This window comes from Oceanidesulfovibrio marinus (assembly GCF_013085545.1).
Taxonomy (GTDB): domain Bacteria; phylum Desulfobacterota; class Desulfovibrionia; order Desulfovibrionales; family Desulfovibrionaceae; genus Oceanidesulfovibrio; species Oceanidesulfovibrio marinus.
In genome coordinates this window covers 1,263,651-1,320,153 of the sequence record NZ_CP039543.1, presented here as the reverse complement: position 1 = coordinate 1,320,153, position 56,503 = coordinate 1,263,651, and the positions used below count along the sequence as shown (strand labels likewise).

At 64.0% G+C, this 56,503-nt stretch carries 52 protein-coding genes (1 of these 52 running past the window's edge); 19 read left to right on the top strand and 33 right to left on the bottom strand.

Translation table 11 applies throughout. The features are described 5' to 3' along the window. Nucleotides 1-2,118, top strand: partial view of a chemotaxis protein CheA gene (locus E8L03_RS05875; RefSeq protein ID WP_171266823.1) — the 3' portion only. The gene continues 858 nt to the left of window position 1, outside the view; 2,118 of the gene's 2,976 nt are visible here — the last part of the coding sequence; its start codon lies beyond the left edge, outside the window; it ends in the stop codon at nt 2,116-2,118. A 14-nt stretch (nt 2,119-2,132) separates the two neighbouring features. Beyond that, nucleotides 2,133-2,681, top strand: a complete 549-nt coding sequence (locus E8L03_RS05870; RefSeq protein WP_171266822.1) for a hypothetical protein — start codon at nt 2,133-2,135, stop codon at nt 2,679-2,681. A 70-nt stretch (nt 2,682-2,751) separates the two neighbouring features. On the opposite strand, the gene E8L03_RS05865 is transcribed toward E8L03_RS05870, so the two are convergent. Next, nucleotides 2,752-3,744: a hypothetical protein gene (locus E8L03_RS05865; RefSeq protein ID WP_171266821.1), complete on the bottom strand. Its 993-nt coding sequence runs from the start codon at nt 3,742-3,744 to the stop codon at nt 2,752-2,754. Between the two features lie 411 nt (nt 3,745-4,155). On the opposite strand from E8L03_RS05865, the gene ybgF reads away from it, so the two are divergent. From ybgF to E8L03_RS05835, 6 genes are all read left to right on the top strand, one after another. Then, nucleotides 4,156-4,953: a tol-pal system protein YbgF gene (ybgF, locus tag E8L03_RS05860; RefSeq protein WP_244963676.1), complete on the top strand. Its 798-nt coding sequence runs from the start codon at nt 4,156-4,158 to the stop codon at nt 4,951-4,953. 115 nt (nt 4,954-5,068) lie between these two features. Beyond that, nucleotides 5,069-6,316 (top strand): DNA-processing protein DprA, encoded by a 1,248-nt coding sequence (gene dprA / locus E8L03_RS05855; protein ID WP_171266820.1) that lies wholly within the window; start codon nt 5,069-5,071, stop codon nt 6,314-6,316. A 19-nt stretch (nt 6,317-6,335) separates the two neighbouring features. Further along, nucleotides 6,336-6,698 (top strand): hypothetical protein, encoded by a 363-nt coding sequence (locus E8L03_RS05850; protein WP_171266819.1) that lies wholly within the window; start codon nt 6,336-6,338, stop codon nt 6,696-6,698. Then, nucleotides 6,695-7,531: an HDOD domain-containing protein gene (locus tag E8L03_RS05845; RefSeq protein ID WP_144305788.1), complete on the top strand. Its 837-nt coding sequence runs from the start codon at nt 6,695-6,697 to the stop codon at nt 7,529-7,531. Before E8L03_RS05850 ends, E8L03_RS05845 begins: the two co-directional genes overlap by 4 nt. Further along, nucleotides 7,506-8,498 (top strand): GGDEF domain-containing protein, encoded by a 993-nt coding sequence (locus E8L03_RS05840; protein ID WP_235896639.1) that lies wholly within the window; start codon nt 7,506-7,508, stop codon nt 8,496-8,498. Before E8L03_RS05845 ends, E8L03_RS05840 begins: the two co-directional genes overlap by 26 nt. Next, a complete protein-coding gene (locus E8L03_RS05835; protein WP_171266818.1) occupies nt 8,473-9,444 on the top strand; it encodes a tyrosine recombinase XerC in 972 nt (323 codons plus the stop codon). Before E8L03_RS05840 ends, E8L03_RS05835 begins: the two co-directional genes overlap by 26 nt. A 106-nt stretch (nt 9,445-9,550) precedes the next feature. Here E8L03_RS05835 and E8L03_RS05830 read toward each other — a convergent pair whose 3' ends face one another. The 3 genes from E8L03_RS05830 to E8L03_RS05820 all read right to left on the bottom strand — a co-directional run bounded on the left by E8L03_RS05830 (nt 9,551) and on the right by E8L03_RS05820 (nt 11,681). Beyond that, complete coding sequence (locus E8L03_RS05830) at nt 9,551-10,867, bottom strand: nickel pincer cofactor-dependent isomerase, group 22 (RefSeq protein ID WP_171266817.1); 1,317 nt, start codon at nt 10,865-10,867, stop codon at nt 9,551-9,553. A gap of 1 nt (nt 10,868) precedes the next feature. Further along, nucleotides 10,869-11,327: a PPC domain-containing DNA-binding protein gene (locus tag E8L03_RS05825; RefSeq protein WP_144305791.1), complete on the bottom strand. Its 459-nt coding sequence runs from the start codon at nt 11,325-11,327 to the stop codon at nt 10,869-10,871. A gap of 108 nt (nt 11,328-11,435) precedes the next feature. Next, nucleotides 11,436-11,681: a GlsB/YeaQ/YmgE family stress response membrane protein gene (locus E8L03_RS05820; protein ID WP_171266816.1), complete on the bottom strand. Its 246-nt coding sequence runs from the start codon at nt 11,679-11,681 to the stop codon at nt 11,436-11,438. A gap of 248 nt (nt 11,682-11,929) precedes the next feature. On the opposite strand from E8L03_RS05820, the gene E8L03_RS05815 reads away from it, so the two are divergent. The 3 genes from E8L03_RS05815 to E8L03_RS05805 all read left to right on the top strand — a co-directional run bounded on the left by E8L03_RS05815 (nt 11,930) and on the right by E8L03_RS05805 (nt 13,993). Continuing rightward, nucleotides 11,930-12,481 carry an outer membrane beta-barrel protein gene (locus E8L03_RS05815; RefSeq protein WP_144305793.1) on the top strand — a complete coding sequence of 184 codons (552 nt, stop codon included), beginning with the start codon at nt 11,930-11,932 and terminating at the stop codon, nt 12,479-12,481. Between the two features lie 114 nt (nt 12,482-12,595). Next, nucleotides 12,596-13,513: an arginase family protein gene (locus E8L03_RS05810; RefSeq protein ID WP_171266815.1), complete on the top strand. Its 918-nt coding sequence runs from the start codon at nt 12,596-12,598 to the stop codon at nt 13,511-13,513. 72 nt (nt 13,514-13,585) lie between these two features. Next, complete coding sequence (locus E8L03_RS05805; protein ID WP_171266814.1) at nt 13,586-13,993, top strand: hypothetical protein; 408 nt, start codon at nt 13,586-13,588, stop codon at nt 13,991-13,993. Here E8L03_RS05805 and E8L03_RS05800 read toward each other — a convergent pair. The 20 genes from E8L03_RS05800 to E8L03_RS05705 form a co-directional block, all read right to left on the bottom strand. Next, nucleotides 13,990-17,028: a PD-(D/E)XK nuclease family protein gene (locus E8L03_RS05800; RefSeq protein ID WP_171266813.1), complete on the bottom strand. Its 3,039-nt coding sequence runs from the start codon at nt 17,026-17,028 to the stop codon at nt 13,990-13,992. The genes E8L03_RS05805 and E8L03_RS05800 overlap by 4 nt on opposite strands. Further along, nucleotides 17,021-20,260, bottom strand: a complete 3,240-nt coding sequence (locus tag E8L03_RS05795) for a UvrD-helicase domain-containing protein (RefSeq protein ID WP_171266812.1) — start codon at nt 20,258-20,260, stop codon at nt 17,021-17,023. Before E8L03_RS05795 ends, E8L03_RS05800 begins: the two co-directional genes overlap by 8 nt. A gap of 193 nt (nt 20,261-20,453) precedes the next feature. Then, nucleotides 20,454-21,806: an ATP-dependent 6-phosphofructokinase gene (locus E8L03_RS05790; RefSeq protein ID WP_144305798.1), complete on the bottom strand. Its 1,353-nt coding sequence runs from the start codon at nt 21,804-21,806 to the stop codon at nt 20,454-20,456. Nucleotides 21,807-22,042: 236 nt separating this feature from the next. Then, entirely contained in the window at nt 22,043-22,825 is a 783-nt protein-coding gene (gene tatC / locus E8L03_RS05785; RefSeq protein ID WP_171268437.1) for a twin-arginine translocase subunit TatC, read from the bottom strand. 401 nt (nt 22,826-23,226) lie between these two features. Beyond that, nucleotides 23,227-23,715 (bottom strand): Sec-independent protein translocase protein TatB, encoded by a 489-nt coding sequence (tatB, locus tag E8L03_RS05780; RefSeq protein ID WP_144305799.1) that lies wholly within the window; start codon nt 23,713-23,715, stop codon nt 23,227-23,229. A gap of 18 nt (nt 23,716-23,733) precedes the next feature. After that, on the bottom strand, nt 23,734-25,281 hold the full coding sequence (gene guaA / locus E8L03_RS05775; RefSeq protein WP_144305800.1) for a glutamine-hydrolyzing GMP synthase: 1,548 nt from the start codon (nt 25,279-25,281) through the stop codon (nt 23,734-23,736). A 10-nt stretch (nt 25,282-25,291) separates the two neighbouring features. After that, nucleotides 25,292-26,761, bottom strand: a complete 1,470-nt coding sequence (guaB, locus tag E8L03_RS05770; RefSeq protein ID WP_144305801.1) for an IMP dehydrogenase — start codon at nt 26,759-26,761, stop codon at nt 25,292-25,294. Nucleotides 26,762-26,795: 34 nt separating this feature from the next. Further along, on the bottom strand, nt 26,796-27,503 hold the full coding sequence (locus E8L03_RS05765) for an ABC transporter ATP-binding protein (RefSeq protein ID WP_144305802.1): 708 nt from the start codon (nt 27,501-27,503) through the stop codon (nt 26,796-26,798). Continuing rightward, entirely contained in the window at nt 27,496-28,290 is a 795-nt protein-coding gene (locus E8L03_RS05760; protein WP_144305803.1) for an ABC transporter ATP-binding protein, read from the bottom strand. Before E8L03_RS05760 ends, E8L03_RS05765 begins: the two co-directional genes overlap by 8 nt. 17 nt (nt 28,291-28,307) lie before the next feature. After that, complete coding sequence (locus E8L03_RS05755; RefSeq protein WP_144305804.1) at nt 28,308-29,348, bottom strand: branched-chain amino acid ABC transporter permease; 1,041 nt, start codon at nt 29,346-29,348, stop codon at nt 28,308-28,310. A 9-nt stretch (nt 29,349-29,357) separates the two neighbouring features. Next, on the bottom strand, nt 29,358-30,245 hold the full coding sequence (locus tag E8L03_RS05750; RefSeq protein WP_144305805.1) for a branched-chain amino acid ABC transporter permease: 888 nt from the start codon (nt 30,243-30,245) through the stop codon (nt 29,358-29,360). A 96-nt stretch (nt 30,246-30,341) separates the two neighbouring features. Further along, a complete protein-coding gene (locus tag E8L03_RS05745) occupies nt 30,342-31,493 on the bottom strand; it encodes an ABC transporter substrate-binding protein (RefSeq protein ID WP_171266811.1) in 1,152 nt (383 codons plus the stop codon). Nucleotides 31,494-31,646: 153 nt separating this feature from the next. After that, nucleotides 31,647-32,477 carry a tetratricopeptide repeat protein gene (locus tag E8L03_RS05740; protein WP_144305807.1) on the bottom strand — a complete coding sequence of 277 codons (831 nt, stop codon included), beginning with the start codon at nt 32,475-32,477 and terminating at the stop codon, nt 31,647-31,649. Between the two features lie 3 nt (nt 32,478-32,480). Continuing rightward, entirely contained in the window at nt 32,481-32,642 is a 162-nt protein-coding gene (locus E8L03_RS05735; protein ID WP_144305808.1) for a CcmD family protein, read from the bottom strand. A 1-nt stretch (nt 32,643) separates the two neighbouring features. Continuing rightward, a complete protein-coding gene (locus E8L03_RS05730) occupies nt 32,644-33,312 on the bottom strand; it encodes a cytochrome c biogenesis protein (RefSeq protein WP_171266810.1) in 669 nt (222 codons plus the stop codon). A 244-nt stretch (nt 33,313-33,556) separates the two neighbouring features. Next, nucleotides 33,557-34,243, bottom strand: coding sequence for a heme exporter protein CcmB (locus tag E8L03_RS05725; RefSeq protein ID WP_171266809.1), 687 nt, complete (start codon nt 34,241-34,243; stop codon nt 33,557-33,559). Further along, the gene (ccmA, locus tag E8L03_RS05720; protein ID WP_167512502.1) at nt 34,237-34,908 is read right to left on the bottom strand and encodes a heme ABC exporter ATP-binding protein CcmA; all 672 of its coding nucleotides are present in this window, start codon (nt 34,906-34,908) and stop codon (nt 34,237-34,239) included. Before ccmA ends, E8L03_RS05725 begins: the two co-directional genes overlap by 7 nt. Further along, the gene (locus tag E8L03_RS05715) at nt 34,901-36,832 is read right to left on the bottom strand and encodes a heme lyase CcmF/NrfE family subunit (protein WP_171266808.1); all 1,932 of its coding nucleotides are present in this window, start codon (nt 36,830-36,832) and stop codon (nt 34,901-34,903) included. Before E8L03_RS05715 ends, ccmA begins: the two co-directional genes overlap by 8 nt. A 154-nt stretch (nt 36,833-36,986) precedes the next feature. Continuing rightward, the gene (locus E8L03_RS05710) at nt 36,987-37,406 is read right to left on the bottom strand and encodes a cytochrome c maturation protein CcmE (protein WP_144305812.1); all 420 of its coding nucleotides are present in this window, start codon (nt 37,404-37,406) and stop codon (nt 36,987-36,989) included. Between the two features lie 84 nt (nt 37,407-37,490). Beyond that, nucleotides 37,491-38,600 carry a hemolysin family protein gene (locus E8L03_RS05705; RefSeq protein ID WP_171266807.1) on the bottom strand — a complete coding sequence of 370 codons (1,110 nt, stop codon included), beginning with the start codon at nt 38,598-38,600 and terminating at the stop codon, nt 37,491-37,493. 211 nt (nt 38,601-38,811) lie between these two features. On the opposite strand from E8L03_RS05705, the gene E8L03_RS05700 reads away from it, so the two are divergent. After that, entirely contained in the window at nt 38,812-39,975 is a 1,164-nt protein-coding gene (locus E8L03_RS05700) for a cysteine desulfurase family protein (RefSeq protein WP_144305814.1), read from the top strand. A gap of 295 nt (nt 39,976-40,270) precedes the next feature. Here the strand turns inward: E8L03_RS05700 and gap are convergent, their stop codons facing one another. From gap to E8L03_RS05685, 3 genes are all read right to left on the bottom strand, one after another. After that, nucleotides 40,271-41,269, bottom strand: a complete 999-nt coding sequence (gene gap / locus E8L03_RS05695) for a type I glyceraldehyde-3-phosphate dehydrogenase (RefSeq protein ID WP_144305815.1) — start codon at nt 41,267-41,269, stop codon at nt 40,271-40,273. A gap of 18 nt (nt 41,270-41,287) precedes the next feature. Further along, nucleotides 41,288-42,016, bottom strand: a complete 729-nt coding sequence (locus tag E8L03_RS05690) for a beta/alpha barrel domain-containing protein (RefSeq protein WP_144305816.1) — start codon at nt 42,014-42,016, stop codon at nt 41,288-41,290. A 139-nt stretch (nt 42,017-42,155) separates the two neighbouring features. Then, the gene (locus tag E8L03_RS05685) at nt 42,156-43,886 is read right to left on the bottom strand and encodes a phosphoenolpyruvate carboxykinase (ATP) (RefSeq protein ID WP_171266806.1); all 1,731 of its coding nucleotides are present in this window, start codon (nt 43,884-43,886) and stop codon (nt 42,156-42,158) included. Nucleotides 43,887-44,083: 197 nt separating this feature from the next. On the opposite strand from E8L03_RS05685, the gene E8L03_RS05680 reads away from it, so the two are divergent. Then, nucleotides 44,084-44,371 (top strand): hypothetical protein, encoded by a 288-nt coding sequence (locus E8L03_RS05680; RefSeq protein WP_171266805.1) that lies wholly within the window; start codon nt 44,084-44,086, stop codon nt 44,369-44,371. A gap of 208 nt (nt 44,372-44,579) precedes the next feature. On the opposite strand, the gene tmk is transcribed toward E8L03_RS05680, so the two are convergent. After that, complete coding sequence (gene tmk, locus E8L03_RS05675) at nt 44,580-45,224, bottom strand: dTMP kinase (protein ID WP_171266804.1); 645 nt, start codon at nt 45,222-45,224, stop codon at nt 44,580-44,582. Beyond that, on the bottom strand, nt 45,200-46,351 hold the full coding sequence (locus E8L03_RS05670; protein WP_171266803.1) for a 3'-5' exoribonuclease YhaM family protein: 1,152 nt from the start codon (nt 46,349-46,351) through the stop codon (nt 45,200-45,202). Before E8L03_RS05670 ends, tmk begins: the two co-directional genes overlap by 25 nt. Before the next feature lie 181 nt (nt 46,352-46,532). Here E8L03_RS05670 and surE point away from each other — a divergent pair, with 181 nt between their 5' ends. Further along, nucleotides 46,533-47,288, top strand: coding sequence for a 5'/3'-nucleotidase SurE (surE, locus tag E8L03_RS05665; RefSeq protein WP_171266802.1), 756 nt, complete (start codon nt 46,533-46,535; stop codon nt 47,286-47,288). 163 nt (nt 47,289-47,451) lie between these two features. Here surE and E8L03_RS05660 read toward each other — a convergent pair whose 3' ends face one another. The 3 genes from E8L03_RS05660 to E8L03_RS05650 form a co-directional block, all read right to left on the bottom strand. Beyond that, nucleotides 47,452-47,802 (bottom strand): cupin domain-containing protein, encoded by a 351-nt coding sequence (locus E8L03_RS05660; protein ID WP_171266801.1) that lies wholly within the window; start codon nt 47,800-47,802, stop codon nt 47,452-47,454. A 203-nt stretch (nt 47,803-48,005) separates the two neighbouring features. Further along, entirely contained in the window at nt 48,006-48,533 is a 528-nt protein-coding gene (locus E8L03_RS05655; protein WP_171266800.1) for a hypothetical protein, read from the bottom strand. A 4-nt stretch (nt 48,534-48,537) separates the two neighbouring features. Further along, a complete protein-coding gene (locus E8L03_RS05650; RefSeq protein ID WP_144305823.1) occupies nt 48,538-48,978 on the bottom strand; it encodes a carboxymuconolactone decarboxylase family protein in 441 nt (146 codons plus the stop codon). Between the two features lie 115 nt (nt 48,979-49,093). Between E8L03_RS05650 and E8L03_RS05645 the strand changes: the two genes are divergently transcribed. Further along, entirely contained in the window at nt 49,094-49,987 is an 894-nt protein-coding gene (locus tag E8L03_RS05645) for a LysR family transcriptional regulator (RefSeq protein ID WP_171266799.1), read from the top strand. A gap of 137 nt (nt 49,988-50,124) precedes the next feature. Here the strand turns inward: E8L03_RS05645 and E8L03_RS05640 are convergent, their stop codons facing one another. After that, nucleotides 50,125-50,538, bottom strand: coding sequence for a carboxypeptidase regulatory-like domain-containing protein (locus E8L03_RS05640; RefSeq protein ID WP_144305825.1), 414 nt, complete (start codon nt 50,536-50,538; stop codon nt 50,125-50,127). 285 nt (nt 50,539-50,823) lie between these two features. On the opposite strand from E8L03_RS05640, the gene E8L03_RS05635 reads away from it, so the two are divergent. Genes E8L03_RS05635 through E8L03_RS05620 form a run of 4 tightly spaced genes read left to right on the top strand, consistent with a single transcriptional unit; the run spans nt 50,824 to nt 56,427 of the window. Then, the gene (locus E8L03_RS05635; protein WP_171266798.1) at nt 50,824-52,647 is read left to right on the top strand and encodes an extracellular solute-binding protein; all 1,824 of its coding nucleotides are present in this window, start codon (nt 50,824-50,826) and stop codon (nt 52,645-52,647) included. 24 nt (nt 52,648-52,671) lie between these two features. Then, nucleotides 52,672-53,763 (top strand): microcin C ABC transporter permease YejB, encoded by a 1,092-nt coding sequence (locus tag E8L03_RS05630; RefSeq protein ID WP_144305827.1) that lies wholly within the window; start codon nt 52,672-52,674, stop codon nt 53,761-53,763. A 3-nt stretch (nt 53,764-53,766) separates the two neighbouring features. After that, nucleotides 53,767-54,801, top strand: coding sequence for an ABC transporter permease (locus E8L03_RS05625; RefSeq protein WP_144305828.1), 1,035 nt, complete (start codon nt 53,767-53,769; stop codon nt 54,799-54,801). 3 nt (nt 54,802-54,804) lie between these two features. Continuing rightward, nucleotides 54,805-56,427, top strand: coding sequence for an ABC transporter ATP-binding protein (locus tag E8L03_RS05620; RefSeq protein ID WP_171266797.1), 1,623 nt, complete (start codon nt 54,805-54,807; stop codon nt 56,425-56,427). Nucleotides 56,428-56,503 lie beyond the last annotated feature (76 nt).

Here is a 56,503-nt window from a genome sequence, read left to right as displayed (position 1 = left end):
GACGCCTCGGCGCAGGGGCTGGTGGATCTGCTGCTTCTGGTGGTGGACACCATTGAAAGCCTGGTGGCCGGCGTTGATACGCAGTCCGGCACCGTGACCCCCGTGTCCACGGCCGGCGTCAAGACCCGCCTGCGCAGGGCTGTGGAGTCCGGCACCATCGAGTCCCCGGCCGAAGCCGAGAGCGAGGAGCCCGCACCTTCCGAGGAACCTGCCGCGCCTGCCGAACCTGCCGCGGAGGAGTCCGCTGGCGAGGGATTCGACCCCGACGACGTGGCCATCTTCGAGTCCGCAGTGAAGCAGCAGCTCGGCACAGTCCGCGTCGCCCTGGACAAGCTGACCGGCAACCCGGACCAGAGCGAGTATGTAGACGCGCTGTACCGCGCCCTTGTCACCATCCAGAACTCCAGCGGCTACATGGGCATCGAGGAGGTCCAGACCTACGCCCAGCGCACGGCCGCCCTGGTGGACCAGGCGCGCTCGGCCGGCATCGGGTTTGATGCTCTGCTGGACATCATGCGGCAGGAGACCTCCATCATCGCCGACATGGTTGAGAAGGAAATTCAGCAGATCAAGTCCCAGGGCGGCCAGGCGACAGGCCCCACGGCGGAACCGCCGGCTCCGGCGGCCAAGGCTCCGGCTCCGGAAAAAGCGCCGGAAGCTCCTGCTCCAAAACCAGAGCCCGAGCAACCGGCCGCGGCGCCCAAGCCTGAGCAGAAGGCCGAGCCCGCAGCAAAGCCGGAACCCGCGCCCAAGCCTGCGCCGAAAGCGGAACCCAAGGAGACGCCGGCGCCTGAGGCAAAGGCTGCCCCGAAGCCAGAGCCCAAAGCCGAGCCCAAGCCTGCAGGGGACGAGAAAAAGGCCGCCACGGCTACCGCGGCAAGCCAGGCCGCGGTGCAGTCGCAGCAGAAGCCCAAAGTTTCCTCCACCATCCGCGTGGACCACGAGAAGCTCGACCACCTCATGAACCTCATCGGCGAGCTGATCATCAACCGCAACCGGTTCACCATGATCGCCCGCAACCTGGAGGAGCACGGGGAGCAGATAGACGTGGCCGAGACCGCGCAGAACCTGGTGGAGACCACCTTCGCCATGGCGCGTATTTCCGACGATCTGCAGGACACCATCATGAAGGTGCGCATGGTGCCGGTGCAGACCGTTTTCTCCCGTTTCCCGCGCCTGGTGCGCGACCTCTCCCGCAAGTCCGGCAAGCAGGTCGAGCTGATCATGGAAGGCGAGGAGACTGAGCTGGACAAGTCCGTGGTCGAGGTCATCGGCGACCCCCTGGTTCACCTCATCCGCAACTCCGTGGACCACGGCATCGAGCCCGAGGAGCAGCGCATCAAGGCCAACAAGCCGGCCAAGGGCACGGTCTGGCTGCGCGCCTACTACCGCGGCAACTCCGTGGCCATCGAGATCGAGGACGACGGCAAGGGCATCGATCCGGAAAAGATGCGCGAGGTGGCCGTCAAGAAGGGCATCATCTCGGCCGACGAGGCCAAGAACCTGGACGACCGCGAGGCGCGCGAGCTCATCTTTGCCCCCGGCTTCTCCTCGGCTGAGAAGATCACCGACATCTCCGGCCGCGGCGTGGGCATGGACGTGGTGCGCACGAACATCAAGAACCTCAAGGGCTCGGTTTCCATCACCTCCGAGACCGGCAAGTTCACGCGGTTCACGCTCATCCTGCCGCTTACCCTGGCCATCATTGACGCGCTCATGGTCAAGGTTGGCGGCGACACCTACGCCATTCCCCTGGACGCCGTGTCCGAGACCACCAAAATCGAGACAAAGCGGCTCACCGAGGTCAACAACCGCAAGGCCGTCACCCTGCGCGGCCAGGTGCTGGGCATCATCTCCCTGTGCGAAATGCTGGAGCTGCCGCCGCCGGAGAAAGAGCCGGACATCCTCTCTGTGGTGGTCATCCAGGACGGCGACCGCCGCCTGGGCCTTGTGGTGGACAGGCTGCTGGAACGCCAGGAGATCGTCATCAAGCCGCTGGGCGCCTACCTGGGCGACCAGAAGGGCATCTCCGGCGCGACCATCATGGGCGACGGCTCGGTGGTCCTCATTCTGGACCCGCACGAAATCTACCTCATGGCCACGTCCAAGGCCATCTAGCGGCGCGGGACGGCATGCGGCTTCGAATGCTCGTTGCGGCGGCTGCCGCCGCGGCGCTTCTGCTTCTCGCCGGGGCGGCAGCCGCCCAGCCCATAGGCACGGAGCCCATTGACGGGGCTTTCGGCTTCACCCTCGGGGACGTCTACGTGCCGGACTCGGCCACGGACATGACCCAGGACAAGGGCGGTCTGGTGCGCGTGGAGGTGGAGGCGCGTATCCACACGGGATTCTTCCGCTACCATGCCCTCTGGCTGGAGCCGGATACCCAGCGAATCGTGCAGATCACGGCCACGGCGCCGTACCCCACGCGGGAATCGGCGGAGGAGGCTCTTGCCTCGCTGCTGGATGTACTGCGCAAGAAGTACGGCCACGGCGTGTTCGAAGATCTCGTCCACACCTTCCACAACAAGGAACGCTCGATCCACGTAAGCGTGAGCGTGCAGGGCAGCATCTATGTGCTGGCCATCGCCTACCAGGACGACGCCCTGGTGAACGAGGCCATGCGCAAGGCCGCCGAGCGACGCTACAGCATTTCGGGCGATTCTCTCGGAAGCGGGCTTTAGATGGTCTCCAACTATCTTGCTGGAATATTCTACGAGTTCAGCAAAATAGCTTGTCTGTGATTCAAGCGCGCTAGAACAGCGTGTAGAGCCGGCTGAGCACGAGCCCCTCGCCCAGTACGGACACGAAGAACAGCATTGCCGCCAGCCAGGCAGTGGGCTTCTGCCGCAGCGGCGTCTTGCTCGCTGCAATCACTCCCCACAGAATGCAGGCCGTAAACATGGCCAAAATGGAAACGGCGAGGCCCATCCACTCCGGCTTCATCAGGTCAATGGAGGCGAGGCCCAGTTCGCTGATCCGCGGCGCCAGCCAGACGGCATGCCAGGCCACGGCGCAGGCGGCCAGAACGCCGAAGGCGAGGGCGAACTTGGCTGAACGCTTGAAGGCATAGGCGTAGTAGTCGCGGCCGTAGTCCTCCTTGTTGCGCCGCATCAGCAGCCAGAGCAGACCCAGGCCGCCCGCGGCGGCCGGCGCGGCCAGCACAACTGCGGCGAAGAAGGGCCAGAAGGTGGAGGCCAGGGGGATGCTGCGCGCTACGGATACGAAGGACTGGAGCGAGGGATCTACGGCGAACGCTTCCGGATACTGGATCATCACACGCTTGAGCGCGAGGAGCATATAGACGCCGGCGATGCTGACGATGACCGCGAGCACGCCGAGAGTGATGTGGAATACCTTGATATCCTTAAGCCTTGCCCATGTGGTTTGGTACTGCAACATAAGCAGCAGGGCCACGGCCAGCACGCCGAGCACAAAGATGGACGCCTGCCCCAGCAGTGGGGAGAGCACGCCTTCGAGCACGTAGGCCGGGTGCCGGAATGCGAGCACGGCCCAGCCGCCCAGGCAGAAGGGCAGGGCGCAGAGGGAGAAGACCACGGACATGGTCGCCATCTGTTTGCCGAACTTGTCGTGGAACACCTTCTTCTGGGCTCGGCCGGCGATCTCGCTGACAAGGGCGATAAAGGGTCCGCCGAGGGCCGCCAGCAGGACAAGGCCCATCAGGCTGAGCAGGATGGTACGCAGGTATAATGCGTATTGGAGTAGATTAGCAGGTATCTCGGGCATGTAAAATGCTCCTCGGTAGGGGCCGCCTGGTAGCGGTTCAACTCGATATGGGTGAAAGGCAATCGGTAAAAGTCACTGCCTTATTTTTTCAATGCTGGCAACCTCATGCCATCCAACAGGCCGCGCTGCCTTGATAAAGGAACTTCTCTCCCGTATGGTTCCAACGAATTAGACGGTTCCGGTCCCGGCCGTGGCGGAAGGGTGCGCCCCGGGCGGTAATGCCCGCCGCGGAGGCGAGTTCTGATAAAAGGAGTTTACGTGGCACAAATCCATGTCCGAAGTATCGCATACTGCAGTACGGTCCGGGAGACGTCTCTGCGGGACATTCGCGGCGTTTTCGCTCCTGCCGCAGCGCTCCTCGTTCTCACGTGTCTGGTCGGCTGCGCGCCGCAGGCGAGTATAGATTTTCGCATGGCTAACCTCGAATCGCGGGTTATGGATCTGGAAGAACAGAACCGCCGCCAAGCCTCCGAGCTCGAAGCCCGGATGGATCGGCTGGAACGTTACGCCGTTGCCGAAGGCGTGGAAAAGGACCGCATCCGCGCGGCCATAGCCGCCGCCCGCAGCAGTGCCTACGCCGCCGAGGCGCAGCCCATGCTCCCCTTGCATCCGGCGACCGAGACCGTCACCGAGACAGTCGAGCAGGAGGAGATCGTCGTGGAGTCCGTGGAAACGGAGCCGCGTCTCCATCCTGTCTCTCCGGCCACGGCCAGAAACACCGAGCCGGCCGTGGACTCCGGTCCCGGACCCGAGACGCCCTATGCCGAGCCGACCCCAGCGGTCTACAGTGCGCCGCAATCCAATGCCGCAGCCACGGTGCACAAACCTTCCGACAACGAGCTGCCGTACGCCTACACCGAGGCCGTGCGGCTGACTCGCTCCGGCAATACAGAAAAGGGCCGCCAGATGCTGCGGGCGTTCATCATGGAGAACCCCGACAGCCCTCTGGTGCCCAACGCCTACTACTGGCTGGGGGAGACGTACTACCACGACAAGCGGTACGCCCAGGCGATTCTCACATTCAAGGAAGTCACCTCGCGGTTCCCCAAGGATCCGAAGGCCGCGGCCTCGCTGCTGAAGATAGGGTACTCCTATGAGATGCTCGGCGACAAGAACAACGCGCGGTTTTATCTGAACGCCCTGCTCGAGGATTATCCCAAGTCCGAACCAGCGAAGCTCGCCCGCAAGGCGCTCGATGAAGGATATTAGGGGCCAAGGCTCGTTTGACACCTATCCGGACTCTTCTGAGGGCAGCGCTTTTTTCCCGTGGGCGCTTGCCGAAGAGCACGCTTGGCCTACACGGACTCCCGAAGAGCTCCGCCAGATGTGGGCCAGCTTCGCCCTGCGGCATACGGCCGGCCTGGGCGTGCGCACATGGCGCAGGCTGGCGGACCGCTACGGCGACCCCATGGGCGCGGTTCTGGCGGCCAGACGCTGGGTTGTGGACGGCGTTGTTTCCGAGAAGGTGGCGCGTGAGTTTCTGAGCGACTCGTGGCGCGAGACCGCGCGGCAGGAGTGGGACGCCGTCCGGGACCGCGGCTTCGCCCTGGTGCTCTGGACAGATCCCGAGTACCCGCAATATCTCAAGGAGATTGCCGGGCCGCCCCTGTATCTCTACCGCCTCGGCAACCCCCGGCTGCTCCAGGGACCATGTGTGGCCGTAGTCGGCTCCCGTCAGGTTTCGGACTGGGGCAGGGCCATGGCCTATGACCTGGGGCGCGACCTTTCCAATGCAGGCGTCACCGTTGTCTCGGGCATGGCCAAGGGAGTGGACCGCCACGCCCACCTGGGCGCCATGACCGGAATCGGAGCCTCCATCGCCGTGCTCGGCACCGGTCCGGATCGCATCTATCCACCCTCGAACCGCGACGTGTTCCATACTCTGACCCATGGCGGGCTGGTGATCACCGAGTTTTCGCCGGGCGTGGCCCCGGCGGCCGGGAACTTTCCCGTGCGCAACCGCATCATCAGCGCGCTCGGCCTGGGCGTTGTCGTGGTGGAGGCGCGCCGGAAGAGCGGAGCGCTGATCACGGCGCGGCAGGCGCTGGAGCAGGGCAGGGAGGTCTTTGCCGTGACGCCGCCGGAAAACGCTGTGGGCTTCGAGGGCTGTGCAGAGCTCATCGATGACGGCGCCATTCCGGTGCGCAGCGCCAGGGATATAGTGGCCGAGCTGGGCCCGCTGCTGGAGGCAGGACTGCAGGGAAAATCGCGGAAAACCGGCGCCAAGGCGCGCGGGAAGCCGACTTTAGGGAGAAGTGGACCTCCGGACACTAATGGTTTACAGAAAACGTCCGATAAGTACTACCAAGACGGTAGGAAAACTATTTCGCCAGACTCATCGAGCGAGAATCTGAAGCAGACCTTAAGTAGAGCCTTGACGCTGCCCGCATCTGTGGGCGATGACGGCCTTTCACTTTTATCGACAATGGAAGATGGAGCAGTTGTTCACGTAGACGAACTGGCTGAGCGTCTGGAATGGGACGTCAGCCGGGTGAGTCGCGTGCTGCTTCTTCTTGAAATGGAAGGCCTTGTGAAGCAATGGCCCGGCATGCGCTATAGCAAAGGGACATGACATGTCCCGGGTGACGTAGATGCAAAGAATTCCATTGAGTTACGCCGCACCGGCCATGGTGCTGGCAAAGCCTGTGCAACGCGATGACGGCATGGTGCTGCTTGCCGAAGGCACCGAGCTGACCTCCTCTCTCATTACGCGGCTCCAGTCCATGAAGATCGAGCACATCGTTGTGGAGGGCAATCCAGTCGATCTGGATGGCACTCTGAGCGAGTTCAACCGCTCGCCCGAGGATCTGGACCGCCTCTTCCGGAAGCTCACCGACAACGACTTCATGATGAAGCTCAAGTCCTATCTCGACGAGTACTTCCAGGTGCGGCAGGCGGCGAACGCCTCACAGGGCGAAGACGCCGACGGCGAAAGCGGGGAGCTGCCGTCATGAACGATCTCCGCACCATCCACAAGAACAAGATTCTCCAGGTCGACGATCTGCCCACGCTGCCCGATGCGCTGGCCGAGGTCAGCCGCCTCGTGGAGGACCCCAACTCCTCCACGGAGCAGATCGCCCGGGTCATCTCCCACGACCAGGTCCTTTCGGCCAAGATTCTGAAGATGGTCAACTCCCCCATCTACGGCTTTCCGGGCCGCATCGGCTCCATCTCCCACGCCCTGGTCCTACTCGGTTTCAACGTCATCAAGGGCGTGATCATCTCCACCTCCGTGTTCGATACCATGAACACCTCAATGGCCGGACTCTGGGAGCACTCGGTTGGCTGCGCCCTGGCCAGCGCGGAGGTGGCGCGCGTCGTAGGCCTGAAGGACCCGGAGGAGTACTCTGTCTGTGGGCTGCTGCACGATCTCGGCAAGGTGGTCCTGGCTGTGCAGCTGCCGGAGCTCAAAGTGGAGATCGATGCGCACGTGGCCGATGAGGACATGACCTACCGCGAGGCCGAGCAGCTCGTTCTGGGCTTTGACCACGAGCGCATCAACGCCTGGCTGGCCGATTACTGGCACCTGCCGCCCATGATCAAGGACGGCATGAGCCGCCACCATGTGCCGTTGCGAGCGCAGCATTATCCGGCCGCCGCGTGTGTCGTGCATATAGGCGATTTCCTGGTGCGACTGTACGAGTACGGTTCCGGCGGCGACGACACCGTGCTTGCTCTGGAACCCAAGGCGCTCAAGCTGCTCAAGTTCGGCAAAAAAGAACTCGAACGCACCATGGACGCCCTTAGCGAGAAGTTCATCGATGTCGCAGCAGTCTCTTTTGCTTGAAAACTCGCCTGCCCATGGCGACCGGTGCCTCTTCACCCCGTTCGCCCGGGGCATGCTCCTCACGCGGGACAACAGCGTGGTCGAGGTTCTCTCCGGCATTGCGCCGCCGGAGCGCATGGCCTGGGAGCAGCATACCTCCACCATCAGCGCCATGGAGCACCTGTTTGCCGATCCACCTGACATTCTGGTGGTGGACGACACCCTGGAGGAGGATACTGGCGCGCGCTTCGTCAACATCATCAAGAGCGAGAACGTCTACCGCAAGCTGCCTGTGGTGCTCTGCCTGGAGCGAAACGCCCTGCAAGGCGGGCTCCTGTGGAACAAGATCGAGGCGGACGACTTCCTGCTGAAGCCGCTCGATCCCCAGGTGACGGCATCGCGCATCGCCATCACCCTGAACCGCTCCATGCGCTCCATGGACGCCAACCCCCTGAGCAACCTGCCGGGCAACACCTCCATCATTCAGAACATCCAGGATCTCGTGTCGCGCGGCCGGGAGTTCGCCCTGCTGTACTGCGATCTGGATTACTTCAAATCCTACAACGACAAGTACGGCTTCATCCGCGGTGACGAGGTTCTGATGATGACCTCGCGCGTCATCGTTAACACCGTCCGCTCCATGGGGCTCGAGTACTCCTTTGTGGGCCACGTGGGCGGCGACGACTTCGTCTGCATCGTGCCCATGGTCCGGGCCGAGGAAACCTGCCGCCGGATCATCGCCAACTTCGATCCCATCCTGCCAAACTTCTACGACATTGAAGACAGGGAGCAGGGCTGCATCGTCTCCGCCAACAGGCAGGGCGAGATGCAGCGCTTTCCGCTCATGACCATGTCCATCGCCGTGGTCATGAACCATGGGGGCAAGATCAAACACTACGGCGCCGCCGCGTATGTGGCCAGCCAACTGAAAAAGATCGCCAAAGAAAAGGACGGCAGCGTGTATGTCATCGACCAGCGCTCCACCTGAACCTGACGGCCTGCCCGAGCCAGTCGAGCGCTTCCTGAAGCATCTGGAGGCGGAGAAGGGCTTTTCCGAGCACACGCTCGCGGCGTACCGCCGTGATCTCCTCCAGTTTCATACTTTTCTCAAGGACGGCGGCCGTGGCAGTCTGGACGATCCGGCCTCCGTCACCAAGATGCACGTCCGCGGCTACCTGGCGGAGCTCCACCGCCTGCGCACGGCCAAGTCCACCATGGCGCGCAAGCTCTCGGCCCTGCGCTCCTTGTTCAAGTATCTCGCGGCCAAGAAGATCGTCCTGGCCAACCCGGCGGCGCAGGTTTCCAACCCCAAGCAGGAATCCCGCCACCCCAAAAGCCTCAACGTGGACCAGGCCTTTGCCCTGCTCAAGGACAAGGGGCCGGACAAAGGCCAAAGCCTGGCCGAGCACCAGCGCGACATCGCCCTGGCCGAGCTGCTCTACGGCTCGGGCCTGCGCATTAGCGAGGCCCTGGCCCTGGACGTGAAAGACTGCGACCCGGCATCCGGCGTGATCCGCGTGCTGGGTAAGGGGAGCAAAGTACGGCTGGCGCCGCTGTCGGCTACCTCCGTGCAGGTGCTGCAGGCGTATCTGGATATCCGCGGCGAGCTGGACCCGGTCGGCAAAGAGGATGCGCTCTTCCTCGGCGCCCGCGGCGGCAGGCTCCAACGGCGACAGGCCAACCGCATTCTGGAAAAGCTCGCGGCCCAGGCCGGGCTGCCCCAATCCATCTCTCCCCATGGCCTGCGGCACAGCTTCGCCACCCACCTGCTGGAGAACGGCGCCGACCTGCGCGGCGTGCAGGAGCTCCTGGGCCACTCCCGCCTGGCCACCACCCAGCGCTACACCCACCTGACCCTCGCCAAGGTGGTGGAAGCCTACGACAAGAGCCACCCCAAGGCGCAGGCCAATTCCAAGAAGAAGAAACAGGATTGATCAGGTCGGGTGACGCTGTCCCCCAGTACCCTCTGCCGGGGCACTGGTCCCCGGACCCCATTTATAGGCCCGGGAGCCCGAGGGCGAAGCCCTCGGCATGATCGCGTCAGGACAAATTCAATTCGAGCGGTGTAAGATTGCCAGCAGCGTCGAAGGTCATGTCCTGCGGCGTATGAACCACCTCGCAGTGGCCGGGCAGGTCTGGCAGCAGGGCCGGAGAGACGGCCACAACGTCCAGGTGCTTGGTATCCCGGATGCGGATGAGGCGCACGGTATTTGGCTGCCATGCGCCCAGCGAGCCCAGGGCGGCGTCGATCATGGCGCGGTCCGTGGGAAAATGGATGGGCACGGCGGCTTTTTCCGGGCTGATGCCGGTGAGCGCGTTGGTCACGGTCTTGCCGTAGTCCATGGCCGCCACCAGGCGATCCGTGGTGAAGTCGGCAAAGCCGATGCCCAGGGCGTTGCCCTGGGAATCCGGGTGCAGGTCGCGGATGGCGATGCGCTTGACGCGCGGCAGGGTGGGGTCCGGCTCGTCGAACTCGCTCAGGATGTCGCGGTTGCGGCCCGTGACCTTGGTGTCCATGCCGGTGCCGCTGATGTTCTTGCCGATCTCGTCGACCACGAGCAGGTCGATGTCCTGCACGGGCAGTCGCGGCATGAGCGTCTTGGAGAGGGTGAGCAGCCCAGATTCCTTGTCCTCCATGGTGGCGGGAGGGCAGGCGCACAGGGTGTGCAGTGCGCCGGCGGCGTTCTCCACCAGGGCGATGCCGGCGAGGACCGGTGCGCGCTTCAGGGCCAGGCGCGCATTGCTCAGGATGACTTCGGCCAGGCCGACGCGTACGGACTCGCGGTGCACCGTGGCCGCGCCGAGGTGCTTTGCCGCGCCCACGGCCAGCATCTTGAAGAGCCCGCTCTCCAGCCGGCCGGAGAACTTCGTGTGTGTCTTCACGCGGTTCACGAGCACGATGTGGTCGGCGGCCAGGGCGGTGGCGTCCAGATATACGGGCACGCCGTGGTGCGTTTCGCCTATCTGGCGCACTTCCATGGAGGAAACAATGGGCGCGTCGAGGTGCGCTTCGGTCAGGCCGAGATGTTCCAGGTATTCGCGTTGGCCCTGGGCCGTGGCGCCACCGTGGCTGCCCATGGCCGGGAAGATGAAGGGCTCCGCACCATGGGACTTGAAGAATGCGGCGGTGGCCGCCAACACCTCGCCCAGGGCGGCGATGCCCCGGCTGCCGGCGGTGATGGCCACGCGCTTTCCCTGTAGAGGGAGGTCGGAGGGGATGACGCGGTCGAGCTCCGCATGGGTGGCCGCTGCCGGATCGACAATGGCGGAGCGGTCGAAACGCTGGCGCACCAGGGCCAGCTGCGGCAGCTGTAGCGGTTCGGCGTCAGGATTGCGTGGCGGCGTGCAGACGCTCACTCTACGCGTCTCCGGAATCCTTCCGGGTGAGCACCTCGAAGCCGAAGGCCGGGTCCACGGCGCGCAGCATGTCCGAGCCCTCGATCTCCAGAACCACCACCTCGGCGAGCTTCCAGATATCCACACCCTGGCGGATGCAGCCGGTCGTAGCGCTCTCGCCGCGGCCCAGCGCCGCATGCATGTGCAGCTTTGGCTGGCCGTCCTCGCCCGGAAAGATGGTGCCGATGGCCGCCGCCTCGTGCACGGCCCCTATGGGGTTGACCATGGGCACGATGCGCTCGGCGTCGCCGTCCCGGGGGCCGACGACCAACCGCCCGCTGCCGATGCCGCCCACGAGGGCGCAGAGGGCGCGGGTGACGTTGTTCTCCCGTGCGAATTCCTCCAAACACGTGGGGAGCGCATCGCCGTCCTCAAGCCGGATGACGAAAACGCGTCCGATGGATCCTTGTGATGTCAGCATGAGGAGTAAGTACTCCAAAGTGCGATACAAGAAAAGACGTCAGGCGCATCGCAGCCCGCGGATGATCCGGAAAAAACGAACGGGGTTCGGATCTAACACATTATTTTGTCAGCGCTTTCCTCTGATCAGACCGACGAAGAACAACAACAGGATGGCTCCCACGGTGGCTGTGACCAGGGAGCCGATGAGCCCGGTGCTGTGCAGGCCCAGGATGCGGAAGACGAAGCCGCCCAGCACGGCGCCCACGATGCCCACGAGGATGTTGCCGAGCAGGCCGAATCCCCGTCCCTTCATGATTGTGCCGGCGAGAAACCCGGCGACCAGGCCGATGAGCAGAAACCAGATGAGTCCCATGCGTGTCCTCCGCAATTGTGCGCGGCGGTTGTGGAAAATTCCACAACATCGCCTTGTTCCGGTGCGATTCCCCATGGGGATTACAACGGAGTATAGACCATGCACGACTCTGGGCAAGCGGTTTTGCTAAAGAAATATGAAAATTGCAAAAGCGTGTTGACCGCCGAAACCGTCGTGATAAAGTGGACTCAACTGCGAAGTTCGTTCAACACGAGTCACTACTAATGCGAATCAAGGAGGCGTACCAAATGAAACGTTCGATCAGTGTCATGCTTGCCATGGTCATGGTTCTCATGATCGCCGGAATGGCGAGCGCTCAAGACATGGCTTCGGAGAAGTTCTATATTTCTCCGGAGTTCGGTGTGTATGGGACCAGCCAGAAGGATGTGAACAGCATCATAACCTACGGCGCCTCGGCTGGTTATTTTGTCCTGGACAACCTCTCCCTGGGCGTGGAGGCCAATGGCTATTATGCGGACCTGGACAACCGTGGCTACTACGACCCCCGCGGCAACTCGGCCAACGGCTTCGGCTTCAACGCCCTCGTCCGGTTCTATCTGCTCAATGAAGATCCGTTCCGGCTCTACGTAGGCACCGGCCTCGGCGGCCTCTTCATGGATGAGGACCTGACGTATGACGGGGAGAGCAGCGCGCTTACCCTGCCTGTGGATGTGGGCATGACCCTCAACTTCAACAAGAACATCGGCCTCGACGTGGGCGGCCGCTACCAGCGCATCGGCTTCACCGAAGATGGTGTGGACGCCTGGGGCGGACACGCTTCGCTGCGATTCATGTTCTAGGATCGACCCCTGGGTCGAGTCTTGAAAGGCGCCGTTTTCGGGTCTGATCCGCCTGTACATGGCGGTGATGGCTCCGGAAGCGGCGCCGTTTCGTATAGCAGGGAGTGTCAGCGCATGGCAGGCAGTTATCAGGAATGGAGCACGCTTTCCATCGAACCTGAGGCGTACCGGATTATCGAAGCGCCCCTCTGTGTGGAGAGCAACTGGTCCGGAATCGACATGGCTCCCCAGGCTATGCTGCGGGCCGGGCTGGCCAAGACGCCCGCGGGCAGGGACACTGTCTCGCTGCCGCCGGCAGACTGGCGTCCCGAGCGGTCTACAGACGGGGTACTCAATCCTCTCCAGGTGCGCGAGTACACGCTGAATCTCGCAGATACCGTGCACGAGGTCATGCGGTCCGGCAGGGTTCCCATAGTATTGGGCGGAGATTGCACCATCCTGCTCGGTTGTTTGTTGGGCATGCGCCGGACGAGGAGCGCCAGGCTGTTCTTTCTGGATGGACACATGGATTTCTATGCGCCGGAGCAGTCGCCGACCGGAGAAACGGCGGATATGGAGCTGGGCCTGGCGGTGGGCAGGGGGCCGGAGGTGCTCACGGAGTACGGCCTGGGAGGGCCGCTGGTTTCCGAGAACGATACGGCGGTATTCGGGTTCCGCGACGAGGCTATTGTGGAGGCAATCGGAGGGACGAATGTGCGCGACTCGGCCATGCACTGCGCGAGCCTCTCGGACATCCGGCTCGGCGGCTTTTCCAACGCCGTCTGCGGTGCGTTGGCCTTTTTGGGGGAATCGGATCCATTCTGGCTGCATGTGGACCTCGATGTTCTGAATCCCTGGGAAATGCCGGCCGTGGATTATCCCATGGCGGACGGATTGCGCTGGGGGGAGTTGTACGGCGTGATTCGCCGATGCGCAGCCACGGAGCGCCTTGCCGGGCTCGATGTCACCATCTTCAATCCGACATTCGACTGGGACGGGAGTGTGGCGCAGACCATAGCCCGCGTGCTGACGGCCGCTCTCGGACTACGTTGAGGTCTGTCGAGACAAGCCATTGCCCCCTGCAATGATTCTCGGTATGCTTCCAGAATGGGAGGAAAAGGAAGTATGCGTCGTTTCAGCGAACGAGAGCTCAATGTCGTGGCCGGTCATTATGAATCCATGACCCGGACCCTGGAGGCGTATCTGGACGCCTGGGAAACGGATTTGGAACACGAGAAGGCGCAGGATCTGCGTCGGCGCATCGAGGAGCTGGACTCCATGGCCAAGGGCATGGACCCGCGCCTCGTGGAGATCGTCTGGGACGAGAACAGCGAGGAGGAGTGGGACTACGCCGCGCTGGTGCGCCGTGCCGCGGCACAGCTCGACGAGGACCTGGGCCGGCTCTCCAATACGAACTTTTTGCTCACTCTGGCCCACGGTGCGAGTAACCTCGCGGCCTCGCTCTTCTTTCCGGACAAGGACAGGCTGCGTTTTTCCCTGTTCCGGCTGGGCATGCAGCCGGTGAGCGACTAGCTCGACCCGTCGGGCAACACGCTCCCGCGCCGACACAGCCCGCTGTAGCTGCACCAGTCGCAGTGCCGGTCCGGCCTGGGGGTGAGCACCCGCGCGCCGACCATGTGTTTACGCAAAAAGCCGAACAGCTCTGGCATCTGCTGCTCCACGGCGCAGCGCTGGACGCCCGCGTCCATCTTCTTTCCGAAAATCGCCTCCTCGGCGCCGCTTTTTTTCAACTCCACCAGGGCGGCGTTGCAGTCCTCGCCGGCGGCGTGGGCCAGCGGACCCTCCTGCCCGTTCTCGTCGCGTCCTGTTCTGGCAAGGTGGATGTAGGCCGGTAGCTGCACGGAGTGCAGCGCCGCGGCAAGCTCCTCCAGCGGGTCATCTTCGGAGTCAGGTGTCCAACTTTCTAGACGGAACCAGAGCTCGTCGTCGGTCCAGAGCTTCTGCGCCGGCGTCTGCACGGAGCCGGTTTTGTAGTCCAGCACGATGAATTTTCCGTCGCGCTCGTCCAGGCGATCCAGCCGGCCATGCAGGCGCAGCGTTCCGCCGGCGTCGGACAGCTCGCAGGAAAGCGCCGTCTCCAGCGCCACGAGCCGGCCTTCCGGGATGGCGCGCACATACCGCCGCAACCGCTGCCTGCCGGCCAGGATGGCCATGAGCTGCCGATCCCACGAGAGCTGCCGGAAGAAGCGGTCTTTTCGCAGCACATCCTCGTACATCTCGGCCAGGGCGTCCGCCGCGGCATCGCCGCCAGGGCCGATACGCTGGCCCACGAACGGCGCCAGGTAGTCCCGCAATACACCGTGCACCAGCGATCCGATGGTCGCTGGGTCGCCTTCCTCAGCCACTTCCTCCACCTGCCGCAGGCCGGCCAGATGCTCGTACAGAAACCGGGCCGGGCAGGCGAGGTAGGCGTCGAGCCGCGTAGGCGAGAGGGGCTGGGCCAGTAATGCCTGCATGGCCGCGTCGATTGCCGGCGTACGTTCTATGGCCAGCGGTGAGGAGGGGATGGGGGCAACTGGAAAAGAAACCGTGGACAGGGGACCGGTGCCCGGCTCGGCAATGGCGCCATCGCGCTGCTCGCGTTCCCAGAGGAGCTCTTCGGCAAAGCGGCTGCGTGTTGGCTTTTTCTCGTCGGCCCCGCCGCTGACCCCGGCCTGGTACAGTAGCACGGCGCGATTCGCACCACGCACGAGGCGGAAGAAGTGGTGGGCGGTGACCATGTCCTTGTCCAGCCCGGTGGGCAGCTTGACCAGCCGGCGCAGCGAGTCCGGGAAGAGCGGGTCCACAGCCGGCGGTCCTGGCAGTCTGTCCTCTGTGGCGTCCAGTACGTATACTGTCTCAAATTTTAGACATCTGGCCTCCAGCACGCCCAGCACCTGCAGGCCTGTGAGCGGCTCCGCCTCGAAGGGTGCGCGCTCGGCCGCAAGGGTCTGTCGCAGGATGGTGAACACGAGCTCCTGCGAGAACTCGGACTGCGACAGCCGGCTGTCGCGAAGCTGCGGAATGACCGAGTAGAAGAGCCGGTGCAGGCATTCGGCGTCCAGCGGGAAGCGCCGCCACAGGGTGCGGCCGTGGGTGATAAGCAGGTCGCAGCAGCCTTCCAGCACGTCGGCGAGCTGGGCCAGGGTGGAGACGGACTCCCAGGCGTCGATGAATCGCTGGATTACTGTGTGCATTAGCGCGGCTGCCGCGGCTGTCTGCGGCGATTCGGTATAGTCCAGCTCGCGTCCTTCTCCCTTGGCCTGGGCGGCCATGATCTCCTCGGCAGGGGGCCAGTCGGCCGGGCAGGTGTGGCGCTCGCCCAGGCGCACCATGCGTTCCACGGCGTGGAACAGGGGCCGTAGGCCGGCGGTGCTGTCGGTTTCTTCTGCGCCCTCGGGGTTGAGCATCTTGAGGTAGGGATGGCGGAAGAGGTCGATGATCTCTCGCCAGTGATAGCGGGCCTGGCCGGGCGAGCCTTCTTGCAGGCGCATGCACGTTTCCAGCAGCCGGGCCAGTCCGGTGCGCTCCAGCGGATAGCCCATGCTCACGTTCACGGCCGGGTCGGGCAGGTGGTGCAGCACCGGCATGAGCATGGAGGAGTCCGGCAGGATCACGGCTGCGCCCTCGCCGGAGCCCCCGGCGCAGAGGCGGTCGTGCAGGGCCGCGAGCTGGGAGTGCAGGTCGAATCCTTCCACGAGTTCCAGCTCCGTGTCCTCGGGGCTGGTTGCATCCGCTTCGAGCAGCACGACCTCCCGTGGCCGCCACTGCCGTATCTGTCTAGCCAGAGGACCGCACGACCAGTGGGCCGAGCCGAGACGATCGGCCAGGAGCGGGTCGCCATGCAGAATGATGCGCGCCGCGCCGGCCTCCCAGAGCATGTGGAAGATGTTCTCCGCAACGCCGGTAAAGCCGGGGAATCCGGCCACGATGAGCCGCTTGCCGGCCAGCATATCCGCTACGGCGTCCAGGTTCTCGCCCACGCGGCGGGCGTCCAGGCCAGGCGTTGTCAGCCCCTCCGTGGCCAGGGCTTCGCGGTAGGCGTGGTCGATGTCGCCGAGCTGCTCCAGCAACGCCGCGGCAAACGGCGCGACGTCCTCCTCCGGATAGGGGATGTCGGCGGGCTCCAGCCCGTGCGCGTAGAACTCCTCCATGAGTGTGGCCAGCCGCATGGCCCAGGGGAAGAACTCCTCGGAGCTGAGCCGGGCCAGCGGATCGAGTGGGCCGCCGCCTTCTTCGGCCAGCCGCCGGACAACGGCTTCCAGCAGGGCGGCGCGGTCCAGCGGCGGTACGGAAACTGCGTCCTGCTGGCTCTCGTGCGCCAGGCCGTTGCCGAGCCGCGCGATGAGCTCGCCAGCCGAGATGGTTTCCGGCAAAAAGCACGGCTTGGGCAGCCGGTCGTCATGGAGCAGGACGTCGCGCAGGTAGCGGCCGGGCCGCTTGTGCGGGAACACGATCAGGAAGCGGCTGAGGTCGCGGTCGCCGCCGGACTCCTCCAGCAGGATGTCGCGCACCGCATCCACCAGATCCGCGCGCCAGGAGACGAGGTCGAAGCGCCGCTCAACCATGGCGCACCTCCTCCACCCGCTGCAGGTCCAGGTAGACGATCTGCGCGACGAGCTTTGTTTCCGGCGGTTCCATCCTGGCCAAAAGCTTCAGATAGCGCCGCGCCTGGGTGGCGTGGTCCGGCGAGGCATGGCCGGTTTTGTACTCGAGCACGACAACTTCGCCGGGCAATGAGACGAGGAAGTCCGGTCGGTGCACGCCGCCGGTCTCGTCCAGTATCTGCGCCTCGGCGCGGCCGTTCTGCAGGTACAGGGGAAAGCGCGGCTGGGACAGGAGCCAGCGGCACATGGCGGCGATCTCCTCGGCGATTTCTTCGCGGTCCACGGCGAATGCGGCCGGGTCGTGCGGATCGGCCAGCCCGCGCAGGCCGGCGCGCAGGGCTCGTTCCACATCCTCATCAAACGGACCGTCCACATTTCTGGGCACAAGGTGCTCCAGGCAGCGGTGGACCAGCGTGCCGCGGCGGCGTTCCTCGAACCGTTCCTCCTCCAGGGCGGAGCGGTAGATCTTCAGCTCCGGCAGCCAGGACATGGGGCGGTAGGGGGCTTCGGCGTCCGGCACCGGTATGGGCGCGCATTCCAGCGGCGGCGCTTTCGGCTCGGGCTCGCGTTGCGGCATGTCCCTGCGCTGGCCGGTTTCCCAGACGTCGCCGGGGGCGAGCAGCTCGTACGGCTCCAGCATTACGCCGAGGCCGTCGAGAAGCTGCTTGTTGCCGGTGGCGCGCAGGTCCAGGGAGAAGAAGGCGTGCAGCTCCTCCACTGGCCGGGTCCAGGCCACGTACAACAGGTGCAGCTGCTCGGCCAGGGTGGCGGCCAGGCGGGACTCCCGCTCCGGTCCTGCCGCGGCCTGTTCCGTTGCCAGATAGGCCGGGGCCTCAGCCGGGTCCGCGTCCGGCGGTTGCCAGAGGGTCAGGCCGCCGCGCGACATGGCGCTGAAGTCGTGGAATGGGACAACGACCACGGGATACTCCAGGCCCTTGGATTTGTGGATCGTGGTCACGTGCACCGCGTCCATGGACTCGGGCAGGGGGGCCTTTTCCTCCAGGCCCTGGCTGCGCCAGTGCTCCAGGAAGGTGGAGATGGAGTGGCGGCCCTGCTCGTCCGCGGCGTGGGCGATCTCCAGAAAGCGCCGCAAAAAGAGCTCGTCCTGGGGCAGCTTTTCCAGCAGGCCGAAGCGGGCCACTGCTTCGCGCAGGATGTCGTACGGGCTCATCAGCCCCGCCTGGGAAAGAAACGGCTGGAAGTATGCGGCGTGGATATGGGGGAAGTCGCGGGCGAATGCGCGATGGAGCGGTTCGCCGCGGTTGCCGGGCCGGCGTTTGGCCGCGATCCAAGAGTGGAGCGCTGTCGCGTCCTCATGATTTTCCCAGAGCCACTCGGCCGTGGCCACCTCCCAAAAGGCGAGGTCGTCGAGGGGGTAGTCTATGAACGCGAGGAACGACGCGAGTTGGCGAATGACCGGGTGCTCGGCGATGCGCAGGCTGGACTCCGTGACCACGGGCAGTCCCCACTCGATGCACCACGAGGCCACGATGCGGGCCTGCTCGTTCTTGCGCACCAGCACGGCGACCTCGCCGGGCCGGCGCACGGGCAGGAACTCGTTGAAGAGCAGGTCGTGGAGCCGCTCCTTTACCGCTTCCTGATACTCGGCGACCTTTGCGCCAGGCAGACGGTAGAGCCGCACCAGGCCGTGCGATTCGGCGCGCGAGTCGGGAATTTGTTGCGCCGCGTCGTGGAAGGTGCGAGCCACGCCGGCCGCGAACTCCTCGCGCAGGGGCTCGTCCGCCTTGGGCAGCATGGCCTCGGCAACGCGTTTTGCCGTGTCCGGCTGGCCCAGGCGGGTGAAGAACTCGTTGTTGAACCGCACCACGTCGGCCGAGCTGCGCCAGTTGCACGGCAGGGGATCGTAGCGGACCTCGCCGGCAAAGGGCGCGATCTGCGGATCGTGCACGACCTCGTCGAAGAGCCGCGCATCCCCGCCGCGCCAGCCGTAGATGGCCTGCTTGACGTCGCCTACGTAGAGAAACTCGCCGCCCGTGGACAAGGACTCGGAAACCAGCGGGGCCAGGGCAGCCCACTGCGCGCGGCTGGTGTCCTGGAACTCATCGATGAGCAGGTGGCGCAGCCGCAGCCCGAGACGGCAGTACGCCTCGGCAATGCCGCCTGTCTCCTCCAGCAGGGCGCGAACCAGGGCCGGACCGCGGTCGGCCAGGAGCAAACCGCGCTGGCGCTGGACCTCGTCCAGGGAGCGGACGATCTCCTCGGCCAGCATGGCCAGCGGCGCGTGGGCCATGCAGCTCAGAATCGCGGTCATGCAGTCGCGCAGTCGCTGGTTGCGCAGGGCGATCTCGGCGTATACCGCCTCGGTCTCTGGCGTGGCCTTGCCCTTGGACGCCTTGTTCAGCACCTCATCCAGGCAGGATTTTTCCAGATACGCCGTGGTCTTGGGTTCTTCCGGTAGCTCGATGCTCCGCTGGTGGTCGAGAAACTTGAGAAAGTTACTGTGGCATTTCAGCCCCAGCTCCTCGATGGCGTCGGCCAACTGTCCGCAGGCATCCACATAGGCGGCGTGCTCGCGTTCCAGGAATGCCTGCAGCGCCTGGGTGTCCACGGCAAAGGGCTCGGACTCCCCGGCGCGGAAGCCGAACACGCCCAGCAGGCGGTCCTGGAGCTTGGCGCTGGGCATGAAGCCGCCGGGGTCGTCGTAGCTGAGCACGCCGCGGCACGCTGCGGCGATGAGCTCCTCGGCACCTGGGTCGCCGTTCTGGGCGCGGGTGACGATAGCGTCGTAGAGCGGCTCGAAGAGCTCGGCCGGGTCGAAGACGGGTTCGAATCCTGGTGGCAGGCCCAGCTCCAGGGCCGAGAGCCGCAGCAGGGTGAAAAGCAGGCTGTCGATGGTGCGGATGTTGAGCAGGCCCAGCTCGCGGAGGATGACGGCGAGGCGGTCCGCGGCGGCCTGGGGACTGAACTGCGCGGCCGGGTGGTGGCTCGCGCGGCTTTTTTCCAGGTCCAGGGCGCGTTCCTTCAGCGAGCTGAGGACGCGGTGCTTCATCTCCTGGGCCGCGGCGTGGGTAAAGGTGGCGGCCACGATCTCGCTCCAGCCGTAGCCGGCTGTGGCGCCGCCGCAGGAAGCCGGGGCGTGGGCGCTGCTGGCGCGCTCCAGCAATTGGAGGAACTGGGCCGTGAGGGCGTAGGTCTTGCCGCTGCCTGCGGATGCCTTGCGTATGGAAAACATTGGCGTTTCTCGGGGTGCTCCGGTTTTGGCGGTGATACCACAGCCGGAATTCGTGCACCAGGACCGTGGGAGGCCGGAGCTGGCGGGATGCGGCGGTGGACTGCGCGCAATGAGCGTTCACGGCGGACTGCCGACGCAAAAAAAGCGCTCCCTCCGCATGAAAAGAGCGCTTCTTGATGCGTGCTGTGGGCGGCTAGTCTTCGGGCGTGGGGCAGTAGGTGCCCGGGCCGAAGATGCCGGGGATGGGGTTCTGGCCTGTGGATTCCATGACGGCGCGCCAGTAATCCGAGTTGATGTTCAGCTTGCGGCGGTCCTTGGTGACCAGCGGAAGCGGCAGGTACACGTAGCGGTCCTGCAGTTTGGAGATGACCATGCCTGTCTTGCCGGCCATGGCTGCGTGGACCGCGTGCTGGCCCAGGAAGCCGCAGTAGACGCGGTCGTTGGCGTTGGCCGGCACCGAGCGGATGATGTAGCTCGGGTCGATGAACTTCAGCGTGATGGGTATGTTCTTGCCCGCGAAGTGCTTCTTAATGCGGCTGATGAGCAGGGAGGAGATGTCGCCCAGCACCGGGTTGCCCGAAGCGTCCGTATCGCCGCTGATTTCGAGAAGATGCTGGCCAGCGCCTTCGGCCACGACGATGACCGCGTGCTTGCGCGCTGCAAGACGGGCTTCCAGCTCGTTGAGTATGCCGTCCTTGCCGTCCAGTTCAAAGGGGGTCTCGGGCACGAGCACGAAGTTGACCTCTTTGAGGGCCAGGGTGGCCTGGGCGGCGATAAAGCCAGACTCGCGGCCCATCAGCTTGACCATGCCGATGCCGTTGACGGCGCAGATGGCTTCGGTATGCGCGCATTGGATAGCCTCGGTGGCCTTTTCCACGGCCGTGTCGAAGCCGAATGACTTGGTGATGAAGTTGATGTCGTTGTCAATGGTCTTGGGGATGCCGATAATGGCGATCTTGAGCTTGCGCGAGGCAATCTCGTCGGCGATTTTCCCGGCCGCACGCATGGTGCCGTCGCCGCCGATAAGGAAGAGGCAATTGACGTTCATGCGCTCCAGGGCGTCCACGATGTCCTCGGCAGGCTGGGGGCCGCGGGAGGAGCCGAGGATGGTGCCGCCGAACTGGTGGCTGCTGGCCACGTGCTGCGGCGTGAGCTCCACGACATCGTGGCCGTAGCTGGGAATGAAGCCCTCCAGGCCAAAGCGGATGCCCAACACGGAGGCGACGTTGTAGCTGTGATGCGCCTCCATAACGATGGCGCGGATGACGTCATTGACACCCGGGCAGAGGCCGCCGCATGTGACGATGGCGCACTTGGTCTTGGTTGGGTCGAAGTACAGGTGATGGCGTGGGCCGGCGAGCTCGAAGTCTTGATATAACGGCTCGTCGCCCAAGTCGCGCACCTGCTCTTCAGTCACCTGGATGAGAACCTTGGCGTCGTCGTCGGTGAAGTGGCAGACGGAGAGCTTCGAAGGGATCTTGGCCTTACCGAGTGTGGCGACCCCGGTTTCCACGTCCAGAGCGCGTTTTACACGGCTATTGCTCATGCTCAAATCCTTTCGAGTTGGAGAGTTCGCAGAAGAGAGACAGTCTGGAGTCTCAACGAAGATTCATAGCATACCACACCCTGCAATGCCAGGATACGGAACGTGGCATTTTGGTGCCGGATTGATTTCAGGGCGGGATGACGACGAAGTAGCCGGCACATTGCATAAAAAAAACCGGGAGCCGCAAAGCGCGGCCCCCGGTGTGTATGATGGCTTGGGATCAGGCGTGTGCCCGGCTATGCGGACTCTTCCTCGGCCGATTCCTCGGGATTTTCTTCCTCTGTCTCTTCCTCGTCTTCATCCTTCATGTGCCGCTTTTCGCGCCGGCCGAACAACTGGGCGACGTAGATCGAAATCTCGTAGAGGAGCATGAGCGGTCCAGCCATGAGGAGCTGCGAAACCACATCCGGCGGAGTGAGGACCGCCGAAATGACGAAGCAGCCCAGGAATGCGAACTTGCGGGACTTGCGCAGCATGGTGGAGGTGACCAGACCGAGCCGCGCCAGGAAGAAGATGACGAGCGGGAGCTCGAAGATAACGCCGAAGGCGAAGAGCAGCTTGAGCGAAAAGCCAAGGTACTCGTTGAGCTTGGGGAATGGCTTGATGAACTCCGTGGTGAATCCCATGAAGAACTTGAAAGCAAAGGGGAACACGACGAAGTAGCCGAAGCTTGCGCCCACCACGAAGAAGAGCGCCGAGCAAAAGCCGATGGGAATGAGGTACTTACGCTCTTCCTTGTAAAGCCCGGGCGAGATGAACAACCAGAGCTGGTAGAAGATGTAGGGGCTCGTGAGGAAGAAGCCCGCCACCAGAGCAACCTTGATGTACGTGAAGAACGCCTCGGGCAGCGCCGTGAAGATGAGGTGCGAGCCCGGAGGGAAGACCGTGACCAGCGGCCGCATGAGGATGTCGAAGAGATCCTTGGAGAAGCCGTAGCACGCCAGGAAACCAACCACCAGGGCGATGAAGCAACGCGTCAGGCGCTGGCGGAGCTCCTGCAGATGCTCGGTGAAGGACATGGAGCCTTCTTCACCGTCTTCTTCGTCTTCATCCTCGTCCTCACCCTCGTCTCCGTCGTCGTCGAAGTCCCCGGCCATGTCCGCGGGCACGGGAGGTTCGCCGCCGCCGTCTCCGGAACCGTCTCCGGAGACATCAGGAGAGCCGGTCGAGGGATCGTTGGCCGCGTCTTCGTGCAGCGCAGCGACCTCGGGGTCCTCGACGCCGTCGTCGGAAGCGGCTTCCTTGTCCTCATGCCCCAGAGCCGAGGGATCGTCGGAGAGCTCGGCCTGTACCGGCGTCTCGCCGGATTCAGCGTCCGAATCAGGCGTGTCGGCGGAAGGCTCTTCAGCCTGCGTTTCCTCCGTCACGCCTTCCTGCTCTGCCGATGCGTCCTCGTCGAGGGGCTTCTTGGTTTCGTCGCTCACGCCTTGGACTCCTGCTCGGAGGCAACGGAGCTCTCGGTGTTCTGCGCTGTCTCGCCGGCGTTGGAGGCGGCCACGTCGATGACCTGGCCTTCTTCAGGCTTGGTCGCCTCGGCGGTCTCGGGCTCGTAAGGATCCTTGAACGGCTCGGAGCGGTTGGCCTTGTCCGCGGAGGCAAGGGCCTTCTTGGAAGCCTCCTCGGCTTCACGTCTGGCCTGGGCGGCCTCCTCGGACTCGCCCTTGTGCTTGGACTGCGCCGCCTTGGCCTTCTCCGCCTGCTTGACCTTATCGTCTTCTTTGCGCTTCTGCTCGCGCTCCTCACGCTCCATCTCAACGTTGATGGTGCGCTGCAAGTCGGTCGAAACCTTCTTGAACTCGGCCACGCCCTTGCCCAGGGCGCGCGCGATCTGCGGAAGCTTCTTGGGGCCCAGAATGATGAGCGCCACGGCGAGAATAACCAGTAATTCTGTGGAACCGATGCCGAACATGGTGAATCTCCGGGAGGTTTACTCCCACTCGATGGTGGAGGGCGGCTTGGACGAGATGTCGTAAACCACTCGGTTGACGCCCTTCACCTCGTTGATGACGCGGCTGGAGATGCGCGCCAGCACGTCAGCCGGGAGGCGTGTCCAGTCAGCAGTCATGGCGTCCACGCTGTCCACGACGCGCAGCGCGATGACGTGTTCGTATGTGCGGTCGTCGCCCATCACGCCGACTGTTTTCAGGGGCAGCAGCACGGCGAAGCCCTGCCAGACTTTGCGATACCAATCCGAGGCGTGGAGCTCGTCCTGGACGATGCTGTCCGCCTGGCGGAGGATTTCGAGCCGCTCCGGCGTGATCTTGCCCAGGATGCGGATGGCAAGGCCCGGACCGGGGAAGGGGTGGCGCCAGATGACGAAGTCGGGCAGGCCGAGCTCCATGGCCACCTTACGCACCTCGTCCTTGAAGAGCTCGCGCAGGGGCTCCACCAGGTCGAGCTCCATGATGTCGGGCAGGCCGCCCACATTGTGATGGCTCTTGATGACCGCGGAAGGGCCCTTGAAGGAGACGGACTCGATGACGTCCGGGTAGAGCGTGCCCTGGGCCAGGTAGCTCACGTCCTTGATGGCCTTGGCTTCGCGCTCGAAGACCTCAATGAAGGTGCGGCCGATGATCTTGCGCTTCTCTTCCGGATCGTCCACGCCCGTCAGCTTGGAGAGGAAATCCTCCTGGGCCTCGACGTAGTGGAGCTGGAGCTGGAAGTGCTCGTCCAGGTAGCCGACAACCTCGGTGCCCTCGCCGGCGCGCAGCAGGCCGTTGTCCACGAAGATGCAATGCAGGTTGTCGCCGATGGCCTTGGAGAGCAGCACGGCCACCACGGTGGAGTCGATGCCGCCGGAGAGGCCGCAGACGACCTTCCTGTCGCCGATCTTCTCGCGCATCTCCTCGATGACCCGGTCGGCAAAGGAGGACATGGACCAGTCGCCCTTGAGGCCGGCGATCTTGAAGAGGAAGTTGCGCAGCATCCGCGCGCCATCCTCGGTGTGGTGGACCTCCGGATGGAACTGCACGGCGTAGAAGCGGCGCTTCTGGTCGGCTATGGCCGCCACGTCCACATTCTTGGTGCGGCCGATGACGGAGAAGCCGGGCGGCGGCGCCAGGACCTTGTCGCCGTGCGACATCCAGATCTTGTGCGTGTCCGCGTCGGACAGACCGGCCCACAGGGGGCAGTCTTCCATCAGAGTGAGGTCTGCGCGGCCGTACTCGCGGTCGCTGCTCCGGGCCAGCTTGCCGCCAAGCTCGTTGGCAATGAGCTGCATGCCGTAACAGATGCCGAGCACGGGCACGCCGAGCTCCAGGATGCCGGGATCGAGCTGGGGAGCGCCTTCGTCGGAAACCGAGGAGGGGCCGCCGGAGAGGATCACGGCAGAGGGCTGCATGGCCTTGAGCTCGTCGAGCGGGATGGTGCAGGGCTGGATCTCGGAGTAGACCCCGGCCTCGCGCACGCGGCGCGCAATGAGCTGGGTCACCTGCGACCCGTAATCGATGATGATGACTTTTTCCTGAACGTCCATTTCCGCTCCGCTAGAAGTTCTCGACCCGGTAGTTGGGCGCTTCCTTGGTGATGATGACGTCGTGGACGTGGCTTTCGCGCAGGCCAGCGGGGGAGATCTCCACGAACTTGGCGTCTTCCTGCAGGGACTGGATGGTGGGGCAGCCGGTGTAGCCCATGCCGGAGCGCAGTCCGCCCACGAGCTGATACAGGGAGTCGGTGACCGGTCCCTTGTAGGGCACGCGGCCCACGATGCCCTCGGGCACGAGCTTGCCGCCGCCTTCCTCCACCTTTTCCTGGAAGTAGCGGTCTTTGGAGCCGTCCTTCATGGCGTCGATGGAGCCCATGCCGCGGTAGATCTTGTAGCGGCGGCCCTGGTAGAGGATGGTCTCGCCCGGGCTCTCGTCCGTGCCGGCAAAGAGGGAGCCGATCATCACACAGTCCGCGCCGGCCGCGATGGCCTTGACCACGTCGCCGGAGAACTTGATGCCGCCGTCGGCGATGATGTGCTTGTCCATCTCGCGTGCGGCGCGTGTGGCTTCCATGATCGCGGTGACCTGCGGCACGCCCACGCCGGCCACGATGCGTGTGGTGCAGATGGAGCCGGGGCCGATGCCCACCTTGACCGTGTCCGCGCCGGCCTTGAGGATGGCGCGTGCGCCTTCATAGGTGCCCACGTTGCCGGCAACGAGCTGGCAGTTGGGGAAGGCGGAGCGCACGGACTCGATGGCGCGCAGAATGTTTTTGGAGTGGCCGTGGGCCGAGTCCACCACGATGAAGTCGACGCCGGCCTTGAGCAGCGCGTCGGCCCGGGCTTCGCCCTCGGGTCCCACGCCGATGGCCGCGCCCACGCGCAGGCGGCCCTGGGCGTCCTTGCAGGAGTGTGGGTACTTCTTGATCTTCTCGATGTCCTTGATGGTGATGAGGCCGGTGAGCTTGCCGCCTTCATCCACCACCAGGAGCTTCTCGATGCGGTTTTCGTGCAGGTGCGCCTTGGCTTGCTCCAGGGTGGTGCCCACGGGCACGGTGACCAGCTTGTCAGCGGTCATCACGTCGGCCACCTTGAGGTCCATGTCGGAGACGAAGCGCACGTCGCGGTTGGTGAGAATGCCCACGAGCTGACCGCCCTTGACCACGGGCAGGCCCGAGATGCGATACTCGGACATGATCTGCAGCGCCTGGCCCACGGTGAATTCGGGCTCGATGGTCACGGGGTCAACGATCATCCCGGACTCGGACTTCTTGACCTTCTCGACCTCGATGCGCTGCTGGTCGACGGACATGTTCTTGTGGATTACGCCGACACCGCCCGCGCGGGAGAGAGAGATGGCCAGCTTGGACTCCGTAACGGTGTCCATGGCGGCGGAGAGCAGCGGCACAGTCAGGGCGATTTCGTGAGTGAGCCGGGTGGAGACGTCCACGGTGTCCGGAAGGACCTCCGAGTACGCGGGTTGGAGCAGCACGTCGTCGAATGTGTAGCCTTTGCCGAGAACCTTTTCCATGAGTCGTGTTCCTTGTAAGCGCCTTTCTTCCGGGCTAGTCGAGGCCCAGATAGGCGGCTCGTACTTGCGGGTTCGCCGTAAGGTCGGCCGAGGTGCCTTCCAGCTGGACCGAGCCCGTGGCGAGCACGTAGCCCCTGTGGGCTATCTGCAGCGCCATCTGGGCGTTCTGCTCCACAAGCAGCACGGTCGTTCCTTCCTGGTTGATGGACTGGATGACCTCGAAGATATTTTCCACCACGATGGGCGCGAGGCCCAGCGACGGTTCGTCCAAAAGCAACAGCTTGGGCCGGGCCATGAGCGCCCGCCCTATGGCGAGCATCTGCTGCTCGCCGCCGGAGAGCGTGCCTCCGGGCTGCCTGCGTCGTTCGGCAAGAATGGGGAAGAGCTCGTAGGCGCGCTCCTCGTCCGCTTCTATGCCTTCAGAGTCGTTGCGCAGGTAGGCTCCCATCATCAAGTTCTCACGCACCGTAAGGCGGGGGAAGATCATCCGGCCTTCGGGCACCTGAGTAATGCCGCGGGCAACGATCTTTTCCGAGGCCAACTTGGTGATGTCCTCGCCCAGAAAGGTGATGGAACCCCGGCGCGGTCTGTACACGCCGGAGAGGGACATCAGGGTGGTCGTCTTGCCGGCGCCGTTGGCGCCGATGAGACAGACGATCTCCTTCTCGTTGATCTTCAGCGAGACGCCTTTCAGGGCGTGGATGGAGCCATAATACGTGTGGATGTCATGAATCTCAAGCATCGGCCGCCCCCCTGCCCAGATAGGCTTCGATGACCCTGGGGTCGTCCTTGATGGACTGCGGCGGGCCGTCTGCGATCTTCTCGCCGTGGTCCAGCACGACGATGGAGGAGCAGATGGACATGACCAGCTTCATATCGTGTTCGATGAGCAGCACCGTGACGTCCTGTTCGAGAATGGAAAAGATGAGCTGCTTGAGCTCCGCGGTTTCGCGGGGGTTCATGCCGGCGGCCGGCTCGTCCAGCAGGATGAGGGACGGCTCCGTGGACAGGGCGCGGGCGATCTCCAGGCGGCGCTGGTCGCCGTAGGAGAGCGAGTGTGCGCGCTCCAGGGCGTGGCGGCTGAGGCCCACGAAGTCCAGCCAGTGCATGGAAGCTTCCACGATCTCGCGTTCCTCGCGCTTGTGCGCCGGTGTGCGCAGCACGGCGCCCAGGAAGTTGGACTTGGTGCGTGGATGGCGTCCGATGCGCACGTTGTCGAGCACGGTGAGCTCGGAGAAGAGCCGGATGTTCTGGAATGTCCGGGCAATGCCGAACTCCGTCACCTTCTCCGGCTTCTTGCCGTTGATGCGCATGGCCTCCATGTTGCGCCGGGGCGAGGAGAGCATGATGTCGCCCGATGTGGGCTTGTACACGCCGGTGATGCAGTTGAAGCACGTGGTCTTGCCGGCGCCGTTGGGGCCGATGAGTCCCTTGATGGTACGCGGTTCGATGGTGAAGCTCACGTCGTTCAGGGCCATGAGGCCGCCGAACCGCTTGGACATGTTCGTGATTTCGAGGATCGGTTGCATGACGGAATATCTATCGATCAGGCCGCGGCCCGTTCACGGTCGAGCCGCTTTTTGAGGTCCTGGATAATCGGGTTCTGCATGCCGGTGGCGGCGATTCGCGGCAGGAACCCGGACGGCTTGAAGCGCATGATGAGAATCATGATGAGTCCATAGAAGAGGAAGCGGGTTTCCACGGGGAGCCCCAGCTCCGGCAGCACGACGCGGAGCACCTCGCCCAGGGCCACCAGCACGGCCGCGCCGATGAGCGCGCCGTTGATGTTGCCCAGCCCGCCCAGCACGACCATACAGAGCACCAGGAAGGATTCCCAGAACTTGAACATGTCGGGGGAGAGGAAGAGGGTCCAGCGTGCGAAGAAGCAGCCGCCCACGGCGCCGATGCCGGCGGAGATGGCAAAGGCGATGACCTTGTAGTTGAGGATGTTGACGCCGCAGCTCGATGCCGCCAGCGGGTCCTCGCGGATGGCGTACCAGGCGCGCCCCAGACGGGAGTCTTCCAGCCGGCGCATGACTCCGTAGATGACCAGAACCATGACCAGGGCGAGGAAGAAGTACGGCAGCTCGCCGTCGAACTCGTAGTACCAGTCCCAGGCGGGGTTGAGCGCCTTGGAGATGAACGAGAGGTCGATGGAGACGGGGTCGATGCCGGGCAGGCCCAGGGGGCCGCGGGTCAGCCAGATCTCGTTGGTCAGGAACAGCACCACCAGCTCTGAGAAGCCGAATGTGACGATGGCGAAGTAGTCGCCCGTGAGCCGCAATGTCGGTGCGCCGAGCAGTATGCCCCAGAGCGCGCCGTTGAGTGCGGCAAAGGGCACGATAACCCAGAAGGACAAGCCGTAGTTGATGGTGAGCAGGCCGGCTGTGTACGCGCCGATGCCGTAGAAGCCGACGAATCCCAGGTCCAGCAGGCCGCAGAAGCCGGGCACGATGTTCAGGCCCATGGCCAGGACCATGTAGACCATCACCAGGGTGAACACATGCAGCATGTACTCCGAGGTGAAGGGCATGAAGGGAAGGATGCAGGCTACGGCGAGCAGGGGAAGTGCGATTTTCTTGTTCATGCCGACCCCCTAAGCCTTGTCCACCAGGGCTTTGCCCAGAATGCCGGACGGCCGGAAGATGATCACGGCGATCATCACGGCGTAGGCCACGCCGTCGCGGTACAGGGATGAGACATAGCCGGCGCCGAGGGCCTCGGCAATACCGAGCACAATGCCTCCGAACATGGCTCCGGGAACGGAGCCGATGCCGCCCAGCACGGCCGCGGCAAAGGCCTTGACGCCCGCCACATAGCCCATGGTGGGGTAGAGCGTGTTGTAGAACATGGCCACCAGGATGCCCGCCATGGCGCCCATGGCCGAGCCCAGGGCGAAGGTGAACGAGATGACCCGGTTCACGTTGATGCCCTGGAGCTGGCAGCACGTCCGGTTCTGGGCCAGAGCGCGCATGGCCGTGCCGATGCGCGTCTTGGCGATGATCAGGTAGAGGCCGATCATCATGGAGAACGTGATGCCGAAAATGAAGAGGTGGAGCCAGGTGATGGTGACTTCGCCGAAGCTGAAGGCTTGCTCCGCCAGGACGGCCGGTACGGCGTCCTGCGGGAAAGCGCGGGGGCGGCTGCCCCAGATAACCATGGCCAGGTTCTGCAGAAATATTGACATGCCGATGGCCGTTATGAGCGCCGCCAATCGATGCGCGTTACGTAACGGTCGATACGCAACGACGTCGATCATGATGCCGAGCAACGAGCAGCAGAGCATGGCGAGGGGAATGGCCAGCCACAGGGGCAGGCCGAGGGCGGTGATGAACGTGGCGCAGAAGAACGCGCCGAGCATGTATATTTCGCCATGGGCAAAGTTGATGAGCTCAATGACACCGTAGACCATGGTATAGCCGACAGCGATGAGCGCGTAGATGACGCCCAGGGTGAGTCCGTTTACGAGCTGCTGTTCGAGCACTGGTATCTTGTGGGTTTTGTAGCGGTAGGCGGTGAAGAAAACAGGCTGGGTCCGAAGACCCAGCCTGATGTTATCTCTCGAAACCGTATCGCGTGGTTAGTTGAGCTGTTGGGGTGCCGGGACGAACTCGCCGTCTTTGACCATCTTGACGTAGGCTGCCTTCTGGGCGTCGCCGTGCTCGTCGAAGTAGGTCAGGCCGGTTACGCCCTTGTAGCCTTTCTCCGGGGTGTCCATGGCGGCCAGGTACTCCTGGATCTTGGCGCGGTCGGGGCCCACGGCCTTCACGGCGGCCAGCAGCATGCCGGCGGCGTCATAGGCGTTGGCGCTCATCCAGTCCACGTCGCGGCCGTTCTCTTCCTTGAACTTGGCGATGAAGGCCTGTGCATCGGGACCAGCGGCGGCGGCCAGGAAGGGCACGGTCATGTAGGTGCCGTCGGCGGCGTCCTTGGCAAGGTTGATGTAGTCGACGTTGTCCAGACCGTCGGCGCCGAACTTGATCACGTCCATGCCGAGCTTCTTGGCCTGGCTGGCGATGAGGGCGCCCTCGTTGTAGTAGCCGCTGATGAACAGGCCGTCAGGGTTCTTGGACTTCAGGGCGGTGAGCTGCGGGGTGAAGTCGGTGGTGCCCTTCACGTAGCCCTCGGCGCCGACAACCTCGAGGCCGATGGTCTTGGCCTCAGCGGTGAAGGCGTCCTTCAGGCCGATGCCGTAGTCGTTGTTCTCGTAGAAGATGGCGATCTTCTTGAGGCCCAGCACCTGGGAGACGTAGTCGGCCAGGAACTTGCCCTGGTAATCGTCACGGTACACATCGCGGAAGGACCAGACCTTGCCGTCGCGGTCGGCGTTCTTTTCGCTGATGGTCACGTTGGTGGCGGTGGGGGAGATCATGGGAACGCCCTTGCGCACGTAGGTGGGCAGAGCAGCCAGATGGGCGGAGGAGCAGAGATGGCCGACGCCGCCGACGATGTCCTCGTCCTGGGCGACCTTGGTGGCCACGGTGGCGGCTTCCTTGGGCTCGCACATCTCGTCCAGATAGACAGCCTCGATCTGACGGCCGTCGATGCCGCCGGCTTCGTTGACTTCCGCTACCTTCATCTCCACGCCGGCCTTGACGTTGTCCCCATAGGCCGCTGCGCCGCCGGAGAAAGGCGAGGGCACTGCGATTTTGATGGGCTCCTCGGCCATGGCCGGTCCCGCAAGAAGGAGGGCCACTGCCGCTGCTACGAGAATCTGTACTATTTTGTTCATGTTCAGTCCTCCAAGCTGGAAAAATGGAGCGCGACGAGCGCATTTTGCATTGCATGGGAGAGGCGTAAAAGCCGGCCCGATGTATGCAATCTGCGCTATATACGACTACGTGCGCATGGAATAGGGTTCTTTGCCACTAAACTCCAGCTGTCGTCAACTTCCGGTCTGGTTTCCGGAGGTCTGATTACCAGTCTGCGCGGGGGCTCCGGTCCCGCTCCGGTCATGATCGTGAGCAGGTGTTTCCAGTTCTTTTGCAATACGTTGCGACATGTCTGTACCCTCGCCGGCCAGGCGCAGCGCCGTCTCCAGGTCCTGGTGGCCCTTCTCGGGATTGTCCAAAAAATGTTTTTCGACCATGCCAAGATTGTAAAAATGGGTCGCGTTGTTCGGATCAAGCGTGACCAGCCGTTCCAGCAGCCGTGCGGACTCCTCGTACTCCTGATTGTCGAAGCGGACCATGCTCAGGAGGGTCATGGCCTCCACATTGGAGGGATCGGCCACCAGCGCGCGCTGCAGGAAGTTGCCGGCCGAGTCGGCGTCGCCCATGGCCAGGAACTGCTTGGAGATGCCGATGAGCACGTCCGGGTCGTTGGGGCTCTCCTTCATCTTCTGCATCAGCTCGCGAATCTGGCCCATGCCTTCGCCGTTCTGGCCCATGCCGGAGCCGGGCATGGCCGGAGGCATGGTCTGACCACCCATGGAGCCGGAACCCGGCATTCCCGGGGGCATGGAGCCGGGCGGCATGCTCTGCTGCGCCTGCTCGTCACCGTGCTCGTGCGCCGGGTTGGGAACCATCTTGCGTACCAGGGTATGGTTCATGCGGTAGATAAATGAAGCCGCGAAGATGAGCGCGAATCCCCCCAGCACAATGGCCAGGATGACGCGGCGGGGGCCTTTGGTCATGGCGCCGGCGCCCGGGTCCTGCTGCTTCTTGCTCGCTGTCTGCGGGGCGGGCTTTCTGGGCTGCTTCTTCTTTTTCGCCATGTGCTACCGGACCTTCTTTTCTTCGTCCTCGTCGTGGGTGAGGCGTTCGAGTTGCGCCAGGCGGTCGCCCAGCCGTTTCTGGTTCACGGCCAGGAACGCCATGTAGGCGCCTATTCCGAGCCAGACCACAGCATTGCCGGCTATAAGAAATGTGGTGTGATCCATATCAATGCTCCTTCCAGATGATGCGTGCTTCGATGCGGTCCGCCGTTTCCATCTGCCACAGCCGCGCCAGCACGATGGCGGCCCAGAGCAGGCCGAACGCGCCGAGGCTGACGAACAGGGTGAGCTTCATTTCAGGCTCCAGTCCGCCGCCGGAAGAGCCGAACACCGCGGGATGGATGGAGCGCCAGAGACGCGCGGAGTAGAAGACCAGGGGAACGTCCAGAAAGGCCACGATGCCCAGCACGGCGCTGACCACGGCGCGTCTGCCCGGCTGCATGGAAAGCGAGCGGATGAGCAGGTAGCCGGCGTAGATGAACCACATGACCAGGGTGGTGGTCAGCCGCGGGTCCCACGTCCACCAGACGTTCCAGGACACCCGCGCCCAAATGGAGCCGGAAACCAGGGCCAGCAGGGCGAGCACCACGCCCAGCTCCGCCGCGGCGCCGGCCACACGGTCCCAGAAAAAGCTGCGTCGCAGCAGGTAGGCCACGGACGCCACGAAGACCACGAAAAAGCTGAGTAGTGACCAGACGGCGCAGGGCATGTGGATATAGAAAATCTTCTGGATGGGCCCCAGGGTGGCTTCCACGGGCGCGTAAAGCCAGACCAGCAGCTGGCTGCAGAAAACCGCGACGCCGGCGACGAGTGCGAGCAGGGATCGGATGTTCATTGATCGAATCTCTTTATCTTACGCTGTGGCATCCGGTGTTAGTGCCTTTTGGATATTGTCGCAACGTGCCTGGAATGGTTGTACAATGTTTAATCCCCCGTATGCCTCCGGCGGCCGGGGGAACACTGTTCCCCGGACCCCCAGATCGGGGTCAAGGCGCCACTGGCCCCTTGCGGGGAGCCCGAGGGGCAGAGCCCATCGGCTCTTCAAAAAAGCATAGTCCCCCAGGCGCTGTTAACATGCTCTAATCTCCAGCGCGGTACAGGATGGGGAACAGCAGCAGTCCGACCGAGGAGTACAGCGCGCCGAATCCGAGGGCAAGCCCCATCCAGGAGCCGGCGCCCAGGGGCGAGGCGCCTTCCAGAAAGCCTGTGGTCAGCCGGATGCCGGCCAGCAGCACCGGTATGACCAGGGGAAAAAGCACCAGCGAAAGCAGCGACTCCCGGCCGGCCTGGCCCTGGGCCAGCGCACCCAGCAACGTACCCACGGCGACCAGGCCCCAGTCCACGATCAGTATGCCGGCAATGCCGACGAGCCAGCTTTCAACCGGGCCGGAGGGCTCGACGCCCAGAAAAATGATGGTCGCGGGCATGAACGCAAGCTGCGAGGCTGCGACAAGCAGGCCGGAGGCCATGGCCTTGCCCGCCCACACCGCGGCCAGCGGCGCCGGCGAGAGTATGAGCCCGTGCCGGGCGTTGCTCTCTTCCTCCAGGCTGAACAGCGCGTTGGACATGAGCACCAGGGAGAAGAGCGAGGCGAGCCAGAAGATGGTAGCGGCGGTCTGCGCCGGGACGAGGTCGCCTGCCCGGCGGGACAGGCTGAAGACGAAGACGAGCACGAGGCCCAGGAGCAGCGCCTGCACAAGCCCGGCCCCGCGCGTGAGCGTGAGGCGCAGGTCCTTGAGGGCCATGAGCAGCGTGGGCTTCAGCATACGGCCTCCGGCTCGTAGTCCTCGGCCGGGCCGATGAACACGGTCTTGCGCCGGGCAATGCCGATGACGCGGTCGGCCAGGGGCAGGTCGTGCTCCACGTGGTGGCTGATCCAGACGATACCGGCCCCGCGCTCCTTGGCGCGGGTGATCTCCTCGTGCAGGATCACGGCGGAGCGGCGGTCCAGGCCGGTGCCCGGCTCGTCCAGGAACAGGAGCTCGGGTTCGGCCAGGAACAGGCGCGCGAGGTTGAGCCGCTGGGCCATGCCGCGGGAGAAGTGGCCAGCGCGCTCGTTGGCCACGGCGGCGAGTTCCACGCGCTCCAGCATCGCAGTCAGCGAGGCGTCGTCGTTGGGCGCGCCGAACATCCCGGCCCAGAAGCGCAGGTTCTCCATGGCCGTGAGCTGCGGGTAGAGGAAAGGGCGATGGCCCAGAAAGCCGATGCGCTCGGGCTCCACATGGCGCTGCACGGTGCCGGCGTCAGCGTGGCCGGCTCCGGCCAGGATGCGCAACAGGGTGGATTTGCCCGCGCCGTTGGGGCCCACCACCAGGAGGGCCTCGCCGGCATCCACAAAGAGGCTCACGTTCTTGAACACGAGACGCGGCCCGTAGAACTTGGCAAGGCCGGCGGCCTGGAGCAGCCGCTTTTCCCCAGCCGCATCAGCCACGCGCGGCGCCTCCGGACTTTTTCTTTTTGGCTTCTTCGGCCGTGTCCTTGGGGCGGGTCAGGCCGAGGAAGGGCAGCAGGCACATGAGCGTGCCGCCGATCCAGATCCAGTTGATGAGCGGGTGAACGGACAGCTTGAGCGAAGCCTTGCCCTGCTGGGTCAGGCCCAGGAGCGTACCGTAAAGCTCGTCCCCCAGGCCGGGGATGGTGGACGCCTCGGCAAAGGGCTGCTCGAACTTGCGGTACACGCGGCGCTGCGGCGCGAGCATGCCTACCGCCTTGCCGTCCTTGCTCACCTCTATCTGCGCCTCCAGGTAGATCATGTCGGGCTTTTCGCCCTGTACGATATCCTTGAGCGTGAAGGTGTAGTTGTCCATGATCACGATCTCGCCCTTGTCGAGCATGAAGTCCTTCTCCACCTTGTATGGTCCGGAGAAGGCTACGCCCAACACCACGAGGGCCAGGCCGAGGTGCACGCCGTATGCGGCCCAGGCGGTGCGCCGCCGGCGCAGGGTGCTGTCGGCGAGCACGGAGGAAATGCTGCCCACGGCCACGGCCAGGGCGGCGGCTGCGGCGATGAGCGCCAGCGGGATGGTCATGCCGCCCATGCCGAGCATTACGCCCACGCCTGCGAACACGCCGACGACGGCGAAGAACAGGGTGCTGCGCACGATGCCCTTGTTCCAGCCCAGGAACGGGCAGACGGCCAGCAGCACCGTGAGCAGGGCGAAGAACGGCAGGCAGACGCGGTTGTAAAACCCTTTTTCCAGACCCACCGGCGTGTTGCTCCACAGGCTGGAGATGAGCGGCCAGAGCGTGCCCAGGATGATGACCACGCCGAGCAGCACCAGCAGCCAGACGGCCATGAACAGGAAGCCCTCGCGGCTCAGCGGTCCGGCCAGCGGCTTGGAGGCATGCTGCGGGGCGAAGTACACCGCAATGATGGTGAGTACGAGCCAGGCAAGGATGAAGATCAGCAGGGGAAGGGCCACGCCGCCACTGCCAAAGGCGTGCAGGGAGTCCACCACGCCGCTGCGCACCAGGTAGGTGGCGAAGAAGCTGGTGCCCAGCGCCATGGAGGCGAGAAAGGCGTTGGTCCGGGTCAATGCGCCGCGGCGGCGTTCCAGCACGGCGGTGTGCAGAAAGGCCGTGCCCACGAACCAGGGAATGAGCGAGGCGTTCTCGACCGGGTCCCAGGCCCAGTAGCCACCCCAGCCCAGCTCCATGTACGACCACCAACCGCCCAGGATGATTCCGGCGGTGAGGAACAGCCAGGCCAGCAGGGAGGCGTTGCGCGATGCCGCGACCCAGCCGAGCTCACCGGACTGCTTGCCCGCGATGCGTTGCGCCAGGCCCAGGCAACCGGGAATGCAGAATCCGGCGTAGCCCAGAAAAAGCAGCGGCGGATGGAAGATCATGCCCGGGTTCTGCAGCAGGGGGTTGAGGCCCCGGCCGTCCATGGGCGAGGGCGACATGGCGATGAACGGGTTGGACCAGCAGGTGAGCAGCAGCATGAAGAACCCTTCCATGAGCAGGAAGAGGGTCCAGAACCACTGTCGGGTGGGCGCGGCAAGGCGCCTGTACCCGGGGGAGAGCATGAAGGCTGCGCAGAACACGGCCGTGGCCCAGGCCCAGAAGAGCAGGGAGCCGGCCTGTCCGGCCCAGAATGCCGTTATCCTGTAGAAAAGCGGCAAAAAGTTGTCAGAATAATCCGCCACATAGACCAGGGTGTAGTCCTTGCGGATAAAGGCGAGAAGCAGAATGACCGAGGCGATGGTGACGAGAGCCGTGAGCGCGATCTGCGCCCGCTCCGGCCAGGCTATTTTGATGGTGCGGCCCTGCCAGGCGGACCATGCCGAGTAGACTCCACAGATGAGCGCGGCAAACATGGCCGCGAGCAGACAGGCGTATGCGAACAGATACATAATGGATGGCTCCGGTCTTGTAGGAGCCGCGGACTATAGAACGATTGGCGCGCAAAGAAAAGGCCCCTGCTCCGGGGGATGCGCACTCCATGCAGGCGCCGCCGTCAGAATGACGATGGTGCAGGCTGTCGCCCGCCAAATGTTCGGGCCGCGGCTATGTGTCGCGGTTCTGTTTCTGGTACTTGGACGGGCACTTGGTCATCAGCGTGGTGGCGCCGAAGACGTGGCTGGAGGGATCCAAGCCGCCCTCGACGATGACCTCCGCGCCCGCCTTGAAGGTGTCCGGCACTGCGCCGTGGTAGGTTACGTGGATGGTCTTGGCCGTGTCGTCCTTGTCTTCCAGGATAAAGGCCACGCCGGGCGCATCCTGGGACATGCGGATGTCCCGGGCATGGACCGTGCCGAAGAGCCGCGCCTGGTCGAGCTTGGTCGGCTCCATGGCCAGCGCCTCGGAAACGTTGAGGAAGTAGGAGCTGTCCTCGGACAGTCCGGTGAAGACGAGAAAGCCTACGCCGCCGAGCAGAAGCAGGGCCAGGGCGAGGTAGACCGGGGTATTCGATTTCTTTGCGCTCATGTACGCCTCGTGCATTGGGTCTCGTGATGAATCCCTACCGCAACGCGGTGGATCAGAAATATTGTAATAATCGCCCCCATCACGTCAACCTTTATCGCGCGCGTTGCCATCCGGAGATTCGGGCCCGGTCTGCTCCTGCGCGGCGTCGGCCAGGGACGCCGCCTCCGTGGTCAGCTGCTGGCGTTGCAGCCGGGCCAGCTCTCGCAGGTCCTCCACCTGGTCCGTCTCGTCCACGATTTCCTTGCCCAGCATCTCTTCGAGCACGTCCTCCAGCGTGACCACGCCGTCCACGCCGCCGTACTCGTCCAGCACCACGAAGAGGTGTAGCCGCGACTCCAGAAAGCGCAGCAGCAGCTTGTCCAGGGTGAGGGTTCCCAGCACGAACCGCACCGGCCGCATGAGCTTGTCCAGGGTGATCTCGTCCTGCTGGTTGGCCAGGGCGTTGAGCACGGAGCGGCGGTAGACGATGCCCACGACCTCTTCCGGGTCGTCGTTCTCATACACCGGGATGCGGCTGTGGTTCCAGAACTTGGCCGTGCCGCGCGCCTCGACCGCCGAAATGTGCGCTGGCAGGGAGAAGACCACGGTGCGCGGAGTCATGATGTCGGCCACGACCTTGGTGTCCAGGCTGAGGATGTTGCGGATGGTGGACTCTTCGAACGCCTTGAGGATGCCAGCCTTTCGCGTCAGGCTGACGATGGCCATGATGTCGTTTTCCGTAGTCGCCGTCTGGGATGCGCTGGGCTTGCGCACCAGCCTGGTAATGGCGCCGGTTACCCAGATGATGGGCAGCAGCGAGAGCACCAGGTACTTGAGTGGCAGCGCCATAAACGGCGCAATCTGCTTGGCGTAGGCCACGCCCACCGTCTTGGGCAGAATCTCCGAGAGGATGAGGATGGCCAGCGTGAAGACGGCGGCGAAGATGCCCGTGTAAGCGTCGCCGAAGTAGTTCACCGCCGCGGCGCCGGCTATGGATGCGCCGGCCGTGTTCGCCACCGTGTTGACGATGAGAATGGCGGAGATGGGCTTTTCGATATCACTGCGCAGGTTCTGCAGGATACGCCCGGAGGTGCGGCCCATGGAGCGCAGGTACTCCACATGACTCACGGAGACGGAGTACAGCGCGGCCTCCATGATGGAACACATCGCGGAGATGATGATCGCCAGCCCGGCGGAAAGAATGAGCGCGAACATGGCTATCCGTATTTGCGGCAGGGCAGGCGGGGGCCGGCGGTGAAGAAGTTCCGTCGGTCGGGTTCCTTGTCGTCCATGGCCGCACCATAACGGAGATGGTGCGCAAAAATCAATCCTGAGGGCAACCCGCGGCCAGGTTTTCTTGCATGCTTGGCGCACCCGTGGAATAAAAAAGCATCAAACACCCCGCACAAACGCGAAAAGGCAGCCCATGAGACCACTCTACTTCGACTACAATGCCACTACGCCAGTCCATCCGGAAGTACGCGACAGGCTGATTCCATTCCTCAGCGAGAGCTTCGGCAACCCCGGCTGCGCCCATCTGCCGGGCATGTCCGCCAAAGACGCCGTGGACCAGGCGCGGGAGAACGCGGCCGCCGCCCTGGGCGTTTCGGCCTCCTCCATCGTCTTCACCTCCGGCGCTACTGAGGCGAACAACCTGGCCGTTCTCGGCACGGCAGGGCCCTTTGCGCCCGAGGGCAGGCCGGAACGCATCGCTGTGAGCGCGGTGGAGCATCCGGCCGTATTCGCTCCAGCGCGGGCCCTGGAGCGCCGCGGGTCCAGGATGTATGTCATTCCCGTGGACAGTCAGGGGGCCATGGATCTCGACTCTCTGGAGCAGGTCTGTTCTTCGGGCGGGCCGGGCCTTCTGGCCGTGATGCTGGCCAACAACGAGACCGGCACGCTGAACCCGGTGCGGGAGGCGGCGAAGATTGCCAAGGAGCACGGCTGGCTGGTCCACTGCGATGCGGCCCAGGCCGTGGGCAAGATTCCAGTGGACGTGGCCGAGCTGGGCGTGGACTTCCTGACCGTGGCCGGCCACAAGTGCTACGCGCCCAAGGGCGTCGGGGCCCTGGTGATCGCCAGCGAGGAAGCCAGAAAGCGCATCGCGCCGGTCACCTTTGGCGGCGGGCAGGAGGGCGGTCTGCGGCCCGGCACGGAGAACGTGCCGTACATTGTGGCCTTGGGCGCGGCGCTGGAGATCGTCTGCCGCAAGGTGGCTGATGAGGAGCCGCGACAGCGGGCGCTGGGCAACCGGTTCATGGCCGGGCTCGATGATCTGGGCCGGCCGTTCCGGCTCTTTGGAAAACCGTTCACCGAAGACGCCCGTCTGCCACAGACCGCCAACGTCGGTTTTGCAAACGTCACGGCCGGGTCCATCCTCTCCGGCCTGGTGGCGCGGGAGGTGGCCGTGTCCGGCGGCGCCGCCTGCCATGCCGGGCAGGTGAGTATCTCCACCACGCTGCTGGCCATGAACGCGCCGGAGCAATACGCGGCCGGGGCCGTGCGCTTCTCCTGGGGCATATTCACGGAAGAGCAGGACGTGGACGAGCTCCTGCTGCGGCTGGAAGAAACCCTGGCCGAGCTGGACTAGGGCAAAGGCGTAAGCTGTTTGCACAGGCTGTTAGCGAGAGGGACACCCTTTAAAAGGGGTTTCCCTCTCGCGCTCTCCCTTCCGAAACTTTTTATCTGGTTGAGCAGTCCAACTTGATAAAAAACAGAGAAAAATCTTTGGAAAGGGGTGCGGGGGAAGAACCTTTCTTCAGAAAGGCTTGCCCCCGCCGCCACGAGAGCCAAGAAACAAAAAAGCCGGCCCTCCATCGCGGAAGGCCGGCTTTTCAATATCCCAATAGATGGACTTTGAGTGTCCAGATTTCTGGACGAAATCCCTACAGGTCCTTGCCCACCATCTTGATCAGGCGCAGCAGCTGGTTGGTGAAGCCGGCCTCGTTGTCGTACCAGATGATCAGTTTGCAGAGCCGCTTGTCGATGACGTTGGTGGTGAGCGCGTCCACCACGCCGCCGTAGATCGAGCCCATGTAGTCCACGCTGACCAGCGGTTCCTCGGAGTAGCCCATGTTGCCCTGCATGGGGCCTTCGCTGGCCGCCTTGAGCGCGGCGTTGACCTCTTCGGCCGTGCAGTCCTTGGCCAGCTCGCAGGTGAGGTCCACCAGGGAGACGTTAGGCGTGGGCACGCGGATGGCCATGCCGTTGAGCTTGCCTTCCAGCTCCGGGATGACCAGGGACAGGGCCTTGGCCGCGCCCGTAGTGGTCGGGATCATGGACACGGCGGCGGCGCGGCCGCGGCGCAGATCCGAGTGCGAGCCGTCCAGGATGCGCTGGCTCATGGTGTAGGAGTGCACCGTGGTCATCTGGCCGTGGACGATGCCGAACTCGTCGTTGAGCACCTTGGCCGCGGGAGCCAGGCAGTTGGTGGTGCAGGAGGCGTTGGAGATGACATCGTGTTTGGCCGGGTCGTAGTCCTGATGGTTCACGCCCATGACCACGGTGATGTCCGCATCCTTGCACGGCGCGCTGATAACGGACTTCTTGGCTCCGGCGCCCAGGTGCTTGGCCAGGCCGGCGCGGTCCTTGATCCTGCCGGTGGTCTCCACGACGACGTCCACGTCCCACGGGGTCCAGTCGTGCTGGCCCAGGGGCTGGCGGCTCACGGCGATTTCCTTGCCGTTCACGATCAGGCCGTTTTCGTTGTGCGAAACGCCGGGGAAGCGGCCATGGCAGGAGTCGTACGCCAGAAGATGGGCCAGGCTCGCGTTGTCGGCGCGGGCGTTGATGACGGCCAGCTCGATTTCCGGCTCATCCGCAAGCAGACGGGTAAGGTAGCGGCCGATGCGTCCGAAGCCGTTCATTCCGAGTTTTACGCTCATTGCATGACTCCCTTGGGATTAAGAGGAATGTTCCATGAAGCGGGCGGCGCCCTGGGAGGCAGTGAGGCGCACGGCCTCCTCCACCTGCGCAGGGGTCGGGCCGCCGTCCGTATCGAATAGTACGAGACATACCCCGGTGCGCACGGCGGCGCGCAGGGGATGCTCCCTGCCGGGGAAAAAGGTAGCGTCCGCGGGCTCCTCGGCCTGCTCCAGCAGACTCTGTCCGGGCCGCAGGGTGAGGAAGACGCCGGGCAGCACCGAGGTGACGCGCACCAGGTCGTGCAGCTCGGGCATGGAGCCGGTATCGACGGCCAGCACCTCGTTGGGCGCGGGCAGGCTCCTGTCCGCGGCCCCCAGCGGAAGCTCACGCAGGGCCATCATGCCGGCCTCGACGATCGCGGCGGACGTATCGCCGGATGCGGTGGCAAAGCACATGGCGAAGCCGGCCTCGGCAGCCTGTTTTGCCTGTGCCGGGTCGGCCAGACCCTCCAGCACCAGGACCAGAGCGAAGTCCTGGCCGTAGGCGGCGTGGGCGGACTCATTGAGCTGTGCGCAGACGTCGCTCCAGCGTTCGGCCGGGAAGTCGGCGATGTTGAGCACCAGGGCCAGGGGCGCGCCATCGGCCACGGCTGCCTGGATGGCCGCGAGGCCGTCCTCTGTGTTGCGGATTGCGAAAGCCGGGGCGGCGTAGCCCGCGGTGTAGGCGTCCTGAAGAATCGCGGCGAGTAGGGTGCGTGGATCTGTCATTTCGTATGTTCACAGTGAGACAGCTTCGCCGCGCACCCCAAAAAGCGCGAGAGCACGGGCGCACAATCGACTGTCCCTGTTTAGGGTAGAGTTCGGGCAGATGTCAATAAATCCCCGCCTCTGGAGAATTTGACAATGCCTAGGCCGTAATCTTCAGTGCCTTCACCAGCCGCACGAGCAGCTCCGGGGACTCGTTGAGGTCCGACAGCTCCAGGTACCGCCGGCGTTGGGCAAAGCGGTCCGTCAGCGTGCTGATGTACGACTCGCGCGCCTCCACGGAGTCCGGATTGTACATCTCGGCAAAGCCGGGCAGCAGGGCGTCCACCGACTCGGCCGTGGGAATCTGCGCACCGGACAGCAGGTCCCAGTCGCGCCACTCAAGCTGGTTCAAAAGGATTGCGGACTGCAGGGTGAGCGACGTTTTCAGCGGGATGGGGGCCAGGTCGGAGTCCGAGTGCTTCCAGAAGCCCACGGAGTTGAAGCAGAAGCATTGCGCGCCGTGCTCCATCACATCCAGGAACGCGGCCACGTCCTTCCACAGGGGGTAGACGCGGAAGGGGTTGGCAAAGGGGATGAAGACGAGCTTCTTGAGCTCCTCCTCGGAGACGTTCTCGGCGTGGTTGCGGCGGGTCATCAGGCTGGCGCCCATGGCCACGGCCAGCTCGTGGTTGTCGAAGCGCAGGATGGGCGGCAGGGTGGTGTCCTTGGTCAGCCAGCAGACCAGGTCCGGGAAGCGGCAGCGGTTCACGTACTTGCCCAGCAGGTCGCGGTCGAACAGGGCGCGGCCGTTAGGGTTGCGCAGGTCCTGCCCCAGGGGCAGCACCTTGCCCTCCACGTTGATGACGCCGTGGTTCATCACCGAGATGCAGTACTCCCAGTCCGGGTGGCCCAGGGGCCGGGAGTCGGTCTTGTCGAACAGCGTGGGCTCCCAGACGCGGCAGACCCTGGCCTCGCGGTCGATCTGGAAGGCGTCGTCGTGCAGCACCACCTTGTTCACGCCCTCGGGCAGGGTGCCGTCGTTGTCCGCGGCGTTGGTGTGGGAGCTCTTGCCTGTGCCGGACAGGCCGAAGAAGGCGATGGAACGCTTGCCGATGGACTTGTGCTGGTTGGCGCAGCCGGAGAAGTCGAACTCCTTGATGCCGCCGTGGCAGGCGGCCCAGCCCAGGCGCATGCCCGAGGTCCAGGCCAGGGTGAGCGTGCCCTTCTTGCGCTCGCCAAAGTATCGCATGCCGAAGTTGAACATGACGTTGGCTTCTTCATCCACCAGCGCAAGCTGGGCGCCGCCTTCATCGTGGTAGTAGGGATCGCGGATGGTCCAGCGGTTGTCGCCCACCACGATGATGTCCGGCACCGGCAGGACCGCGCTCGCCTCGTACTCCTGTGCCAGCTCCTCGTACGGGGTGAAGTTGACCAGCCAGTTGAAGACGTTGATGGCGTCGTCCTCGGAGGCCACGATGGTGGCCTTGATCATCATCTCGGAATCGAGTCCGACAATGGCGTGGGCCTTGATGCAGGGGCGTTCGCGCAGACCCACCAGAGCCTCGCGCACGTCGCCCAGCACCTTGCGCTTCTCTGAGCCGGGCATGCGGTTGAAGAACCGCCGGGCCTGGGCCGTGCGGCCCACGATGCGGCCGTGCACGTTGTTCAGCACGGTGGCGCCGCCGGGCAGGCCGAGCCGCTTTGCCGCCGGCGGGTAGATGGGCATGTCCGTCTCGATGACGTCCTTCTGGCGTCTGGCCAGCTCGTAGGCGTCGGCGGCGGACACGGTGCGCACGCGTGGATCGCAGGCCAGCGTTTCCGCCATGGCGCGAGTCGGGGGGATGCTCTTCAGATCGTCCTTATAAAACTCGTACGTCGATTTGCTTGCCATAATGTATAGGCTCCCTCAGGCTTTTGGGGGCCAATATCGCGTATGACGCCGAAAGGCCAGTATACATTTTTCGTAATTTTACACCTTTCCGCGGAAAACCCTCGGTGTTAGAGATAAAAGTCATGAAACGTCCCACTGATCTTCTTGCATATGACCCGCAGTCCGAAGCCGAGGGCAAAGGAAATTGTTCTGCAACAATGCAGTGTGAGGAACAGTCCGAAAGCTCAGCGTCAAGGACCGGCGGCTTCGCTCGTCCCGAAGACAACGCGTTCGAATATGGGCAGGCCATCGCCGGCCTGGCCGATGCGATCAAGGCGCGCAACAGAACGGCGCGGCGCCAGGGCGTGCGCCCCCAGGACAAGGCCAGGGCCAGGAGTCGCAACAAGCTTTCCAAGGCGCTTACGAAGATTTTCGACGAACAGGGCGAGACCGGCCAGGACGACGTGGTGGTGCGGAGGCCGGTGAAGAAGCCGGAGGATGTGTAAAAGGCACAGCAAACGGCCATGCCTCCGGCGGCCAGGGGAACATTGCTCCCCTGACTCGCCCCGTCCTGGGGCTCGTCGCTTCGCGATCGGTTCGCGTTGTTCACCGGCCCAATTCTCCTATCCTGGAGAATTGTGGACCCAAAATTCTAGGGTTCAGGGAACTTAGTTCCCTGACGGGGAGTTCGAGGGGCCGCGCCCCCCGCAAGTCTTACTTCTTCCGCTTTTCCAACTCTTCCAGCACGATGCGCTCGGCCTCCTTGCACACCTCGGGCAGGGGGAGCATGGCATTGACGGTGCGGTAGCGGTCCTTGTTGATGGCCGCCCAGGTCAGATAGCCCTCGCGCACGCGCTTGTGGAACTCCAGGGACTCGGCCTCGAACCGGCCCTCGGTCGCGGTCTTTTTCTCGGCCACGTTGCGGGTGAAGGCGCGCTTCAGCCCCACCTCGGGTTCCAGGTCGAAGAGCAGGGTCAGGTCCGGCCAGAGCCCCTGCACGGCCACGTCGTTGAACTCGTGCAGCTTCTTGGGGTCCAGCCCCCGTCCGTAACCCTGATAGACCACGGTGGAGTCGGCAAAGCGGTCGCAGAGCACTACGAGGTCGTCCTGCAGGGCCGGGCGGATCACGTGGTGGATGTGCTGGGCGCGGTCGGCCAGGTAGAGGAACAGCTCGGCCTCGCTGGTCAGGTCCGTGGAGGAGATATCCAGCAGAATCTTGCGCAGGGTCCGGCCCAGGCGGGAGCCGCCCGGTTCGCGCGTGGTGGTCACGCCATACCCTTTTTCCATCAGCACCTCGGCCAGATGCACGATGACCGACGACTTGCCCGAGCCTTCTATCCCTTCAAAGGTAATGAACATTGATTTTCCTTGTTCGCCTTCTCCCGGTTCCCGGAGATGGAGGCGCCCGGCGTGGACCGGGGCTTGAAGAGGAAACGGTCCAGCCCGCGCTGGAACGCGGACCAGCCGGTTGCCTCGATGGGGTCGCCGCCGTTTTCCTGGGCGGCCATGGCTTCGTCCTCCACAGGGGCGAGGGCGTTCGCCACCTGGTTCATCTTGGCGTCCAGGTTGTCGGCGTAGTGCAGGGCAAAGGCCTCGGCGGTCTTGGGCCGCTTGGGCGAACCGTACTCATACTCGCCGTGGTGCGACAGTATGATGTGCTTGAGGTGAAGAACGAGATGGTCCGGCAGGCCGGAGTCCTCCAGGAACGGCGCGATTCTCTCCAGGCCGATCTGGATATGGCCCATGAGCCGGCCGGCGTCGGTGTAGTCGTTGGCGAATCCGCCGGACAGCTCCCAGGCCTTGCCCAGGTCGTGCAGGGTGGCCGCGGCAAAGAGTATCTCGCGGTCCAGGTGCGGGTATTGCTCCGCGAACTTCACGCACAGCCCGCAGACCGAGAGCGTGTGCTCCATCAGGCCGCCCAGGTAGGCGTGGTGCATGGCCTTGGCGCCGGGCGAGTACATGAAGCGGGTGCGGATCTCCGGGTCGCCCAGAATCCGCTTCATCAGCCGCCGCCACGGCGGGTAGTGCAGGTTCTGGCGGCAGAGCTCTTCCAGCCTGTGCATCATGTCCTCGGGCTTCTGCGGCGCCGAGGGCATGTACTCCGAGAGATCCACGCGCAGGGCGAGGTCCCCGTTTTCCACGTCCACGGGCTCGTCCTCGTCGTCCACCACCGGGTGGACATAAGCGAGGCGGTCCAGGGTGAGCTGTATCGAGTCCCGGTACATGCTGGCCCGTGCCTCCACAAAGACGAGGCGGCCGCACTCGATGGCCGGGAACTGCTGGCTGAGCGGGCTCCAGATCTTGGTCTCCACCGTGCCTGTGGCGTCCATGAGCTGTAGAGTCCAGAACGGTCCGTTCTTCGCCGTGCCGCTACGGGCCGAGGCGATGGCGAAAATATCCGAAACGGCGTCGCCGGACTGCAAGTCGCGGACGAACTGCCGTTTGATATGCTGGGGAATTGGCTCCACCTTCCGAGAAGCTTCCATGAGTCGGCGCGTCACTCCGATGCAACAGAATGGGATGTATGTTACAGGCGGAATCTTGCCCGAGGCGGGTGGATCGTATACCGTTCCCGCTCGTATGGGATTTCCGCGGTCCGAGAGCTGACAAGGTGAACCTATCGGACCCGTTCTGTCAATCCACAGCCTTACTTCGGAGCATACACGCATGCGTATTCTGCTCACCAACGACGACGGCATTCAGGCGCACGGTCTGCGCGTTCTTTTCAAGGTCTTCAAGGAGGCCGGCCATGAGGTCCACTGCGTGGCCCCGGTGACGGAGCAATCCGCCGTGGGACACGCCGTGACCATCGCCATGCCCCTGCGCGTCAAGGAGTTCAAGGAAAACGGCTTCCGCGGCCACGGTGTGTATGGCACGCCCGTGGACTGCGTGAAGCTCGCGCTCTCGGCCCTGTTGCCCGACAAGCCGGACCTCGTTGTCTCCGGCATCAACGCCGGGGCCAACGTGGGCGTGGACCTCTTGTACTCGGGCACGGTCTCCGCCGCCACCGAAGGCGCCTTCATGGGCTTCCCGGCCCTGGCCGTCTCCTACGACGATTTCAACCACGCCGGCCTCACCGACGAACACGGCCGCTACGTGGTCGACATGGCCGAGCGCCTGCCCCTGGGCGATCTGCCCCACAAGTGCGTGCTCAATCTGAACTTCCCGCCCAGGCCCATGGCCGAGTGCAAGGAGCTCAGGATTTGCCGCCACACCAGCGCCATGTGGGAAGACTGGTACGACGAGCGCAAGGACCCCCGCGGCCGGCCGTACTACTGGCTCACCGGCGTCATTCCGCCGGAAAAGGTCTCGGCCGATACCGACCGCGCTCTGCTCACGGCCGGACACGTCACTCTCACGCCCCTGCGCTTCGACTTCACCGATTATGAGCTCATTACAAGCCTGGGCGGATCGCTGGGGTAGGAAAAGCAAAGCCTCCGGCGGCCAGGGGAACATTGTTCCCCTGGCCCCCAGATATGGGTCCAGGGAGCTTAGCTCCCTGGCGGGGGGCCTGAGGGGCAGCGCCCCGCAGTAGCCTTTTCAGCCTCGGACTGTGCCTCGCCCAGCCCGAGGGCAATTGATCCGATTACGCGGTCTTCTTCGTAGACTTCATTTCGAACTTATCCGGGGTGTCGAAGACATCGAAGGAAATGACGTCGGTCACGTAGTAGCCTGCGTGGAGAGTTCCCGCCGGCACGAAATAGGTCTGCCCCTTGGTGTAGACTGTTTTTTCGTCACCGAGGGTGATCTCAAATGTTCCTTCAATAACAATACCCCACTGCGCTTCATGGGAGTGCTCCGGCAGGTGCGTACCAGCCTTGACCAGGAAGAATATGGACTGGGTCGTTTCTCCCTGGATCAAATGCCCTGTGATGGAATCGACCGGCATGTCGATCTCCGGCAACCCTGTGATCATCTTCGGCAACAGATCGTTCATGGCAATGCTCCTTAAGTAAGCTCATACGAGCGACCTTGCAGTGAAAGGCTCAGGCGACCAGATAATACTCAAAATCGTTACCAAATGGATCAATGGGCCATTGGCCCCGTCAGAACAGGTATAAATGACTCCCGGACCCCAGATATGGGTCCAGGGAGCTTAGCTCCCTGGTGGGAGCCCGAGGGCAAAGCCCTCGGAGCAAGCTATTCTTCCCTCTCGCATCGCATCAGCGTGACCACCTCGCCGCTGCCGGCGAGGCTGATGGTGCAGTTGCCGTCGCGGTCCACGGCGATGCCTGCGGGGGTATCGAGGTTGCGGGCCACGACAGACCAGGCGCCATTGGGAGCAAAGCGGTAGACGGCGCCGGTGGTGGGCGAGGCGGCGTAGAGGCTGTTGTCCGGGGCGTGGGAAAGCACGAGGGGGGAGGGCAGGCCGCGAGCTATTTCCACGGTGTTGCCGTCCGGCGTGAGCATGAGGATGGCCCCGTGCACGGCCACGTAGCGGTTGCCGCGCGGTCCCTGGACAATGGAGCCGGGAGTGTTCAGGCCGCTGGCCAGGGTGCGCATGGCCGGTTGTGATCCGGAAGCCGGAGAAGCGCCGGCGGCGTCTGCCGGTTCGGCGCTCCAGGCGGCGCTGAACAGTGCGAGCACGAGGACCACGGCCGTGATGGTCGCGAGTCCCGGACGCCGCACGCGGGGACTTCGTTGTCGTTCTGTAAAGAGCTGCAGCATGGCGTTACTCTCCGTCTTCCATATCGGCGAAGACCTCGCCGGTTGCGAACAGGGCGTTGAGGGCCGTGGGGAAGCCGCAGTAGACGGCGGTCTGGATGACGATCTCAAGGATCTCGTTGCGCGTGAGCCCGGCGCGCAGGCCGGCGCGGACATGGACCTTGAACTGCGGCCAGGCGGACTGGGTGGCCAGCGCGGTGATGGCGGAAACCTCTCGTTCGCGCAGGCCCAGACCGGGGCGGGCGTACACGTCGCCGAACGGAAACTCCACGAGATACTGGGCCAGGTCCGGGCTGATGGCCTCCACCGCGGCAAGCACGTCCCCGCCGCCGTGGCCGTCGACGCGGCCCAGGTTTTCGAGCCCGCGGGTGTACCGTTCGGACGGGTTTTCAGGCCCTTTGTGGCCGTTGGCGCGAGGTACGGGTGTTGTGTCGGGATTACGGTTCATGGCGTTCCTCCATGGCAAAAGGTTGCATTTCTCCACAACTGGAGAATGGAACCGGGTACTCCATATGTCCAATATATATTTACACGGCGATTGATATCTTGTAGGTATCAACCCTATGGATGTTCGCCAGCTCACCTACTTTGTGGCCGTTGCCGAGGAAGGGCACTTCGGCCGCGCTGCAGACCGCGTGCACATCGCCCAGCCACCCTTGAGCCAGCAGATCCGGAAGCTGGAGGACGAGCTTGGGGTGCGGTTGTTCGACCGTACCAGCCGCAAGGTCTCGCTGACGCGGGCCGGGGAGGCACTGTACGAGCGCGCCACGGACATTCTCGCTCGGGTCGCCGCGGCAGAGGAGCATCTCAAGGCCATGGCCTCGGGCCGGCGCGGCACGCTGGGCGTGGGCTTTGTGGGCCCGGCCATGGACAGCCGCCTGCCGGATGCGGTGCGCGCCTACCGGGAGTCCAACCCGGACGTGGAGCTCACCCTGCGCCAGCTCAGCACCATCAGCCAGCTGGAGGAGGTTCAGGACGGCCGGCTCGATGTGGGCTTTGTTCGGCTTTTTGACGAGAAGCCGCTGGCCTTGGAGCGCCGGCTTTTTCTGCAAGAGGAGTATGTGCTGGCGCTGCCGCGTTCGCACCGTCTGGCCACGGGAGCCGGGCCGGTCCATCTGGCCGAGCTGGCAGACGAGCCGTGGATCATCTTTCCGCGGGAGTCCGGGCCCAAGCTCTATGACTCGATCATGGACGCCTGCCGCAAGGTGGGCTTCACCCCGCGTATTGTTCAAGAAACCCTGGGCAAGATGACCACGGCGGCGCTGGTGGCGGCCGGCATGGGCATCTCACTGCTGCCGCACGGCACGGCCCAGATGCGGCCGGAGCTGGTGACGCGGAGCGTGGAGGGGCCGCTGCCGCTTATGGAGATATGGGCCGTGTGGCGCAAGACGGACGACGCCGCCGCGCTGCACGCGTTTTTAGACGTGGTGGGCAAGGAAGCGGGTTGGGCCGAGTGATGCGGTTACGCTACGCCGGCATAGGGGATATACCGGGCGGCCGGAAGAACGGACGCAGAAAAGCGAGGATTACGGACGGACTCCAAGAGGCCCCGGCGCAATGCGCGGGGAATCGGACCATGCCCAAAGATGCGGCGTTACCAGCGGAAGACGGCGCGTGTCACGCCGCCGTCCACACGGAAGGTCTGGCTTTTCTGTATCCCGTTGAGGGATGCCGTGACCGCATAGGAACCGGCTGGCAGCTTGGCCAGAAGCCAGGGGCCGTTCACCGGGGTGTCGATGACCACGCCCTGGCCCTCGATGTGCACCACGGCGCCGGCCACGTAGGCGCGGCCGCCCTCGGCGAACTCGAGCTTCAGGTTGTAGTCCGGCAGGGTGCGGGTCATGGCCATGCGTTCGTCCTTGCCAAAGCCACCGGTGACGTAAGGCGCGCTGCCCTGTACGCTGGTTTCCAGGCTCACGGCGAGAGCAGGCAGAGAGGCGAGAAGCGCCACGAGAAAGACCGGCGCGAGGATGACCGCTGTCGATTGGAGCCACCGGGTCGCAATCATGTCGTCCTCCTGGTTGGGATGCACCACGGTCCTCGTCTATGCGGAACGATGGTCTGATAGCCAGTATAGATTTCCTAACAAAATGTAATCTTTTAGTAAAGCAGAAACGAACAGAGCAGGAATAAATACCCGAAGGAGAGGCGGTCGCGAGCAGTTCGTCTTGCCTGCGGGCGCCATATTCGGCTACAAACAGAATTTGTTGATTTTGCATTGAAAACGGCAGGGCTATGCGCTTTTTGAGATGCGTGGCCCCGGGTACCCGTCACCTCTCAGCAAGGAAGCTCCATGAAGTTCGCATTCAGGTGCATCATACCGGCGCTTGTCCTCGTTCTCTCCCTCTCGGCCTCCGGCCCTGCGCATGCCGAGCGCGTCCACGCCCTGGCATTACACGATACGCCCAAGTACGGCCCGGACTTTACGCACTTCGACTATGTGAACCCTGATGCGCCCAAGGGCGGTCTGGCCCGCTTCGGCGCCATCGGCTCCTACGACAACTTCAATCCGTTCATCCTCAAGGGCATCCCGGCCAGCGGCGCAGGCCTGATCTACGATACGCTGATGACCAAATCGAACGACGAGCCCTTCACCGCATACGGATTGCTTGCCGAATCCGCGGAGATCGCGCCGGACAACACCGCCATCACCTTCTATCTGCACCCCGAGGCAACGTTCTCCGACGGCGAGCCCGTGACGGCCGACGACGTGGTCTTCACCTTCCACGCACTGACGGAAAAGGGCAGCCCGCTCTACAAACGGTATTACGCCGACGTGAAGGCCGTGACGGCCGTGGATCAGCACACCGTGCGCTTCGACTTCGTCAACGGCCAGAACCCGGAGCTGCCGCTCATCGTGAGCGAGCTTCCCGTGCTGCCCAAGCACTATTGGGAGGGCAAGGACTTCAGCGCCGTGAACCTGGACGTGCCCATCGGCAGCGGGCCATACAAGCTCTCCGAATACAAGACCGGAAGCTACGTCGCCTATACGCTGCGGGACGACTACTGGGGCAAGGACCTGCCCGTGAACAAGGGCCGGAACAACTTCGGCACGGTGCGCTACGACTACTACCGCGACGACACCGTGGCCATCGAGGCGTTCAAGGCCGGGGAGTTCGACTACCGGCAGGAGCGCATCGCCAAGGAGTGGGCCACGGCGTACAACGGCCCGCCTTTCGACAAGGGCTTCATCCAGCTGGAGGAGATTCAGAACTCCATCCCGGGCGGCATGCAGGCCTTTATCATGAACACGCGGCGCGACATGTTCAAGGACCCGCGGGTGCGCTACGCCATGGATTTCGCCTTCGACTTCGAGTGGACCAACAAGAATCTCTTTTACGGCCAGTACGTGCGCACCGAGAGCTATTTCTCCAACTCGGAGCTGGCATCCTTCGGCCTGCCGTCCGAGGACGAGCTGAAGCTGCTGGAGCCATTTCGCGACCAGGTGCCGCCCGAAGTCTTCACCACGGAGTACCAGGCGCCCAAAACCGATGGCAGCGGCAACAACCGCGCGAATCTGCGCAAGGCGCTGGAGCTGTTGGCTGAGGCCGGATACACCCTGCAGAACGGCGTGCAGACCAAGGACGGCAAGCCCCTGGCCTTCGAGCTGATGATCCGCGACCCGGCCTTCGAGCGTATTGTCCTTCCCTACATCCGCAACCTGGAGCGCATCGGGGTGAAGGTCACGCCGCGGCTGGTGGACGATTCGCAGTACATCAACCGGATCACCGCCTTTGATTTCGACATGATCACCTTTCCCCTGGGACAGTCCAACTCGCCGGGCAACGAGCAACGCTACTACTTTTCTTCGGAAGCGGCGGATACGCCGGGCACATACAACTTCATGGGCGTGAAGAGCGAGGCCGTGGACTCGCTCATCGACACGATTATCAACTCCAAGAGCCGCGGGGAGCTGATTACCGCGTGCCGAGCCATGGACCGGGTGCTGCTGTGGGGTCACTACGTGGTGCCGCAATGGCACACGGGCTACTACCGCCTGGCGTACTGGGACCTCCTGACCAGGCCGGAGACCATCCCGCCGTATGGTCTTGATCTGTGGGCGTGGTGGATCGATCCGGAACGCGCCGAGACCATCCGCGCGGCCAGGGGCAAGTAGCCGGAACCACCACACGCCTTTGCCATGACTTCTTACATCATACGCCGCCTTCTGTTCATGATTCCCACGCTTATCGGGATCATGACCGTGAACTTCCTCATCATCCAGGCCGCGCCGGGCGGGCCGGTGGAACAGATGATCACCCGGCTGGAAAAGACCGAGGTCGGCGCGCTCTCCCGCGTGGGGGCAGGGTCCGGCGGAGGCGAGGTGAGCGCCCCATCCTCTGGCGACTCCACCTACCGCGGTGCCCAGGGGCTCGACCCGGAGCTGATCAAAGACATCAAGAAGCTCTACGGCTTCGACAAGCCGCTGTGGAAGCGCTACCTGATGATGCTGGGCAACTACGCGCGGTTCGATTTCGGGGAGAGCTTCTTCCGCGGCCGACCCGTGACCCAGCTGATCATCGAGCGATTGCCGGTGTCCATCTCCCTGGGGCTCTGGTCCACGCTGATCATCTATCTCATCTCCATACCACTGGGCATATCCAAGGCCGTGCGCCACGGCTCCAAGTTCGACATCTGGACGAGCTTCGCCGTGGTGGTGGGCTACGCCATTCCGGGATTCCTCTTCGCCATCCTGCTCGTGGTGCTCTTTGCCGGCGGCAGCTACTTCAAGATATTTCCGCTGCGGGGGCTGGTTTCCACCAACTGGGATGACCTCTCCCTGGTGTGGCAGGTGCTGGACTATTTGTGGCACATGGTGCTGCCGGTCACGGCGTTGTCCATCGGCGGCTTCGCCACCCTGACCATGCTCACCAAGAATTCGTTCCTGGACGAGATCAACAAGCTCTATGTGGTCACGGCGCGGGCCAAGGGGCTCACGGAGCGCAAGATCCTGTACGGCCACGTGTTCCGCAACGCCATGCTGATCATCATCGCCGGCTTCCCGGCGGCGTTCATCTCGCTCTTCTTCGCGGGCTCGCTGATCATCGAGGTCATCTTCTCGCTGAACGGCCTGGGACTGCTGGGCTTCGAGTCCACGCTGCAGCGCGACTATCCCGTACTCTTCGGCTCGCTTTACATCTTCAGCCTCATCGGGCTGGTCATCAAGCTCATCAGCGATCTTACGTACACGCTCGTGGACCCGCGGATCGACTTCGAGGCCAGGGGGAAGTAGGGCGTGGCCATTCTTTCTCCCATCAACCTCAGGCGCTGGCGGATATTCAAGGCCAATCGCCGGGGCTACATCTGCCTGTGGCTGTTTCTGGCGCTGTTCATCATAAGCCTCTGCGCGGAGTTCGTGGCCAACGACAAGCCTTTGCTCATACGCTTCAAGGGTGAGTTCTACGCGCCCATCCTTCAGACCTACCCGGAGACGGAATTCGGCGGCACGTTCCCCACCGAGGCCGACTACCGCGACCCCTACGTGCAGGAGCTCATCGAGGCGGACGGCTGGATGGTCTGGCCGCTGATTCCGTACAACTACAAGACAATCAACTACGACCTGCCGCAGCCGGCGCCCAGCCCGCCCTCCAGTGAGAACCTTCTGGGCACGGACGACCAGGGCCGGGACATCCTGGCGCGGGTTATCTACGGCTTCCGCATTTCCGTGCTCTTCGGCCTGGTGCTCACCTTCTTCAGCTCTATCGTGGGCGTCATCGTGGGCGCGTTGCAGGGCTACTACGGCGGATGGGTGGACATCCTGGGCCAGCGCTTCATGGAGATATGGCAGGGCCTGCCCGTGCTCTTCCTGCTCATCATCCTCTCCAGCTTCGTGCAGCCCAACTTCTGGTGGCTCCTGGGCATCATGCTGCTGTTCAGCTGGATGACGCTGGTGGACCTGGTGCGCGCCGAGTTCCTGCGCGGCCGCAACCTGGAGTATGTCGTGGCGGCGCGGGCCTTGGGGCTTTCGGACAGGGCGATCATGTTCAAGCACATCCTGCCCAACGCCATGGTCTCCACCGTGACGTTCCTGCCGTTCATCCTCAGCGGCGCCATCACCGCGCTGACCTCGCTGGACTTTCTGGGCTTTGGCCTGCCCATCGGCTCGCCGAGCCTGGGCGAGCTGCTCTCCCAGGGCAAGGCGAACCTGCAGGCGCCGTGGATCGGCATCACCGCTTTTATGACTTTGGCTGTGATGCTCTCGCTGCTCGTGTTCATCGGCGAGGGGCTTCGCGACGCCCTGGACCCCAGACACGAGGCCATGGGAGGCTGATTGATGGCGCCCATCGTGACCATAGAGGACCTCAAGGTCTCCTTCATCAGCGGTCAGAGCACCGTGGAGGCGGTGAAGGGCGTGTCCATCGAGGTGGAGCGGGGCACAACCCACGCCCTGGTCGGCGAGTCCGGCTCGGGCAAGTCCGTTACCGCGCTGTCCATCCTCCGGCTTCTGAACCCGCGCAGCGTGCGCTATCCCACGGGCCGCATCCTTTTCGAGGACCAGGAGATGCTCACCGCGTCCGACGCGACACTGCGGCACATCCGCGGCAACAAGGTGGGCGTGGTCTTTCAGGAGCCCATGAGCTCGCTCAACCCGCTGCACACCGTGGAGCGCCAGATAGGCGAGGTGCTCAAGCTGCACAACGGCATGTCCGGCAATGCGGCGCGCAAGCGGATCATCGAGCTGCTGGACCACGTGGGCATCCGCGAGCCCGAGGAGCGCCTTTCCTCTTATCCCCACCAGCTCTCCGGCGGCCAGCGCCAGCGCGTGATGATCGCCATGGCCGTGGCCAACGAGCCGGAGCTGCTCATCGCCGACGAGCCGACCACGGCCCTGGACGTCACGGTGCAGCGCAAGGTCATGGAGCTTTTGGAGCGGCTGCGTCGCGAAATGGGCATGACCATGCTGCTCATCACCCACGACCTGTCCATTGTCCGGCGCTGGGCCGAGCGGGTCAGCGTGATGCGCCACGGCGAGATCGTGGAGCACGGGAGCAGGGAGCAGATCTTCGAGCACCCGGAACGCGAGTACACTAGAATGCTCATGTCCACGGAGACCGGGGAGCCGCCCGAGCCGCCGCAGGGACACGTGGAGACCGTGCTCTCCTGCGACGATCTCAAGGTCTGGTTCCCCATCAAGAAGGGCGTGCTCAAGAAGACCGTGGGCAACATCAAGGCCGTGGACGGCGTGAGCATTGACGTGAAGAAGGGGCTTTCCCTGGGCCTGGTGGGCGAATCCGGCTCCGGCAAGACAACCCTGGGCCAGGCCCTGCTGCGGCTCAACAGCTCGGACGGTCCCATCCTCTTCCACAATACCCGGCTCGACAGCCTCTCCCAGAAGGAGATGCGGCCCTTCCGCAGGAAGCTGCAGGTGGTCTTTCAGGACCCCTTTGGCTCGCTCTCCCCGCGGCTCACCGTGGAGGCCATTGTGGAGGAGGGCATGAAGGTGCAGGGCGTTCCCCAGGAGCAGCTGGAGGCGCGCGTGGTCAAGGTGCTGGAGGAGGTGGGCATGAACGCCGAGGACCGCCATCGCTACCCCCACGAGTTCTCCGGCGGCCAGCGCCAGCGCATCGCCATCGCCCGCGGGCTGGTGCTCGACCCCGAGGTGCTCGTGCTGGATGAGCCTACCTCGTCGCTGGACCGCTCGGTGCAGTTCCAGGTGCTGGAGCTGCTCAGGCGGCTGCAGGCAGAGCGCGGGTTGGCCTATCTGTTCATCACCCACGACCTCAAGCTGGTGCAGGCGCTGTGTCACGAAGTGGTGGTCATGCGCGCCGGACAGGTCGTGGAGCACGGCCCCACCCGGGCGCTCTTCGACAATCCGCAGACCGACTACACGCGGGAGCTGGTGGAGGCCGCGTTCCTCAAGCCCCGCCCGCGCGGGGAAAGGGAGGCCAGGGACTGAGCAGAGGTGCTGCCGTGCGGCTTTTTCCCGGCTTCCGGGCCTGCGAATCCAACGGAAGACGGCCGGCGTCATGGAT

Bases quoted from the DNA above. Each gene is read 5' to 3' on its own strand.
- E8L03_RS05760 (WP_144305803.1), bottom strand. From the start codon at position 28,290: ATGCAACCGATCCTCGAAATCACGAACATGTCCAAGCGGTTCGGCGGC.
- E8L03_RS05835 (WP_171266818.1), top strand. From the start codon at position 8,473: ATGTCATCGACCAGCGCTCCACCTGAACCTGACGGCCTGCCCGAGCCA.
- E8L03_RS05630 (WP_144305827.1), top strand. From the start codon at position 52,672: ATGACTTCTTACATCATACGCCGCCTTCTGTTCATGATTCCCACGCTT.
- E8L03_RS05790 (WP_144305798.1), bottom strand. From the start codon at position 21,806: ATGAGCAATAGCCGTGTAAAACGCGCTCTGGACGTGGAAACCGGGGTC.
- E8L03_RS05655 (WP_171266800.1), bottom strand. From the start codon at position 48,533: ATGCTGCAGCTCTTTACAGAACGACAACGAAGTCCCCGCGTGCGGCGT.
- guaB (WP_144305801.1), bottom strand. From the start codon at position 26,761: ATGGAAAAGGTTCTCGGCAAAGGCTACACATTCGACGACGTGCTGCTC.
- E8L03_RS05755 (WP_144305804.1), bottom strand. From the start codon at position 29,348: ATGAACAAGAAAATCGCACTTCCCCTGCTCGCCGTAGCCTGCATCCTT.
- E8L03_RS05800 (WP_171266813.1), bottom strand. From the start codon at position 17,028: ATGGTTGAGCGGCGCTTCGACCTCGTCTCCTGGCGCGCGGATCTGGTG.
- E8L03_RS05820 (WP_171266816.1), bottom strand. From the start codon at position 11,681: ATGGGACTCATCTGGTTTCTGCTCATCGGCCTGGTCGCCGGGTTTCTC.
- surE (WP_171266802.1), top strand. From the start codon at position 46,533: ATGCGTATTCTGCTCACCAACGACGACGGCATTCAGGCGCACGGTCTG.
- E8L03_RS05810 (WP_171266815.1), top strand. From the start codon at position 12,596: ATGGCAGGCAGTTATCAGGAATGGAGCACGCTTTCCATCGAACCTGAG.
- tatB (WP_144305799.1), bottom strand. From the start codon at position 23,715: ATGTTCGGCATCGGTTCCACAGAATTACTGGTTATTCTCGCCGTGGCG.
- E8L03_RS05700 (WP_144305814.1), top strand. From the start codon at position 38,812: ATGAGACCACTCTACTTCGACTACAATGCCACTACGCCAGTCCATCCG.
- E8L03_RS05650 (WP_144305823.1), bottom strand. From the start codon at position 48,978: ATGAACCGTAATCCCGACACAACACCCGTACCTCGCGCCAACGGCCAC.
- E8L03_RS05870 (WP_171266822.1), top strand. From the start codon at position 2,133: ATGCGGCTTCGAATGCTCGTTGCGGCGGCTGCCGCCGCGGCGCTTCTG.
- E8L03_RS05715 (WP_171266808.1), bottom strand. From the start codon at position 36,832: ATGTATCTGTTCGCATACGCCTGTCTGCTCGCGGCCATGTTTGCCGCG.
- E8L03_RS05710 (WP_144305812.1), bottom strand. From the start codon at position 37,406: ATGAGCGCAAAGAAATCGAATACCCCGGTCTACCTCGCCCTGGCCCTG.
- tmk (WP_171266804.1), bottom strand. From the start codon at position 45,224: ATGTTCATTACCTTTGAAGGGATAGAAGGCTCGGGCAAGTCGTCGGTC.
- E8L03_RS05645 (WP_171266799.1), top strand. From the start codon at position 49,094: ATGGATGTTCGCCAGCTCACCTACTTTGTGGCCGTTGCCGAGGAAGGG.
- E8L03_RS05765 (WP_144305802.1), bottom strand. From the start codon at position 27,503: ATGCTTGAGATTCATGACATCCACACGTATTATGGCTCCATCCACGCC.
- E8L03_RS05825 (WP_144305791.1), bottom strand. From the start codon at position 11,327: ATGCTGACATCACAAGGATCCATCGGACGCGTTTTCGTCATCCGGCTT.
- E8L03_RS05705 (WP_171266807.1), bottom strand. From the start codon at position 38,600: ATGTTCGCGCTCATTCTTTCCGCCGGGCTGGCGATCATCATCTCCGCG.
- E8L03_RS05805 (WP_171266814.1), top strand. From the start codon at position 13,586: ATGCGTCGTTTCAGCGAACGAGAGCTCAATGTCGTGGCCGGTCATTAT.
- E8L03_RS05725 (WP_171266809.1), bottom strand. From the start codon at position 34,243: ATGCTGAAGCCCACGCTGCTCATGGCCCTCAAGGACCTGCGCCTCACG.
- tatC (WP_171268437.1), bottom strand. From the start codon at position 22,825: ATGTCCTTCACCGAGCATCTGCAGGAGCTCCGCCAGCGCCTGACGCGT.
- dprA (WP_171266820.1), top strand. From the start codon at position 5,069: ATGTGGGCCAGCTTCGCCCTGCGGCATACGGCCGGCCTGGGCGTGCGC.
- E8L03_RS05690 (WP_144305816.1), bottom strand. From the start codon at position 42,016: ATGACAGATCCACGCACCCTACTCGCCGCGATTCTTCAGGACGCCTAC.
- E8L03_RS05640 (WP_144305825.1), bottom strand. From the start codon at position 50,538: ATGATTGCGACCCGGTGGCTCCAATCGACAGCGGTCATCCTCGCGCCG.
- E8L03_RS05660 (WP_171266801.1), bottom strand. From the start codon at position 47,802: ATGAACGATCTGTTGCCGAAGATGATCACAGGGTTGCCGGAGATCGAC.
- E8L03_RS05680 (WP_171266805.1), top strand. From the start codon at position 44,084: ATGCAGTGTGAGGAACAGTCCGAAAGCTCAGCGTCAAGGACCGGCGGC.
- E8L03_RS05840 (WP_235896639.1), top strand. From the start codon at position 7,506: ATGTCGCAGCAGTCTCTTTTGCTTGAAAACTCGCCTGCCCATGGCGAC.
- E8L03_RS05730 (WP_171266810.1), bottom strand. From the start codon at position 33,312: ATGAACATCCGATCCCTGCTCGCACTCGTCGCCGGCGTCGCGGTTTTC.
- E8L03_RS05850 (WP_171266819.1), top strand. From the start codon at position 6,336: ATGCAAAGAATTCCATTGAGTTACGCCGCACCGGCCATGGTGCTGGCA.
- E8L03_RS05865 (WP_171266821.1), bottom strand. From the start codon at position 3,744: ATGCCCGAGATACCTGCTAATCTACTCCAATACGCATTATACCTGCGT.
- E8L03_RS05795 (WP_171266812.1), bottom strand. From the start codon at position 20,260: ATGTTTTCCATACGCAAGGCATCCGCAGGCAGCGGCAAGACCTACGCC.
- guaA (WP_144305800.1), bottom strand. From the start codon at position 25,281: ATGGACGTTCAGGAAAAAGTCATCATCATCGATTACGGGTCGCAGGTG.
- gap (WP_144305815.1), bottom strand. From the start codon at position 41,269: ATGAGCGTAAAACTCGGAATGAACGGCTTCGGACGCATCGGCCGCTAC.
- E8L03_RS05735 (WP_144305808.1), bottom strand. From the start codon at position 32,642: ATGGATCACACCACATTTCTTATAGCCGGCAATGCTGTGGTCTGGCTC.
- E8L03_RS05620 (WP_171266797.1), top strand. From the start codon at position 54,805: ATGGCGCCCATCGTGACCATAGAGGACCTCAAGGTCTCCTTCATCAGC.
- E8L03_RS05635 (WP_171266798.1), top strand. From the start codon at position 50,824: ATGAAGTTCGCATTCAGGTGCATCATACCGGCGCTTGTCCTCGTTCTC.
- E8L03_RS05745 (WP_171266811.1), bottom strand. From the start codon at position 31,493: ATGAACAAAATAGTACAGATTCTCGTAGCAGCGGCAGTGGCCCTCCTT.
- E8L03_RS05845 (WP_144305788.1), top strand. From the start codon at position 6,695: ATGAACGATCTCCGCACCATCCACAAGAACAAGATTCTCCAGGTCGAC.
- E8L03_RS05815 (WP_144305793.1), top strand. From the start codon at position 11,930: ATGAAACGTTCGATCAGTGTCATGCTTGCCATGGTCATGGTTCTCATG.
- ybgF (WP_244963676.1), top strand. From the start codon at position 4,156: ATGGCTAACCTCGAATCGCGGGTTATGGATCTGGAAGAACAGAACCGC.
- E8L03_RS05685 (WP_171266806.1), bottom strand. From the start codon at position 43,886: ATGGCAAGCAAATCGACGTACGAGTTTTATAAGGACGATCTGAAGAGC.
- E8L03_RS05740 (WP_144305807.1), bottom strand. From the start codon at position 32,477: ATGGCGAAAAAGAAGAAGCAGCCCAGAAAGCCCGCCCCGCAGACAGCG.
- E8L03_RS05670 (WP_171266803.1), bottom strand. From the start codon at position 46,351: ATGGAAGCTTCTCGGAAGGTGGAGCCAATTCCCCAGCATATCAAACGG.